Annotated in this window: 53 protein-coding genes, 4 tRNA genes, 2 pseudogenes and 1 riboswitch (2 of these 60 only partly in view); of the genes and pseudogenes, 18 read left to right on the top strand and 41 right to left on the bottom strand. The window is 60.8% G+C overall.

The genetic code is table 11. The annotated features are described in order from the left end of the window. Window positions 1-103 (bottom strand): annotated as a pseudogene (locus tag ASG55_RS26745) (hypothetical protein) (its annotated part extends 765 nt beyond the left edge of the window); the annotation flags it as partial. Window positions 104-197: 94 nt separating this feature from the next. Between ASG55_RS26745 and ASG55_RS27090 the strand changes: the two are divergent. Further along, window positions 198-308: pseudogene (locus ASG55_RS27090) on the top strand (hypothetical protein); the annotation flags it as partial. 1 nt (window position 309) lies between these two features. Here the strand turns inward: ASG55_RS27090 and ASG55_RS04620 are convergent. The 6 genes from ASG55_RS04620 to ASG55_RS04595 all read right to left on the bottom strand — a co-directional run. Next, window positions 310-2148: DUF6531 domain-containing protein (locus ASG55_RS04620; protein WP_236708152.1), on the bottom strand; the 1839-nt coding region annotated here is incomplete at its 3' end. Between the two features lie 239 nt (window positions 2149-2387). After that, complete coding sequence (locus ASG55_RS04615; RefSeq protein WP_056783981.1) at window positions 2388-2795, bottom strand: sel1 repeat family protein; 408 nt, start codon at window positions 2793-2795, stop codon at window positions 2388-2390. Further along, window positions 2796-3167 (bottom strand): hypothetical protein, encoded by a 372-nt coding sequence (locus ASG55_RS04610; RefSeq protein WP_003223109.1) that lies wholly within the window; start codon window positions 3165-3167, stop codon window positions 2796-2798. Beyond that, window positions 3164-3505 (bottom strand): helix-turn-helix domain-containing protein, encoded by a 342-nt coding sequence (locus ASG55_RS04605; protein WP_056783977.1) that lies wholly within the window; start codon window positions 3503-3505, stop codon window positions 3164-3166. Before ASG55_RS04605 ends, ASG55_RS04610 begins: the two co-directional genes overlap by 4 nt. A 112-nt stretch (window positions 3506-3617) precedes the next feature. Further along, on the bottom strand, window positions 3618-4073 hold the full coding sequence (locus ASG55_RS04600; RefSeq protein ID WP_016773733.1) for a YkvA family protein: 456 nt from the start codon (window positions 4071-4073) through the stop codon (window positions 3618-3620). Between the two features lie 292 nt (window positions 4074-4365). Further along, window positions 4366-5082 (bottom strand): FKBP-type peptidyl-prolyl cis-trans isomerase, encoded by a 717-nt coding sequence (locus ASG55_RS04595; RefSeq protein ID WP_016773732.1) that lies wholly within the window; start codon window positions 5080-5082, stop codon window positions 4366-4368. A gap of 269 nt (window positions 5083-5351) precedes the next feature. Here ASG55_RS04595 and ASG55_RS04590 point away from each other — a divergent pair, with 269 nt between their 5' ends. After that, the gene (locus ASG55_RS04590) at window positions 5352-7163 is read left to right on the top strand and encodes a di-heme-cytochrome C peroxidase (RefSeq protein ID WP_056783974.1); all 1812 of its coding nucleotides are present in this window, start codon (window positions 5352-5354) and stop codon (window positions 7161-7163) included. Then, window positions 7160-8329, top strand: a complete 1170-nt coding sequence (locus ASG55_RS04585) for a catalase family protein (RefSeq protein WP_056783972.1) — start codon at window positions 7160-7162, stop codon at window positions 8327-8329. Before ASG55_RS04590 ends, ASG55_RS04585 begins: the two co-directional genes overlap by 4 nt. 89 nt (window positions 8330-8418) lie before the next feature. On the opposite strand, the gene ASG55_RS04580 is transcribed toward ASG55_RS04585, so the two are convergent. From ASG55_RS04580 to ASG55_RS04565, 4 genes are all read right to left on the bottom strand, one after another. After that, a tRNA-Asp gene (locus tag ASG55_RS04580) sits at window positions 8419-8495 on the bottom strand. Between the two features lie 19 nt (window positions 8496-8514). Beyond that, a tRNA-Val gene (locus ASG55_RS04575) sits at window positions 8515-8590 on the bottom strand. A 189-nt stretch (window positions 8591-8779) separates the two neighbouring features. Then, a tRNA-Asp gene (locus ASG55_RS04570) sits at window positions 8780-8856 on the bottom strand. 19 nt (window positions 8857-8875) lie between these two features. After that, window positions 8876-8951, bottom strand: a tRNA-Val gene (locus tag ASG55_RS04565). A 159-nt stretch (window positions 8952-9110) separates the two neighbouring features. Here ASG55_RS04565 and rdgC point away from each other — a divergent pair. The 3 genes from rdgC to sugE all read left to right on the top strand — a co-directional run bounded on the left by rdgC (window position 9111) and on the right by sugE (window position 11575). Further along, window positions 9111-10031, top strand: coding sequence for a recombination-associated protein RdgC (rdgC, locus tag ASG55_RS04560; RefSeq protein WP_024012190.1), 921 nt, complete (start codon window positions 9111-9113; stop codon window positions 10029-10031). Window positions 10032-10174: 143 nt separating this feature from the next. Continuing rightward, window positions 10175-11140, top strand: a complete 966-nt coding sequence (locus ASG55_RS04555) for a bile acid:sodium symporter family protein (protein WP_041479525.1) — start codon at window positions 10175-10177, stop codon at window positions 11138-11140. Between the two features lie 120 nt (window positions 11141-11260). Further along, window positions 11261-11575 (top strand): quaternary ammonium compound efflux SMR transporter SugE, encoded by a 315-nt coding sequence (sugE, locus tag ASG55_RS04550; RefSeq protein WP_056783969.1) that lies wholly within the window; start codon window positions 11261-11263, stop codon window positions 11573-11575. A 114-nt stretch (window positions 11576-11689) separates the two neighbouring features. Here sugE and ASG55_RS04545 read toward each other — a convergent pair whose 3' ends face one another. The 3 genes from ASG55_RS04545 to ASG55_RS04535 all read right to left on the bottom strand — a co-directional run bounded on the left by ASG55_RS04545 (window position 11690) and on the right by ASG55_RS04535 (window position 16111). Then, window positions 11690-13561: an MFS transporter gene (locus ASG55_RS04545; RefSeq protein WP_056783966.1), complete on the bottom strand. Its 1872-nt coding sequence runs from the start codon at window positions 13559-13561 to the stop codon at window positions 11690-11692. A 96-nt stretch (window positions 13562-13657) separates the two neighbouring features. After that, the gene (locus tag ASG55_RS04540) at window positions 13658-14809 is read right to left on the bottom strand and encodes a TDT family transporter (protein WP_056783963.1); all 1152 of its coding nucleotides are present in this window, start codon (window positions 14807-14809) and stop codon (window positions 13658-13660) included. Between the two features lie 114 nt (window positions 14810-14923). Further along, entirely contained in the window at window positions 14924-16111 is a 1188-nt protein-coding gene (locus tag ASG55_RS04535; RefSeq protein WP_056786762.1) for an MFS transporter, read from the bottom strand. A gap of 103 nt (window positions 16112-16214) precedes the next feature. Between ASG55_RS04535 and ASG55_RS04530 the strand changes: the two genes are divergently transcribed. Next, window positions 16215-16757, top strand: a complete 543-nt coding sequence (locus ASG55_RS04530) for a TetR/AcrR family transcriptional regulator (protein WP_056783960.1) — start codon at window positions 16215-16217, stop codon at window positions 16755-16757. A 223-nt stretch (window positions 16758-16980) separates the two neighbouring features. Beyond that, on the top strand, window positions 16981-20451 hold the full coding sequence (locus ASG55_RS04525) for a hybrid sensor histidine kinase/response regulator (RefSeq protein WP_056783958.1): 3471 nt from the start codon (window positions 16981-16983) through the stop codon (window positions 20449-20451). Window positions 20452-21061: 610 nt separating this feature from the next. Here ASG55_RS04525 and rmuC read toward each other — a convergent pair. Next, on the bottom strand, window positions 21062-22426 hold the full coding sequence (rmuC, locus tag ASG55_RS04520) for a DNA recombination protein RmuC (protein WP_164488343.1): 1365 nt from the start codon (window positions 22424-22426) through the stop codon (window positions 21062-21064). Window positions 22427-22601: 175 nt separating this feature from the next. Then, the gene (locus tag ASG55_RS04515) at window positions 22602-22925 is read right to left on the bottom strand and encodes a hypothetical protein (RefSeq protein ID WP_024012181.1); all 324 of its coding nucleotides are present in this window, start codon (window positions 22923-22925) and stop codon (window positions 22602-22604) included. Between the two features lie 909 nt (window positions 22926-23834). Between ASG55_RS04515 and ASG55_RS04510 the strand changes: the two genes are divergently transcribed. The 3 genes from ASG55_RS04510 (at window position 23835) to ASG55_RS04500 (ending at window position 26230) form a co-directional block, all read left to right on the top strand. Further along, a complete protein-coding gene (locus ASG55_RS04510; RefSeq protein WP_016773719.1) occupies window positions 23835-24059 on the top strand; it encodes a hypothetical protein in 225 nt (74 codons plus the stop codon). A 271-nt stretch (window positions 24060-24330) separates the two neighbouring features. Beyond that, window positions 24331-24813, top strand: a complete 483-nt coding sequence (locus ASG55_RS04505) for a hypothetical protein (RefSeq protein WP_041479533.1) — start codon at window positions 24331-24333, stop codon at window positions 24811-24813. A gap of 145 nt (window positions 24814-24958) precedes the next feature. Then, the gene (locus tag ASG55_RS04500; RefSeq protein ID WP_056783953.1) at window positions 24959-26230 is read left to right on the top strand and encodes an OmpP1/FadL family transporter; all 1272 of its coding nucleotides are present in this window, start codon (window positions 24959-24961) and stop codon (window positions 26228-26230) included. A 204-nt stretch (window positions 26231-26434) separates the two neighbouring features. On the opposite strand, the gene ASG55_RS04495 is transcribed toward ASG55_RS04500, so the two are convergent. The 14 genes from ASG55_RS04495 to cobO form a co-directional block, all read right to left on the bottom strand. Beyond that, window positions 26435-26995 carry a glutathione peroxidase gene (locus ASG55_RS04495; protein ID WP_041479535.1) on the bottom strand — a complete coding sequence of 187 codons (561 nt, stop codon included), beginning with the start codon at window positions 26993-26995 and terminating at the stop codon, window positions 26435-26437. Between the two features lie 54 nt (window positions 26996-27049). Then, window positions 27050-27172 (bottom strand): hypothetical protein, encoded by a 123-nt coding sequence (locus ASG55_RS27410; protein ID WP_269084999.1) that lies wholly within the window; start codon window positions 27170-27172, stop codon window positions 27050-27052. Continuing rightward, window positions 27169-28377, bottom strand: a complete 1209-nt coding sequence (locus ASG55_RS04490) for an MFS transporter (RefSeq protein ID WP_056783951.1) — start codon at window positions 28375-28377, stop codon at window positions 27169-27171. The genes ASG55_RS27410 and ASG55_RS04490 overlap by 4 nt, the downstream gene beginning before the upstream one ends. Before the next feature lie 52 nt (window positions 28378-28429). After that, window positions 28430-28834 carry a MarR family winged helix-turn-helix transcriptional regulator gene (locus tag ASG55_RS04485; protein WP_016773714.1) on the bottom strand — a complete coding sequence of 135 codons (405 nt, stop codon included), beginning with the start codon at window positions 28832-28834 and terminating at the stop codon, window positions 28430-28432. 175 nt (window positions 28835-29009) lie between these two features. Further along, window positions 29010-29732: an adenosylcobinamide-GDP ribazoletransferase gene (locus ASG55_RS04480; RefSeq protein ID WP_056783949.1), complete on the bottom strand. Its 723-nt coding sequence runs from the start codon at window positions 29730-29732 to the stop codon at window positions 29010-29012. A 1-nt stretch (window position 29733) separates the two neighbouring features. Further along, window positions 29734-30309, bottom strand: coding sequence for an alpha-ribazole phosphatase family protein (gene cobC, locus ASG55_RS04475; RefSeq protein WP_056783946.1), 576 nt, complete (start codon window positions 30307-30309; stop codon window positions 29734-29736). After that, window positions 30306-31361, bottom strand: a complete 1056-nt coding sequence (cobT, locus tag ASG55_RS04470) for a nicotinate-nucleotide--dimethylbenzimidazole phosphoribosyltransferase (RefSeq protein ID WP_056783943.1) — start codon at window positions 31359-31361, stop codon at window positions 30306-30308. The genes cobC and cobT overlap by 4 nt, the downstream gene beginning before the upstream one ends. Then, window positions 31358-31879, bottom strand: coding sequence for a bifunctional adenosylcobinamide kinase/adenosylcobinamide-phosphate guanylyltransferase (gene cobU / locus ASG55_RS04465; RefSeq protein WP_056783941.1), 522 nt, complete (start codon window positions 31877-31879; stop codon window positions 31358-31360). Before cobU ends, cobT begins: the two co-directional genes overlap by 4 nt. Window positions 31880-31999: 120 nt before the next feature. Beyond that, a complete protein-coding gene (locus tag ASG55_RS04460; protein ID WP_056783939.1) occupies window positions 32000-33451 on the bottom strand; it encodes a cobyric acid synthase in 1452 nt (483 codons plus the stop codon). After that, entirely contained in the window at window positions 33448-34440 is a 993-nt protein-coding gene (gene cobD / locus ASG55_RS04455; RefSeq protein WP_056783936.1) for a threonine-phosphate decarboxylase CobD, read from the bottom strand. Before cobD ends, ASG55_RS04460 begins: the two co-directional genes overlap by 4 nt. Then, complete coding sequence (cbiB, locus tag ASG55_RS04450) at window positions 34433-35341, bottom strand: adenosylcobinamide-phosphate synthase CbiB (RefSeq protein ID WP_056783933.1); 909 nt, start codon at window positions 35339-35341, stop codon at window positions 34433-34435. The genes cobD and cbiB overlap by 8 nt, the downstream gene beginning before the upstream one ends. Beyond that, window positions 35338-35988 carry a 5,6-dimethylbenzimidazole synthase gene (gene bluB / locus ASG55_RS04445; protein ID WP_024012169.1) on the bottom strand — a complete coding sequence of 217 codons (651 nt, stop codon included), beginning with the start codon at window positions 35986-35988 and terminating at the stop codon, window positions 35338-35340. Before bluB ends, cbiB begins: the two co-directional genes overlap by 4 nt. Then, a complete protein-coding gene (locus ASG55_RS04440) occupies window positions 35985-37367 on the bottom strand; it encodes a cobyrinate a,c-diamide synthase (protein WP_056783931.1) in 1383 nt (460 codons plus the stop codon). Before ASG55_RS04440 ends, bluB begins: the two co-directional genes overlap by 4 nt. After that, a complete protein-coding gene (gene cobO / locus ASG55_RS04435; protein WP_016773703.1) occupies window positions 37364-37975 on the bottom strand; it encodes a cob(I)yrinic acid a,c-diamide adenosyltransferase in 612 nt (203 codons plus the stop codon). Before cobO ends, ASG55_RS04440 begins: the two co-directional genes overlap by 4 nt. An 82-nt stretch (window positions 37976-38057) precedes the next feature. Further along, a riboswitch (cobalamin riboswitch) is annotated at window positions 38058-38287 on the bottom strand. A gap of 162 nt (window positions 38288-38449) precedes the next feature. Here cobO and ASG55_RS04430 point away from each other — a divergent pair. Both ASG55_RS04430 and ASG55_RS04425 read left to right on the top strand, forming a co-directional pair. Further along, on the top strand, window positions 38450-39034 hold the full coding sequence (locus ASG55_RS04430) for a hypothetical protein (protein ID WP_056783928.1): 585 nt from the start codon (window positions 38450-38452) through the stop codon (window positions 39032-39034). A gap of 66 nt (window positions 39035-39100) precedes the next feature. Then, window positions 39101-40414 carry a PQQ-dependent sugar dehydrogenase gene (locus ASG55_RS04425; protein ID WP_056783926.1) on the top strand — a complete coding sequence of 438 codons (1314 nt, stop codon included), beginning with the start codon at window positions 39101-39103 and terminating at the stop codon, window positions 40412-40414. 127 nt (window positions 40415-40541) lie between these two features. On the opposite strand, the gene ASG55_RS04420 is transcribed toward ASG55_RS04425, so the two are convergent. The 5 genes from ASG55_RS04420 to ASG55_RS04400 form a co-directional block, all read right to left on the bottom strand. After that, complete coding sequence (locus ASG55_RS04420) at window positions 40542-41078, bottom strand: C40 family peptidase (RefSeq protein WP_056783923.1); 537 nt, start codon at window positions 41076-41078, stop codon at window positions 40542-40544. 215 nt (window positions 41079-41293) lie between these two features. Next, complete coding sequence (locus tag ASG55_RS04415; RefSeq protein ID WP_016773699.1) at window positions 41294-41911, bottom strand: C40 family peptidase; 618 nt, start codon at window positions 41909-41911, stop codon at window positions 41294-41296. Window positions 41912-42102: 191 nt separating this feature from the next. Then, the gene (gene hda / locus ASG55_RS04410; protein ID WP_007919828.1) at window positions 42103-42807 is read right to left on the bottom strand and encodes a DnaA regulatory inactivator Hda; all 705 of its coding nucleotides are present in this window, start codon (window positions 42805-42807) and stop codon (window positions 42103-42105) included. 206 nt (window positions 42808-43013) lie between these two features. After that, window positions 43014-44087, bottom strand: coding sequence for an AI-2E family transporter (locus tag ASG55_RS04405; protein ID WP_041479548.1), 1074 nt, complete (start codon window positions 44085-44087; stop codon window positions 43014-43016). Window positions 44088-44121: 34 nt separating this feature from the next. Further along, window positions 44122-45186, bottom strand: a complete 1065-nt coding sequence (locus ASG55_RS04400; RefSeq protein ID WP_056783921.1) for a DUF2066 domain-containing protein — start codon at window positions 45184-45186, stop codon at window positions 44122-44124. A 373-nt stretch (window positions 45187-45559) separates the two neighbouring features. Here ASG55_RS04400 and purM point away from each other — a divergent pair, with 373 nt between their 5' ends. From purM to ASG55_RS04385, 3 genes are read left to right on the top strand one after another with little or no spacing between them, the layout of a single operon-like run. After that, window positions 45560-46618, top strand: a complete 1059-nt coding sequence (purM, locus tag ASG55_RS04395) for a phosphoribosylformylglycinamidine cyclo-ligase (protein ID WP_016773695.1) — start codon at window positions 45560-45562, stop codon at window positions 46616-46618. Continuing rightward, complete coding sequence (gene purN, locus ASG55_RS04390; RefSeq protein WP_056783917.1) at window positions 46618-47268, top strand: phosphoribosylglycinamide formyltransferase; 651 nt, start codon at window positions 46618-46620, stop codon at window positions 47266-47268. The genes purM and purN overlap by 1 nt, the downstream gene beginning before the upstream one ends. An 8-nt stretch (window positions 47269-47276) precedes the next feature. Further along, window positions 47277-47990, top strand: a complete 714-nt coding sequence (locus ASG55_RS04385; protein ID WP_056783915.1) for a DUF3108 domain-containing protein — start codon at window positions 47277-47279, stop codon at window positions 47988-47990. A 240-nt stretch (window positions 47991-48230) separates the two neighbouring features. Here the strand turns inward: ASG55_RS04385 and ASG55_RS04380 are convergent, their stop codons facing one another. Continuing rightward, window positions 48231-49856: a methyl-accepting chemotaxis protein gene (locus tag ASG55_RS04380; protein WP_024012161.1), complete on the bottom strand. Its 1626-nt coding sequence runs from the start codon at window positions 49854-49856 to the stop codon at window positions 48231-48233. Between the two features lie 138 nt (window positions 49857-49994). Continuing rightward, on the bottom strand, window positions 49995-51041 hold the full coding sequence (locus ASG55_RS04375; protein ID WP_056783913.1) for an amidohydrolase family protein: 1047 nt from the start codon (window positions 51039-51041) through the stop codon (window positions 49995-49997). A gap of 129 nt (window positions 51042-51170) precedes the next feature. Between ASG55_RS04375 and ASG55_RS04370 the strand changes: the two genes are divergently transcribed. Further along, complete coding sequence (locus ASG55_RS04370) at window positions 51171-51587, top strand: OsmC family protein (RefSeq protein ID WP_056783910.1); 417 nt, start codon at window positions 51171-51173, stop codon at window positions 51585-51587. Between the two features lie 61 nt (window positions 51588-51648). Beyond that, window positions 51649-52515 (top strand): pirin family protein, encoded by an 867-nt coding sequence (locus ASG55_RS04365; RefSeq protein WP_056783908.1) that lies wholly within the window; start codon window positions 51649-51651, stop codon window positions 52513-52515. Window positions 52516-53144: 629 nt separating this feature from the next. Here ASG55_RS04365 and ASG55_RS04360 read toward each other — a convergent pair. From ASG55_RS04360 to ASG55_RS04345, 4 genes are all read right to left on the bottom strand, one after another. Next, complete coding sequence (locus ASG55_RS04360; RefSeq protein WP_056783904.1) at window positions 53145-53873, bottom strand: dienelactone hydrolase family protein; 729 nt, start codon at window positions 53871-53873, stop codon at window positions 53145-53147. Window positions 53874-53942: 69 nt separating this feature from the next. Further along, on the bottom strand, window positions 53943-55847 hold the full coding sequence (gene htpG, locus ASG55_RS04355) for a molecular chaperone HtpG (protein WP_056786759.1): 1905 nt from the start codon (window positions 55845-55847) through the stop codon (window positions 53943-53945). Between the two features lie 82 nt (window positions 55848-55929). Next, window positions 55930-56382, bottom strand: coding sequence for a PaaI family thioesterase (locus tag ASG55_RS04350; protein WP_041479556.1), 453 nt, complete (start codon window positions 56380-56382; stop codon window positions 55930-55932). Beyond that, window positions 56379-56438: the 3' portion of a PaaI family thioesterase gene (locus ASG55_RS04345; protein ID WP_056783901.1), read on the bottom strand. It continues 417 nt past the right edge of the window; the window shows 60 of its 477 coding nt (coding positions 418-477); the start codon falls outside the window, past its right edge; its stop codon occupies window positions 56379-56381. Before ASG55_RS04345 ends, ASG55_RS04350 begins: the two co-directional genes overlap by 4 nt.

The raw sequence follows: 56438 nt of genomic DNA, 5'->3' as shown, positions 1-56438 counted from the left end.
ACTCCCAGAAGAAGCTCGCGCCGCCGGTCAGCTGGCGCTGGAGGATGACGTGATGGTCGTCGTAGTCGTAGCGTTCGCTGTCGCCGACCGCGTTGGTCGCGGTCAGCAGGCGTTGCCGGGCATCGAAGCTGTAGGTGGCRAGGTTTTTGCTCGGTGGTCCACTCGCCCTGGACGAACACCTGATAATCGATCGCCACCAGCTGAGCCTGCCGGTGCACGCGTTGAATGAAGGCGAAGATTACCTGCTGGGCGTGTTCCTGGTCGGCGCCTATCAGGAAATCCTCGGCGACATGGGTGAACCCAAGACCNGAGGATGACGTGATGGTCGTCGTAGTCGTAGCGTTCGCTGTCGCCGACCGCGTTGGTCGCGGTCAGCAGGCGTTGCCGGGCATCGAAGCTGTAGGTGGCAAGGTTTTGCTCGGTGGTCCACTCGCCCTGGACGAACACCTGATAATCAATCGCCACCAGCTGCGCGCGGTCATAACGCAACAGCAATGAGCGGCCGGCGCCGTTGTCCAGACGCTGAATGCGGTCGGAGCGATCACGTTGCAGGGTCAGACGATTGCCGTAGACATCGCTGATTGCGGTCAGCCGGCCGGCGCGAAAGTGGTAGAAGCGCGCGTTTTCCCCGGCCAGGGCGAGGATCAGTTCTTCCGGTTCATCACCGAGAAAGATCGCCGCCCGCGACAGGCTGTTGTGAATCGCCGGACGCGCGACGTTGGGCAGGGGAAAACGAGTGCGGCGGTTTTCGTGGTCGATCCAGATCACGCCATCGCCGTCGAAGGACAGGCGATGGGCCAGCGTGTGGCTCCAGCCAAAACCCAGGCCGATGTCGATCTCGACCGCGCTGCTGCGGTACAAGCGGGTGAACTCGAAGGGCAGCACGCCATCGAGCACCGCGTCGGTCAGGGTCAGCAGTTCCTCGCCGGTGACCATCGACACCGGACAGCCGTTTTTGCAGGTATTGGGGACGCAATCGGCGGCGTCGCCGTTGGGGTTTTTTGCCTGGTCGGGGACGTCGTCGTGCTGTTCGTCTTTCTTCAACATGGCGTTGCGCTGGGCATCCCAGCGCAATTGCATCCGGCCCTTTTTCACCCCGGCGGCGATGCCGCGCGCGGCAACGGCTTTGTAGCGGTCGACGTATTCAATGAAGGCGCTGACGATGCTGAACAGCGCCTTGACCAGACGCTTGGCGACGTTGAACAGCTGCGTTGCACGGTCAGCCAGACGCAGCGTCAGATAAGCGATCCCCGCCCCCGCTCCGACAAACGTCAGCACCACGCTGATCAACACATCGATGATCAGTTGCACGATCATCATCGACGCCACTTCAGCAGATTTGCCGGCAATCTCGCTGGGCGGCAGCATGTCCAGCCACAGGCTTGCCGACCGCAGCAGCAAGCACATCGCCGCTTCGTCACTGACCAGCAACTGCAGCTTTTCCATGAGATTTGGCGCGGTCTGTGCCAGCTCGATCAGCTCAGCCGCGCCACTGCCCAAACGCTCGGCAAACTTGCCGGGGTCCTGGAGAATTTCCGAGAGCAGTCCGAGGCTGTCCCATACCCCCTCGATGGCCGCCCAACTGCCGGCGAGCATGCCGTTGCTGGCTGCGGTCGCCACCGACTGTGACCACTGCGGCTTGAAACCCTGCCACTCGCTACGCAGCCAGCGTTTCAGTTCGCCGGTCAAACCGTTGTAGGATTTGAACAGCTCGTCGACTTGACTGGAGGTGACAGCGCTGTGGACCAGAACGCGGTAGAACTTGCCCTCTTCGCCTCTGAATTCAGCCTTGCCCTGCTGATCAAGGGTGACCGGGCTGGTTTTGCCGCTATCCACGTCGACCACATCGACGGAAATGTTGCCCAGCGGGATGTCGTAGACCGATTCGAACTTGCTCTCGATCTGCATGAGCCCGCCCTGCGGGCACTGGACAACGCTGGAAGAAAACTCCTCGTCGCTGCTACTGACCGCCGTGCGGCTATCGCCGAAGCGGATGATCCGCTCCATGCCCACCAGCGATGGCAGGTCTGCTGCCTCGCTGATCTGGTCCACCCTGCGACTGAGCCAGTGATCAAGCTGTTTGCGGTAGAGGCTGAGCGTTTGCGGAAAGCTGTCGAGTTCCTGCTCGATGCGCGCGATGGCTTCCATCAACACACGCAGGCAGACAAGGTAGGCTGAAAAACGGGCTGAAGCATGAGCGGTCCCTCGCGCAAGAAATTAGTCGCGGGAACTGTGCGGGGGATCAGAAAGGAAAGAAGTCAGGCGAGTAGGCAAAGGATGTAGGACTAATCTGCAATCCAACATCCAGCGAAAAACGTGCAGGCAAAAACGTAAACGCGGCGTGAGTAACCTCTCACACCGCTTTTATTTAAAAGACATACATGGAATTACTGCGTTGAATCACCAGCCATCAGCTGTTGCAGCTTAAGCTCGGCCAACGGGTGGCCGGCTTTGGCAGCCATGCTCCACCAACGAGCGGCCTCAACGGGATCCGGCGCCTTGCTCGGCGTACCGGCGAGGCTGATCACACCGACTTGATAAGCGGCTTTACCGTCGCCGGCCAACGCCGCCAGACGCAGCAGACGCACGCCTTCTTCACGCGCGCCTAACCCGACGCCGCGAAAAGTCAGAATGTGCCCATAAAAGCTTTGCGCACCGACATCGCCGAGGTTGGCCATGCGTGCAAACTGGCCTTCGAGCCAGCGCCAACCACGCGGCTGGCGAACGAACCACGACCAATGAAACAACCTGCGGGCCAGCCAGTAACCGGCCCGCGCCTTGAGGCGCAGAAACACTCAGGCCTCCGCCGATTCCGGGTATTCGTATTCGAAGACGCGCACCACTTCCGACGCATGCCAGGACGCCGCCGCAACGCCATCTGACGGCCCGGAAAAGCGCCCCAGACGCTCGACACATTCAAAGAACCCGGTACGCGGCAAACGACTGGCGCCCTGACTGATGACCAGCGAACTGCGCAACGGTTGCTCGGCTTTGGCGTCCAGTGCGGCCAGATGCTCCAGCGCAGCCGTCAGTGTCTGCATCGCCGGCGTCGGCAGCTGCAAACGCTCAAGCAAGGCTCGATAAGTGAGAAGATGGCGCTGACGACGCGCCTGGTCCAGTTCCCCCAGCAATCCGTCCCAATGTTGACGGCTGATTCGTACGCTCACGATTCGTCCCTCCAACCCGGCACCGTCAGTTCCCAGGCCAGGCTGCGGCGAATCGCGGCGTCGGGCTGACGCTCACCACTTTCGATCATGGCCAGATAAGACGGGCTGATACCTACCGTGCGGGCCAGCGCCTCGATGGCGATGCCCTTCCCTTCGCGCAAACTGCGTAATTGATCCAGACCCGGAAGAATCGGCTCCGGCGAGGCGGCGAGCGGCGCTGCTGGCTGCTGCACCGGTGTTGCGTTGATCCCTGCTGCTTTCAGTAAAGCCTGATATTGAGCCCACGGCAGAACCGCGTATTCGGGTTCGCCATCGCGTGCAATTATCTGAATATCCATGACTACCCCGTAGGACAACACCACTTAGCGAGTCGGCACTTTTCCCTAGAAGTGTAATCCTAACAGCGGCCAAGGTCGCGAGTGGTATCTATCTGTAGGCAGTCTTCGTCAGTCAGGGCTTTTTCGGGCCTTGCAGCTGCAATTGTTCAGGGGTATCAGGAAGGCGCTCAACCACCGCCAGCTTCTCGGGTTGCTGGCGCTTGCGCCACAGGCGGAAGGCGTTGAGCTCGTCATCGAGGGTTTTCATCAGCCAGGCGAGGACAGCGATGTCATCGAGCATGCCGAACATGGGAATGAAATCCGGAATGGCATCGACCGGGCTGAGGAAATACATCAGGCCGGCCACCACCGAAATCAGCGACTTGGCACTGATCGCGCGATACTCGCCACGCCAGTAGGCCAGGCACAGCGACTGCAGCAAGCGCAGATCATCCTTGAGTTTGCCCAGGCGATTGCCTTGCGCGGCGCCTTTGCTGGCCACGGCAAACAACAGGGTCGGCAAGCGTCCACGGGCCAGCAGGCGACCGGCCAACGGCAGGAATCGAGCGAAATTCCACGGAGCTTTCATCTATTCTTCCCGTTGAAATGTTATCCACACAAATTGTGGATAACCTTGTGAACAGAGCTGCATTTCAGCGCTGAGAGCCCCGTTTCATAAGGGCTGCGCTCAGATCGGGCGTTTTTTACTCACATAAAAAAGCCCAATATTTCATTGACTTGGCAGCTCAGGGCGTCTAGCGCGGGCAGCCTCAAAGCTATGACTGTGCTGATCGCTGTCAGTTCGCTCTGTTTACCTTCCCTGACCTGCAGATGCAACAACGCCCCGCATGTGCGAGGCGTTGTTTTCGAGCCGTTGCGTGTTACTTGGCAGCGGCGTCTTCTTTGGCTGGATCCTTGATGGCCAGCAGTTCCAGGTCGAAAACCAGAACCGAGTTGGCCGGGATTGCCGGGCTTGGCGACTGAGCTCCGTAAGCCAGATCGCTAGGGATGTACAGTTTGTACTTCTCGCCAACGTGCATCAGTTGCAGACCTTCAACCCAACCCGGGATCACGCCACTGACTGGCAGATCGATCGGGCTGCCGCGCTCTACGGAGCTGTCGAACACGGTGCCGTTGGTCAGCTTGCCGGTGTAGTGAACAGTTACGACGTCGGTCGGCTTAGGCTGTGGGCCGTCGGCTTTCTTCACTACTTCGTACTGCAGGCCGGAAGCGGTGGTGGTCACACCGGCTTTCTTGCCGTTCTCTTCGAGGAATTTCTTGCCGGCGGCTGCCGACTCTTCACTCATCTTGGCCATACGCTCTTCAGCACGCTTTTGCAGCGAGGCGAAGGCTTCGACCAGTTCTTCATCTTTCAGCTTCTGTTCTTTCTTGCCAACGGCATCTTCGATGCCCTGGGCTACCGCTTTGGAGTCCAGATCATCCATGCCTTCCTGGGCAAGGCTTTTGCCCATGTTCAGGCCGATGCCGTAGGAAGCTTTTTGCGCCGGGGTTTTCAGCTCTACGCTGGTCTGCGAGTCACAACCCGCGAGTACCAGGCTAACCAGGGCTACCGCCGCCGCCAACCGATGCTGTTTCATGCTATTTCCTTGTTCATGCGCCGAATGGGCAATCGAGTAAAGCCGCGAGCTTATCAGGCCGCCACGACCAATGGCTACCGGCATGAGAGCAGGAATCTTCCGATAAGTTCAGGTATTAAAACGCATTTGGACAACGGCTGGATGAAGCTTCTGTCATCCACGGACGACAAGCGTCATCGGAGCTTGCCTCAGCGTCTGGCGTAATGGCCACTTGCCCAGCAGTCATGGCTCAGGCATAACAGCGCAACAATTCGACAAGGATGTTTAACTTGCGCCTTCTATTCCGCGTTCTCACTCTGGTGATCGTGCTGGCGATAATCGCCGTTGCGGTGATTGTCTATTACGTCGCCAACCCGAAATTGCCCTTCTACACCCCGCCGCAACAGGTACGTTACCTGGATCAATGGAGCGAAGAGCAACGGCAGACCTACTACTTCACGCCCCAAGGTACGCAAGTCAAAGGCCTGCGTTACGAGTGGTTCCAGGCATTGGAATTGCCCTTCTCCGAGCAGCGCTTCGCCTCCCCTGAATATCTCGCCCGTTTCGGCTTCCTGGTCGACCCGCAGCAGAAAGCGAGCGCGAACAACCCCGGCAACCTTCCCGTCGGTTTTGCCCGGCACCAGAATCCCGGCAACGCCTCCGAGCACTATCTGGACATCACCTGCGCCGCTTGCCACACCGGCGAGTTGCGCTTCAAAGACCAGGCCGTGCGTATCGATGGCGGCACCGCACAGCACGTGTTGCCTTCCAGCGTTCCTACGTTGCGCGGCGGCAGTTTCGGACAGGCCCTGGTCGCCAGTCTCGCCTCGACTTACTACAACCCGTGGAAGTTCGAGCGCTTCGCCCGTCAGGTGCTCGGGGATGATTACGATGCGCGCCGCGAACAATTGCGCAAGGAGTTCAAGACCTCGCTGAACACCTTCGTCAAAGTGGCGTGGAACGACACCCATCGCGGCCTGTACCCGACCGAGGAAGGCCCGGGGCGCACCGACGCGTTTGGACGAATTGCCAACGCGACGTTTGGCGATGCGATTTCCCCTGCCAACTACCGCGTAGCCGATGCCCCGGTGGATTATCCGCAGCTGTGGGACATGTGGACGTTCGATTGGGTGCAGTGGAATGGCTCGGCCCAGCAGCCGATGGCGCGCAATATCGGCGAAGCGCTCGGCGTCGGAGCCACATTGAATTTCTTCGACGGCAACGGCCAGCCGCTGCAAGGCGCTGAGCGCTATCCCTCCAGCGTGCGCGTGCGCGATCTGCACGCTATCGAAGAAACCTTGCAGCAGTTGAAGTCGCCGACCTGGCCGGAAGATCTGTTCGGTGCGATCGACAAGCCGCTGGCCGCCAAAGGCCGCGCGCTGTTCGCGGAAAACTGCGTCGGCTGCCATGTCCCGCGCCAATCGCAGGAAGGCGAACGCTGGGTGCAGCACTTGCACATGCTGCCCGTAGACGTGATCGGTACCGATCCCAATGCGGCCAACAACGTTGCCAGCCATCGTTTCGACCTGAGCGTGCTGCAATGGGATGTCAAAGAGTTGGAAAAAATGGACGTCAGACTGCACCCCGAACCTAAAGCGCCGCTTGATCTGAGCCAATTGTCGGTGGCCAAGGGCCTGGCTTACGTCACCGCGTTCGTGGAAAACCGTGCCTATCGCGACGCGCAGATCACGCCGGAAGAAAAACCGCGCATGGACGGTTTCGGCCTGCCGATCGGCGTGCGCGAGAAAGTCGCTTACAAGGCCCGGCCGCTGGCCGGCGTGTGGGCGACTGCGCCGTTTCTGCACAACGGCTCGGTGCCGAGCCTTTATCAGTTGCTGTCACCGCAGGATGAGCGCGCCACCACCTTCTATAAAGGCACGCTCGAATACGACCCGCGCCACCTCGGCTATCGCACCGAACCTTTCACCAACGGTTTTCTGTTCGACACGCGCATCAGCGGCAACCACAACAGCGGCCACGAATTCCGCGCCGGCGCTCGCGGCAACGGGGTGATCGGCCGCCTCCTGCAACCCGAGGAGCGCTGGGCGCTGCTCGAATATCTGAAAGTACTGGGCGGACCACTGGAGGCGCAGTTGCCATGATCATGCCGACATTCAAAAAAGAACTGCCGCCACTGGCTCGCTTCTGGCTCTGGTTGGGGCGTTTGCTTGGCAAGACGCTGCTGATCCTGCTGGTCATCGGCCTGCTCGGCTGGGCCATCGCCGCCGCGTGGTTCGCTTGGCAGCATCGTGGGCCGGTGTCGGCGCAGGAACAGATTCCAGCGGGCGAAGCGGCGATGACCCAGGACATCATTCAAACCGCAGTGCGCATCGTCGACCAGCACCGCGAACCCACGCGTTATCTGCGCGATGCCCACGCCAAAGCGCATGGCTGCGTGAAGGCGCAAGTGCAGGTGTTACCGGAACTGGCGCAATCGCTGCGACAGGGTGTGTTCAGCGAGCCGGGCAAGACCTGGCAGGCGCTGATCCGGTTGTCCAACGGCAATGCCTACCCGCAATTCGACAGCATTCGCGACGCGCGCGGAATGGCGATCAAGTTGCTTGAGGTTCCTGGCACGCAACTGCTAGGCAACCGCCAGGACCAGCATGAACAGGATTTCGTGATGTTCAGCCATCCGAATTTCTTTGTCAGCAATGTCGCCGAGTACCGTCAGAATGTGGCGGCGCAGGCTGACGGCAAGAAGGTCATGGCGTTTTTTCCGACGTGGGATCCGCGCACCTGGCAGGTCCGTCATCTATTCATCGCGTTGGCAACCCTGTCAGCGCCGCCGGACAGTCCGACCGAGACTACATATTTCTCTGTATCACCCTACAAGTTCGGTGAGGCCAATGCGAAATTCCGCGTCGTGCCGGATCCGGAGCGTTGCCCGGCGTATACCTTGCCCAAACAGAATCACGACTTGCCGAATTTTCTGCGCAGTGCACTGAATCAACAGTTATCCACGGATCGGGTGCCGGCGTGTTTTGCCCTGCAGATCCAGCGCCAGGACGCGAACAAGTACATGCCGATCGAAAACACCAGCATTGAGTGGCGTGAGCAGGATGCGCTTTTTGCAACGGTGGCGCGGATCACCCTGCCCGCGCAGGACTTCGATACGCCGGCGCTGAATCTGCAATGCGACAACCTGTCGTTCAACCCGTGGTTCGGCATCGAGGCGCATCGGCCGGTGGGCGGGATCAATCGCTTGCGCAAGGCAGTGTACGAGGCGGTGAGCGACTATCGGCATGCCCGCAATGCGGCGCAGTAGCGCGGCGATTTCATAAATCGCAGACAGCAAAAAGCCCGCACAAGGCGGGCTTTTTGTGGTGTCTGGCGTTCAGTTCCAGATACCGAATATGGCGCAGCGGACGGGACTCGAACCCGCGACCCCCGGCGTGACAGGCCGGTATTCTAACCGACTGAACTACCGCTGCGCGAAACGCTTGAAACGAATGGTGGGTGATGACGGGATCGAACCGCCGACATTCTGCTTGTAAGGCAGACGCTCTCCCAGCTGAGCTAATCACCCTTCGCTTCGTTACGGGGCGTATTATGCCACAGGTTTTCGTAAAGTGTTGATTTAATTGAATATTTTCAAAAAAATCTGAAAACCGGTGAAACGATACATCCCGCGGGTACAACCTTGAGACAGAAAAAAACCCGCCTCAGCGGGTTTTTCCGTGGTGACCTGGCGTTCAGTGGTCCAGGTTACCGAATATGGCGCAGCGGACGGGACTCGAACCCGCGACCCCCGGCGTGACAGGCCGGTATTCTAACCGACTGAACTACCGCTGCGCTAAACACTTGAAACGAATGGTGGGTGATGACGGGATCGAACCGCCGACATTCTGCTTGTAAGGCAGACGCTCTCCCAGCTGAGCTAATCACCCTTCGCTTCGGTGTGGCGCGCATTCTACGGAGCACCCCAACCTCTGGCAAGCACTTTTTTAAATAATTTTCCGAGGCCTTCCAAAGGCTTAGAGAAGGGTTGGCCTATGCCCCGGCGAAGACAATAATGCCCCCCTTTGTATAAAGGAGTGACTCGCCCCATGTGGTTCAAGAACCTGCTGATCTATCGCCTGACCCAAGACCTGCCTGTCGATGCCGAGGCGCTGGAAACTGCACTGGCGACCAAACTGGCGCGGCCGTGTGCAAGCCAGGAGCTGACCACTTACGGTTTCGTCGCACCATTCGGCAAGGGCGAAGATGCGCCGCTGGTGCATGTCAGCGGCGATTTCCTGCTGATCTCTGCGCGTAAAGAAGAACGTATTCTGCCGGGCAGCGTTGTGCGTGACGCGGTCAAGGAAAAGGTCGAAGAGATCGAAGCCGAGCAGATGCGCAAGGTCTATAAGAAGGAACGCGACCAGATCAAGGATGAAATTATCCAGGCGTTTCTGCCGCGCGCGTTCATCCGTCGTTCGTCGACCTTCGCCGCGATCGCGCCGAAACAGGGCCTGATCCTGGTCAACTCGGCCAGCCCGAAACGCGCCGAAGACCTGCTGTCGACGCTGCGCGAAGTGATCGGCACCCTGCCCGTGCGTCCGCTGACCGTGAAAATGGCACCGACTGCGGTGATGACCGAGTGGGTCACCACACAGAAAGCCGCCGACGATTTCTATGTACTGGACGAGTGCGAACTGCGCGACACCCACGAAGACGGCGGCATCGTCCGCTGCAAGCGCCAGGACCTGACCAGCGAGGAAATCCAGCTGCACCTGAGCACCGGCAAAGTCGTCACTCAGCTGTCGCTGGCCTGGCAGGACAAACTGTCGTTCATGCTCGACGACAAGATGACCGTCAAGCGCCTGAAATTCGAGGATCTGCTGCAGGATCAGGCGGAACAGGACGGTGGTGATGAAGCCCTGGGCCAACTGGATGCCAGCTTCACCCTGATGATGCTGACCTTCGGCGACTTCCTGCCGGCGCTGGTTGAAGCGTTGGGTGGGGAAGAGATGCCGCAGGGGATCTGACTCTGACGAGCATCTAACCTGTGGGAGCGAGCCTGCTCGCGAATGCGGTGCGCCAGCAACATTAATGTATCTGGCTCACCGCTTTCGCGAGCAGGCTCGCTCCCACAATGTTTTGTGGTGTAACCAATAATAAGGATCAAGCCATGCGCGCACTGGCTGCACTCAGCCGCTTTGTCGGCAATACCTTCGCTTACTGGGTTCTGATATTCGCCGTCGTGGCCTTCCTGCAACCGGCGTGGTTCATCGGCCTGAAAAGCGCGATCGTACCGCTGCTGGGTCTGGTGATGTTCGGCATGGGCCTGACCCTCAAGCTCGACGACTTCGCTGCCGTCGCTCGCCATCCGTGGCGGGTGGCGCTGGGCGTGGTTGCGCATTTCGTGATCATGCCCGGTGTGGCGTGGTTGCTCTGCCAGGTGTTTCACCTGCCGCCGGAAATCGCCGTCGGGGTGATTCTGGTCGGCTGCTGCCCGAGCGGCACCTCTTCGAACGTGATGACCTGGCTGGCACGTGGTGATCTGGCGCTTTCAGTGGCGATTGCCGCGGTCACTACCCTCCTCGCCCCACTGTTGACCCCGGCACTGATCTGGCTGCTGGCCTCGGCGTGGCTGCCGGTATCGTTCATGGAGCTGTTCTGGTCGATCCTGCAAGTGGTGCTGTTGCCGATCGTTCTCGGCGTGGTCGCGCAGCGGCTGCTCGGCGACAAGGTGCGGCATGCGGTGGATGTGTTGCCGCTGGTGTCGGTGGTCAGCATCGTGATTATCGTCACCGCCGTGGTCGCGGCGAGTCAGGCGAAAATCGCCGAGTCCGGCCTGTTGATCATGGCCGTGGTGATGCTGCACAACAGCTTCGGTTATCTGCTCGGCTACTTCACCGGACGCCTGTTCGGCTTGCCTCTGGCTCAGCGCAAGTCGCTGGCACTGGAGGTCGGCATGCAGAATTCGGGACTGGGCGCGGCATTGGCCAGTGCGCACTTTTCGCCACTGGCGGCGGTGCCGAGCGCGCTGTTCAGCGTTTGGCACAATATTTCCGGAGCACTGCTATCGACGTACTTCCGGCGCATGAGCGAAAAGGAAGACCGCGACAACCTCGCGCAACGGGCTGCCGATTGAGGCTGAAAACTTGATCCCCGGGTTAATGCTCGTCACTATATTGCGCAACGCGGGGACGACCCTGCGGCTCGATCGAGTCATTCATCTGGGGACGACCCCGTCAATCGATGGAGGTCCTGCATGTCCTGGATCATTCTGTTTTGCGCCGGCCTGTTCGAAGTCGGCTGGGCCGTTGGCCTGAAATACACCGACGGCTTCACCCGCCCGCTTCCCACCGCCCTCACCGTTGCCGCCATGGCCATCAGCCTTGGTTTGCTCGGTCTGGCGATGAAGGAATTGCCATTGGGTACGGCGTATGCGATCTGGACCGGCGTAGGTGCGGTGGGCACGGTGATCGCCGGGATCATTTTGTTCGACGAGTCGATGGCGTTGATTCGGCTGATCAGTGTGGCGTTGATCGTCACGGGTTTGATTGGCCTTAAAGTCAGCGCTTAAGCCGATACCGTCTTCGCGAGCAGGCTCGCTCCCACCTTCAACCGCGTTCCGTCATTGGAACAGGGTCAACTGTGGGAGCGAGCCTGCTCGCGAAGGGGCCTTTTGATACACCGACTATCTAACGGACCCGCGCAACTCCCCCACCAACACCTGCAACTTCGCTGGCTCAGTCCCTTCGGTAATCGCCGGCCCGGCCACCAGCGTCACCCGCGACCACAGGCGATGGAACAAGCCCTTGTTCGGATCGCGACTGAAGAAACTCCCCCACAATCCTTGCAGCGCCAGCGGAATCACCGGCACCGGCGTCTCCTCCAGAATGCGCGTCACGCCGCCACGAAACTCGTTGATCTCGCCATCGGCGGTCAATTTGCCTTCCGGGAAAATGCACACCAATTCGCCGTCCTTCAGATACTGAGCGATGCGGGTGAAGGCTTTTTCGTAGATCTGGATATCTTCCTGGCGTCCGGCAATCGGAATCGCGCCCGCCGTGCGAAAGATGAAGTTCAGCACCGGCAGGTTGTAGATCTTGTAGTACATGACAAAGCGAATCGGCCTACGCACCGCCCCGCCGATGAGCAAGGCGTCAACGAACGACACGTGGTTGCACACCAACAGCGCCGCGCCCTCGTCCGGGATCGCTTCAAGGTTGCGGTGCTCGACGCGGTACATGGAATGGCTGAGCAGCCAGATCATGAAGCGCATGCTGAATTCCGGAACGATCTTGAAGATGTAGGCGTTGACGCCGATGTTCAGCAGCGACACCACCAGGAACAGTTGCGGGATCGACAGCTTGGCGACGCTGAGCAAAACGATCGAAACAATCGCCGACACCACCATAAACAACGCGTTGAGAATGTTGTTGGCGGCAATCACCCGCGCCCGTTCGTTTTCAGCCGTACGCGACTGGATCAGCGCGTACAGCGGGACAATATAGAAGCCACCGAAAATGCCCAGGCCAAGGATGTCGATCAACACCGCCCAGGTGTGAACGAAGCCCAGCACGGCAATCCAGCTATGGCCGGTGACGCTGTCCGGGATTCCCCCGGAATGCCACCACAGCAACAGGCCGAACACGGTCAGGCCAAACGAGCCAAACGGCACCAGTCCGATCTCGACTTTGCGCCCTGAGAGTTTCTCGCAGTGCATCGAACCCAGCGCGATGCCCACCGAGAACACGGTCAGGATCAGCGTGACCACGGTTTCGTCACCGTGCATCCATTCCTTGGCGTAGGCCGGGATCTGCGTCAGATAGATTGCCCCGACGAACCAGAACCACGAGTTGCCGACAATCGAGCGCGACACCGCAGGCGTCTGGCCCAGACCGAGTTTCAACGTCGCCCAAGACTGACTGAAGATGTTCCAGTTCAGGCGCATTTCCGGCGACGAGGCCGCCGCGCGCGGAATACTGCGGCTGGCCAGATAACCCAGCACGGCAATGCCGACGATCGCGGCGGAGACTACTGGCGCGTAGTGCTCGGTCGACATCATGATCCCGGCGCCGATGGTGCCGGCGAGAATTGCCAGAAACGTGCCCATTTCCACCAGACCGTTGCCGCCGACCAGTTCATCGTCGCGCAAGGCCTGCGGCAGGATCGAATACTTCACCGGGCCGAACAGCGCCGAATGCGTGCCCATGGCGAACAACGCCACCAGCATCAACGACAGATGATCGAAGAGAAAGCCGATCGATCCTACGGCCATGATGGCGATTTCCGCGAGCTTGATCAGACGGATCAGCGCGTCCTTGGCGAATTTTTCCCCGAACTGCCCGGCCAGCGCCGAGAACAGGAAAAACGGCAGGATAAACAGCAGCGCACAGAGGTTGACCCAGATCGAGCGATCGCCCTCGATGGTCAGCCGATAGAGGATGGCGAGGATCAACGACTGCTTGAACACGTTGTCGTTAAACGCGCCGAGCGACTGGGTAATAAAGAAGGGCAAAAAGCGCCGGGTGCGCAACAGGTTGAACTGTGAGGGGTGACTCATCTTCCGTGTTTCCTGATGTTAGGTAGTGAGGCCTGGGTGCTTGTTATTGGAATCCCGCACCACGATCCAGGCCACACCTTACCTAAACTTTTCGGATTATTTCTTCAAACCTGCAATACACGGCGAGACAAACAGCTCGCCACGCCACGCGCCCTGCACGGTGCGCTTGCCGACGATCAGCCACATTGCCGCCAACAAAATCACCAGCGCCGTACCGAACACACTGAAAAATGTCAGGTTGAGGATACTTGCCAGTTTCAGCGTCGCCAGCGAATACACGCCCAATGGGAAGGTGAAGCCCCACCAGCCGAGGTTGAACGGAATGCCGTCACGCAGATAACGCACGGTGATCAGCAGCGCCATCAACATCCACCACAGACCAAACCCCCACAGCGTAATCCCCGCCACCAGGCCCAGGCCCGAAGCGATTTCACCGACGCCAGCCAGGCCATTGGCGGCAAAAATCGCTGGCGCCTCACCGCCCAACAGCAACATGCCCAGCGCACCGGTGCCGATCGGACCGAGGGCGAGCCAGCTCGACGCGGCCATGTTTTCGTGAGGTAGCTTGTGCAGAGCCATACGCAACAACAGGATGGTCAGAATGCTGAACGCCACCGGCAGGGAGAAAGCCCAGAGCACATAGCTGGTGGTCAGTACGACGAGTTGCCCATGGGCGTCGGTCAGATGCGGGGCGAGCAAACCGCCGCTGGCCGCTGCTACTTCCGCCGCCACCACCGGCAGCAACCAGACCGCAGTCATCTGATCGATGCTGTGTTCCTGACGGGTAAACATCATGTACGGAATCAACACACCGCAGGCCAGCGACATCGCTACATCGATCCACCACAACACTTCAACGAGCTGAATGACACCGTCGCCCCAGCGCGGCAGCCCGAACAACAGAAAGCCGTTGATGATCGTCGCCAGGCCCATGGGAATGGTGCCGAAGAACATCGACACAGTGGAATGACCGAAAATCCGCCGCGCCTCGTCAAAGAACAAAATCCAGCGCGCGGCGTAGGCAGCAGTAAACAAGCTGAACAACAGAATGTTGAACAGCCACAGCCCCTCGGCCACGACGCGTAATCCGGGAATGGCCAGCGGCAACTGGGCCAGCGCCAATGCCAGCACACCGGTGCCCATGGTCGCGGCGAACCAGTTCGGCGTGAACTGGCGGATCACTTCACGCGGATGCTGAAGCTGGCTGAAAGGTTTGTAGCCGGGGGTGACACTGTTGGGGCAAATCATCATGAACTCCTGTCCTCTGGTGAGGTGGAGTCCATGGTAGATCCGAATCGAATATCGATATAACGGGTAATATCTCTAACTGTTATCTGTTTCGCAGATAAGCGTCCACACGCGCTAAGGAGCGCTGCAAACTCTGCCCGTCTGCGGACGCAGACTGAGTACCAGCGCAGCAACGGCCAGCACGATCAACACAACGCCGTAACCGTCGGTGGTCGCCAGCAGTCCAAAGTTGCGCGCCAGATACCCGGCCAGCAACGCCGGCAAACAGAACGCCAGATAACTGAGCACGTAATACGCCGACATCAACCCGGCTCGCTCGTGTGGCGAGGCCAGCGACACCAGACTGCGCACCGCACCGAGGAAACCGGAACCGAAGCCGCAACCGGCGACCAGGGTGCCAAAGAAAAACAGCGACAGACTGGCGCCATGCACACCGAGCAGAATCAGCACTAGCCCGATCGGCAGCAAGCTCGCGCCCAGCCGCAACGCCTGAGCGGCCGGACGATTGCGCATCATGAAAATCATCAACGCTCCGGTCACGGTGAGCGCCGCGACCGTAGCGCCGCCGATCAGATTGGAGGTAGAGCCAGTGGCCGTGCGCACCAACGACGGTGCCAGCGAGGCATAAAAACCTCCGAGCGCCCAGGTTGCGGTGTTCAGCGGCAGCACTCGCCACAACGTTGAACGCGCTTGCACCGGCACGTGCAGGGTCGGCCGCAACGACGCCAGCGCCCCACCTTGCCGCGAGACACTTTCCGGCAGGCGCCAGACATAAACGCCCTGCAACACGAACAACGCCAACAGCAACCAATAGGTCAGCTGCAACGGCGCCGGTGCGAATTCTGCCAGTAAGCCACAGCCCAAACCGCCCAAAGCCATCCCGAGTAACGGCGCGACACTGTTGATCAGCGGCCCCTGCTGACGGTCGGTGTCGAGCAGCGTTGCACTCAATACGGCAGTGGCCATGCCGGTGGCGAAACCTTGCAGCACCCGTGCGCTGATCAACCACGACACGCTGTCGGCATGAATGAACAGCAGCATCGCCAGCGCATTGAGCAGCACGGCACTGAAGATCACCGGTTTGCGTCCGAGATGGTCGGAAAGCGAACCAACCGTCAGCAACGCCGCCAACAGACTGAAAGCGTAAACGGCGAAGATCAGCGTCAACATCGCTGCCGAGAAATGCAGCTGATCCTGATACAAGTGATACAACGGCGTCGGCGCGGTGGAAGCGGCGAGAAAACTGAGTAAGGTGATCGCCAGAAACCACAAGCTCGACTGGTGGGAAGCGACACTATTCAAGGGGCTGGTCATGGGCACACTCCGCAAAAGCTAATTTTTTGCTTTTGTGCAGTGTGCTACCGCCCCGCGCTTAAAGCAAATTCTTTGTGTTAAGGTCTGCCGCATGGCTATTAAAGAAGGTTTACGCCCCGGGGGCCGCAGTGCCCGGGTGCAAGAGTCGATTCATTCGGCTGTCAACGCGCTGCTGCAAGAGCAGGAACGTTCCACCGTGACCGTCCCGCAGATTGCCGCCCGCGCAGGGGTTACGCCGTCGACGATCTACCGCCGCTGGGGTGATCTGGCGGCATTACTCGCCGACGTCGCCCTCGCCCGCATGCGCCCGGACAGCGAACCGGCGAACACTGGCAGCCTGCGCGGCGATATCCGCGCCTGGGCCGAGCAATATCTCGACGAGATGAGCTCGGAGGTCGGGCGCAACATGATGCGCGACGTGCAGGCCAGCGCTACGCCGGGCTATTGCGTGGCGATCATTGGTGCGCAGTTGCAGACCATTGTCGATCGCTATCCGCATGAGAAGGCGCCGAGTGTCGATCGCTTGATCAATCTGGTGGTGGCGCCGGTGGTGTTCCGGATTCTGTTTTCGGCCACGGCGCTGGAGGTGGATGAGTTGCATCGGTTGATCGATATTGCATTGCGGCAGGACTGACGCCTTCGCGAGCAGGCTCGCTCCCACAAGGGAATGCATTCCAGAAAGTGGGAGCGAGCCTGCTCGCGAAGAGGCCCGCCCGGGCACCACAAAAACCACCCGGTACCCCGCCTGCGACACCCCGCCACGCCACGACCTTGGTCGACACTGACTAACCGCCGCGCGCGTGCGAGACTGTCCGCCCGGGCAGGAGTGCCGGGGAGTCTTTTGTCGGGAGTGCTGCATGTCGTTGTCCACCGGGCTGATCGCCGTCGTTGCCCTGGCCTATATGGCCATCATGTTCGCCATCGCCTTCTACGGCGACCGTCGCAGCACGCCGTTGCCGCCACGGGTGCGCGCTTGGGTGTACAGCCTGTCGCTGGCGGTTTACTGCACCAGTTGGACGTTCTTCGGCGCGGTCGGTCAGGCGGCGGAACAACTGTGGTCATTCCTGCCAATCTACCTCGGGCCGATCCTGCTGCTGGTCGGCGCGCCGTGGGTCCTGCAGAAAATGGTGATGATCAGCAAACAGGAGAACATCACCTCCATCGCCGACTTCATCGCCGCGCGCTACGGTAAGTCGCAATCGTTGGCGGTGGTGGTGGCGCTGATTTGTCTCGTCGGCGTCTTGCCCTACATCGCCCTGCAACTCAAAGGCATTGTCCTTGGCGTGAACCTGTTGATCGGCGCCGGCGCCGATGCCATGGGCACCCGCGCTCAGGACACGGCGCTGATCGTGTCGCTGGTGCTAGCCCTGTTCACCATCGTTTTCGGTACGCGCAACCTCGACGCCACCGAACATCACCGTGGCATGGTGCTGGCGATTGCCTTCGAATCGCTGGTCAAGCTGTTCGCCTTTCTCGCCGTCGGCGCCTTCGTCACGTACGGCCTGTATGACGGTTTCGACGACCTGTTCAATCAGGCGATGCTCGCCCCGCGCCTTGAGGCGTACTGGAAGGAAACCATCAACTGGCCATCGATGGTGGTGCAGACCGGCGTGGCGATGATGGCGATCATCTGCCTGCCCCGGCAATTTCACGTCACCGTGGTGGAGAACATCGACCCGCAGGATCTGCGACTGGCGAAATGGGTGTTCCCCGCCTATCTGGCTTTGGCCGCATTGTTTGTAGTACCGATCGCCCTTGCCGGTCAGATGATGCTGCCCAGCCACGTGCTGCCCGACTCGTTCGTGATCAGCCTGCCGCTGGCCCAGGCCCATCCGGCGCTGGCGATGCTGGCGTTTATCGGTGGTGCATCGGCAGCGACCGGCATGGTGATTGTCGCCAGCGTCGCACTGTCGACCATGGTCTCCAACGACATGCTGCTGCCGTGGCTGTTGCGCCGCAACAACGCCGAGCGCCCGTTCGAGGTGTTCCGCCAGTGGATGCTCTCGGTGCGCCGCGTGAGCATCGTGGTGATTCTGCTGCTGGCCTACGTCAGTTATCGCTTGCTCGGCTCGACCGCGAGCCTGGCGACCATCGGCCAGATCGCCTTCGCGGCGGTGACGCAACTGGCGCCGGCCATGCTTGGCGCGCTGTACTGGAAACAGGCCAACCGCCGTGGCGTGTTCGCCGGGCTCGCTACCGGGACGTTTCTGTGGTTTTACACGCTGGTGCTGCCGATTGCCGCGCACAGTCTCGGCTGGTCGCTGGCGAGTTTCCCCGGCTTGGCGTGGCTGCACAGCAATCCGCTGAACCTGCCGATTACGCCGCTGACTCAAGGCGTGGTGCTGTCGCTGGCGGGTAACTTCACCCTGTTCGCCTGGGTCTCGGTGCTGTCGCGCACGCGGGTTTCCGAGCACTGGCAGGCCGGGCGTTTCATCGGTCAGGAAATCAGCGCGCGGCCTAATGCTCGTTCAATGCTGGCGGTGCAGATCGACGATCTGCTGCAACTGGCGGCGCGTTTCGTCGGCGAAGAACGCGCGCGGCAGAGCTTCATTCGCTTCGCCTACCGTCAGGGCAAGGGTTTCAACCCCAACCAGAACGCCGACAGTGAATGGATCGCCCATACCGAACGCTTGCTCGCCGGTGTCCTTGGCGCCTCTTCGACGCGCGCCGTAGTAAAGGCCGCCATCGAAGGTCGGGAAATGCAGTTGGAGGACGTAGTCCGAATCGCTGACGAAGCCTCGGAAGTGCTGCAGTTCAACCGCGCCCTGCTGCAAGGCGCGATCGAGAACATCACCCAGGGCATCAGCGTGGTCGACCAGTCGCTGAAACTGGTGGCGTGGAACCGGCGTTATCTGGAGCTGTTTAACTACCCCGACGGCCTGATCAGCGTCGGCCGGCCGATTGCCGACATCATTCGCTACAACGCCGAACGCGGTTTGTGCGGCCCCGGCGAAGCGGAAGTGCACGTCGCGCGACGCTTGCACTGGATGCGTCAGGGCCGCGCGCACACTTCCGAACGGCTGTTCCCCAATGGCCGGGTGATCGAGCTGATCGGCAACCCGATGCCCGGCGGCGGATTTGTCATGAGCTTCACCGACATTACCGCGTTCCGCGAAGCCGAACAGGCGCTGACCGAGGCCAACGAAGGGCTGGAACAACGGGTCAGCGAGCGTACCCAAGAACTGTCGCAACTCAACGTCGCGCTCACCGAAGCCAAGGGCAATGCCGAGGCGGCCAACCAGTCGAAAACCCGCTTCCTCGCCGCCGTCAGCCACGACTTGATGCAACCGCTGAACGCCGCGCGACTGTTCTCCGCCGCCCTCTCCCACCAGAACGAAGGCTTGAGCGCAGAGGCGCAGCAGCTGGTGCAACACCTCGACAGCTCGCTGCGCTCGGCGGAAGACCTGATCAGCGATCTGCTGGACATCTCGCGCCTGGAAAACGGCAAGATCAACCCGGACCGCAAAGCGTTCGTCGTCAATGAATTGTTCGACACCCTCGGGGCGGAATTCAAGGCGCTGGCCCAAGAGCAAAAGCTCACGTTCCGGGTGCGCGGCAGTCAATTGCGCATCGACAGCGACATCAAACTGCTGCGGCGAATCCTGCAAAACTTCCTCACCAACGCTTTCCGCTACGCCAAAGGCCCGGTGCTGCTGGGCGTGCGTCGGCGCGGTGGCGAGTTATGTCTGGAAGTCTGGGATCGCGGCCCGGGGATTCCGGAAGACAAACAACAAGTGATTTTCGAAGAATTCAAACGCCTCGACAGCCACCAGACCCGCGCCGAAAAAGGTCTGGGCCTGGGTCTGGCGATCGCCGACGGCTTGTGCCGCGTGCTGGGGCATACCTTGCGCGTTCGCTCCTGGCCGGGGCGCGGCAGTGTGTTCAGCGTCACGGTACCGCTGGCGCGCACGCAAACGCCTGCGGCGAGCGCCTCGATCGAACCAAACAGCAAAATGCTCAGCGGCGCGCAGGTGCTGTGCATCGATAACGAAGACAGCATCCTGATCGGCATGAACAGCCTGCTGAGCCGCTGGGGCTGCCAGGTATGGACGGCGCGCAATCGCGAAGAATGCGCAGCGATATTGAATGAAGGTGTGCGGCCGCAACTGGCGCTGGTCGACTATCACCTCGACCACGGCGATACCGGCACAGAGCTGATGGCGTGGTTGCGCACGCGCCTGGGCGAGCCGGTACCCGGCGTGGTAATCAGCGCGGATGGACGCCCGGAGACCGTAGCGCAAGTGCATGCTGCGGGCCTGGATTACCTGGCCAAACCGGTGAAGCCGGCAGCGTTGCGGGCACTGTTGAGTCGGTATTTGCCGTTGTAGAAGGTGACCTTGCAGACGCCTTCGCGAGCAGGCTCGCTCTCACAGAACAGCAAGAGCAAGAGCAAAAGATCGCAGCCTTCGGCAGCTCCTACAGTTGGATCTGAGTGAAATGGTTGGTCGGCAGATTGCCTTCGCGAGCAGGCTCGCTCCCACAAAAGCAAAAGCAAGGCAGCGCAGCCGCCCCACTCAACAATGAGCGCAAGCTCGAGTGCTTTTGATCTTGATCCACCGGCGACGTCGGAAGGCTGAGTGGAGGGATTGATCCGGGGGTGGGAGCGCAGCGACCGTCTGGCGCAGCCAGACACAGCGGAAGGAGGTGCAGCGCGACGTCGGAAGGCTGAGTGGAGGGATTGATCCGGGGGTGGGAGCGCAGCGACCGTCTGGCGCAGCCAGACACAGCGGAAGGAGGTGCAGCGAAGCAAACCGTAGCCGCTGCGCCCGGATCGATCCCGGAGCGAAGGGACCCGAGCCTGCGAGGGCCGAACGTAGGAGCAAGCCTTTTGGGTTACCTTTTTGGCGTTTGAAAAAGGTGACTCGCCGTAAGGGCGAAACCGCCAGCCGCCACGCCCGCAGCAACGGATATGCCCCCAATCAGCCCAAAAAACGACGCCTACTCAGGCAACTCAACCAACCCATCAACATCCGTCATCGCCCGCTCCAGCAAATCCGCCGGCAAGCTCTTGCTCGCCCGCGCACCGAGCAACTTCAACTGCTCACTGCGGCTGACCAGATTACCGCGCCCCTCTGTCAGCTTGTTACGCGCTGAGCTGTAAGCCTTGTCCAGTTGCTGCAGACGATTGCCCACTTCGTCCAGATCCTGAATAAACAACACGAACTTGTCATACAGCCAACCCGCGCGCTCGGCGATTTCCCGGGCGTTCTGGCTCTGCCGCTCCTGCTTCCACAGACTGTCGATCACCCGCAACGTGGCCAGCAGCGTAGTCGGGCTGACGATCACGATATTGCGGTCGAAGGCGTCCTGAAACAGCGACGGCTCAGCCTGCAATGCCGCAGAAAATGCCGCTTCAATCGGTACGAACAGCAAAACGAAATCGAGGCTGTGCAAGCCTTCCAGACGCTTGTAATCCTTGCCGGCCAGACCTTTCACATGATTGCGCAGCGACAACACGTGCTGCTTGATCGCGATCTGCCCCAACGTGTCGTCATCTGCCGCAACATACTGTTGATACGCGGTGAGGCTGACTTTCGAGTCGACCACGACTTGCTTGTCGCCGGGCAGATAAATGATTACATCGGGCTGGAAACGCTCACCGTCCGGGCCTTTGAGATTGACCTGAGTCTGATACTCGCGGCCCTTCTCCAGACCCGCGTGCTCAAGAACGCGCTCGAGGATCAGTTCGCCCCAATTGCCCTGGGTTTTCTGGCCCTTGAGCGCGCGAGTCAGATTGGTCGCTTCGTCGCTCAGGCGCAGGTTCAATGCCTGCAAACGCTCCAGCTCCTTGGCCAGCGAGAAGCGCTCGCGGGCTTCGGCCTGATAGCTTTCTTCCACGCGTTTTTCAAAGGACTGGATGCGTTCTTTCAACGGATCGAGTAACTGCCCGAGCCGCTGCTGGCTGGTTTCGGCAAAGCGCTGCTCACGCTCATCGAAGATCTTGCCGGCCAGCTCGGCGAATTGCGCACGCAACTCATCGCGCGAGCCTTGCAGGTCGTTGAGACGTTGTTGATGGCTTTCCTGTTGCTCTCGCAGTTCGGCACTCAGCGAGGCCGCTTGGGCGTCGAGGCGGCGCAACTCAGCGTCCTTGTTGGCGCGTTCGAGGTTCCAGGCGTGGGAGGCATCGCGGGCGTCATCGCGCTCGATCTGCAGCAATTCAACTTCGCGGCGCAGGGCGGCGAGGTCTGCCTGTTTGGCGGCATTGGCCTGGCCGAGATCGGCGATCTCATCGCGGCTCGCTTCAAGCTGCGCGGTGAGGCCGTCCTGGGCCAGTTGCGCCATGGCCAGGCGCTCCTCGAGCAAGGCCAGATCGGCCTGGGCATTGCTGGCCCGGCGTTGCAGTTGCCAGGCCAGCGCCAGCAGCGGCACCCCTGCTGCCGCAAGACCAAGCAATATGCTGGTCAAGTCCATAGCCATAGCGACTCCTGCCAATCGGATAAAGCCTGAAGGTTAACCAAGGTGTCTGGGCTTGGACAGCTCAGTCTTCGATCAGACCGAGTTCCTGCTGTGCGCGACGGTCGCCGGCGCGGGCGGCCTGACGCAGCAGCTCCTGGCCGATACGCCGGTCACGGGCATTGCCGCACTCACGGCAGATCAATTGGCCGAGACGGCTTTGCGCAGCGACTACACCTTCACGGGCCGGTTGCTTGAGCAGGCGGCCCGCGAGGTGTTTGGCGCTGGGGCTGTCGCTCAGGCGCGGCGCATCGAGCAGCCACTCAGCCACACGTACGGAAAAACGCTTGGGAGCGGTAACAGAGGTCGGATTGGAGGTAACAGAGTCTGATACTGAGCGAAACTTCATAAAGCACTGCGGGACAGATCGGAAGGCGCGCCACTTTACTCTCTTTTTCTTACAGGTAAAGTCGAAAAAAACCCGGCACGCCCGTCCTAGAGCAAGCGCTAGGGACAATCCACAGAAGCTGTGGATAAGTCAGTGGACAACCGCTCTGTGATCCTCGCAAAGCCTTATGGAATGGGGCTCGCAGTCAAACTGACGATTTTTTCACCAACAAAAAAAGACGATATTTTTCATTGACTTAAACTTTTGATACAGGCAGCGACTGGAGTCAGGATCGATGTGACAGTTGCGTTACGCTCTGCGCAACTAATGTGCACAAGTACCTGTGCGCCGGTTATATGCGTGCGCTTTTTGGGGTCATTTTGCGCAGCTGCGAACGACCGAAAGGCTCTGCGAAAAGCATGCACGCCGACGGACGGTGTGACACGACCATTCCGTGCGAAGCTTTTTTCGTCATGGGGTTTGCTTCGCCCGAACGGATCCGTTACTATCCGCGGCGTTAGTACCAAGCTGAAAGTCAATTCCGGTCGAACATCTCCCACGGTCAACTTCCAACAGGAAGACACTGCCGAAAAAAGCGGGAACGACCCCTCGATGGTTTCCAGGTAACTCTTGCGACGACGCTGCCTTTGAACGAAAGCAAAGGGCGTTGCGAAGAACACTTACTCTGACCGAACCAACCTGCAAATTGATCAGGATCTTCACCCCGGGCCCAGAACCTTTGCCCTCGCTGTGATGCCTGTCCTCCTAAGTACCTACCTGCCAGCCCAAGCGCGCTCACTTATCAGCGCTTCAAACTGGCTGCTTTGTTCCAGTCGGGTTCTTCGTTCGATCAATGGTGATCAACGTTACTGGAACGTTTTAACGTTGCACGGTTCTTATCCGTGTCATTTGTAGGAACACCTAATAACTATGTCTACTCAAATCCAGACTCAGGATGCCATTCGCACCCTAACCAACGCTTTTGCTCCAATGAACTGCCTGATCATGGCCGCTCGCAAAGGCTGCTTCAGCTTCACCGTAGTCAATGAACACGGTATCGCTCGTCACAGCGAGCGTCTGTACCCCGATCAATACTCCAGCGCCGAACCGCTGCAGGCCGTGATCGAGCGTACCCGTCAGGCACTGGTTGCCTGAAAGCCGGACAGGCTGCAAAAGCAAAGCCCTGCTGAAAAGCGGGGCTTTTTATTGCCTGATATTTCACTTTTAGCGCAACGCTTCTAAGCATGTTCCGATCTAACGCCCGGTATGCGATGGCGGAAATATTTTAAAAACAGTCCTTTACACGCTGAATATGACACTACACTTCAACTCAAGCGGCTTGACCCGCTTGCGGCGAGCCTGATTCGATCCACTGCTGCCAAAGCCCCTTCAGGACTCGCCCTCAACAACAAGAACCGAGGGTGTTATGGGTATCGCTGCCAGCGAACTGTGCCGCTATGTGATCCGTCCCACATTGATCTATCTGGGACGCCACTGCGCAACCGCCGAATCCCTGCTGCTGGGTATCGCTGCCAGCCAATCCGCCCTCGGCTCTGCCCTGCACGACCGCCGCGGCCACGGCCTCTACCGGATTGCCGAGCATCGCCATCAGGCGCTCTGGGACGATTATCTGGCGCTCGACCCGGAGCGCGCCAGCCTGGTGCGCGGCCTCGCCAGTCAGCATGCATTCCTCAGCGGCCCGCATCTGGAACTGACCGTCAACCTGCGTTACGCCACGGCCATCGCCTGGCTGCTGGTGGAAGAACAGAACCCCACCCTCCCCGCTCCGACCGATCTGCTCGGCATGGCGCGTATCTGGCGCCAGACCTTTCAACCGCAAGGCCGTTTGCGCGACTTTACCTGCGCTTGGCAAACCTGTGTTTCACCGCTGAATCAGGTCGCTTGCTGACCGGGCGGTTTCACAAGTTCTCGCAACAAGTCGCCATTTTGGTCGGATTGTCCTACAAAACCGCTCTAACTCAAGGCTTACAGCTATAGCGCTGGGACGAAAATGTTGGTAATTTTCGCCCCGGTGATCACCAGGAGTTCTAATAATGAAAAAAGTCATGCTCAAAACCACCCTTAGCCTCGCCGTTACCCTTGCCTCCACACAAATCTTCGCGGCAGGTTTTGCCCTCAACGAACAAAGCATCAGTGGGATGGGGACTGGTTTTGCCGGGCGATCTTCTTCTGCCGACGACGCAAGCACTGTTTATGGCAACCCGGCCGGCATGGCGCGCATCAAGCGCGAACAAGTCACCGGCGGCGTCGCCCTGGTCGACGCGCATACCGATATCAGCGATACCAGCTCCAGCCCTAATGGCGGCAGCAACAAGGGCGACATGGTGCCCCTCACTGCCGTACCGATGGGCTTCTATGTAAAACCGATCGATGATCACTGGGCATTCGGCCTCGGTGTGTACGTACCGTTCGGTCTGATCACGGATTACGAAAACGGCTTCGCCGGTCGTTACTTCGGCAGCAAGTCCGAAGTGCAAGTCATCACTTTCCAGCCAACCGTCAGCTACGCCTTCAACGACAAGGTGTCGATCGGTTTCGGCCCGACCATCAACCGTATCGACGGCTCGCTGGAATCCAACCTGTCGATCACCCAGGCACTGCCGGACGGCAAGGTCAAGATCAAGGGTGACGACACCGCGCTGGGCTACAACGTCGGCTTGCTGGTCCAGGCCACCGACACCACCCGTGTCGGCCTGACCTATCACTCCAAGGTCGACTACAAGCTCGAAGGCGACACCAAGGTCAACTACAACGCTCTGGCGCTGGTGGGCGTTGGCGCCAACCAGAAGTACGACGCTTCGTTGAAGATCACCACGCCGGAATCCGTGGACCTGTCGGTCACCCAGGCGATCAACGATCGCTGGAACGTCTACGCCGGCACCACCTGGACCCGCTGGAGCCAACTGGACAAGATCACCGTGAAGAACTCCGGCGTGCAGCCTCTGCTGGCCGGTCAGTTCGGTTCGATCAACGAAGACCAGAACTGGCATGACTCCTGGGCCTATGCCGTGGGTACCTCGTACCAGTTGAACAAGGAATGGGTCCTGCGTACCGGTCTGACCTTCGACCAGTCGCCAACCAATAACGAAGACCGCTCGCCGCGTATCCCGACTGGCGACCGCACCATCTTCAGTATCGGTGCCGGCTGGAGCCCGACCGACGACCTGACCATCGACGTCGCGTACTCGTACCTGAAAGAAGAGTCGGTCAACATCCGCAACGAAAACGCGCGTGGCCAGACTTACGATGCCAAGTATGAAAACTCGGCAAACGGCTTCGGTGTCGGCGCGACATACCGCTTCTGATGCACCGTGGCGAGGCTAACCCCTCGCCCAAGAAAAAGCCCCGCTCTCTTTACAGAGGCGGGGCTTTTTCATGCCTGGGCATCGAACAAACCGGTAGGAGCTGACGAGTGCAACGAGGCTGCGATCTTTTGATCCTGGAGTTTCAAGAACAAAAGATCGCAGCCTCGTTGCACTCGTCAGCTCCTACAGGACCATCACAAGGCTTCAGGGCTTCAGCGGCTTGGAGGCAATGGCCTTTTCGATCGCGGCGATAAACTCGGGATCATCCGGTTTGGTCAAACTGGAAAAACTCGCCACGACCTTGCCCTGCCGGTCGACCACATACTTGTAGAAATTCCACTTCGGCGCATTGCTCTGCGCGGCCAGCACCTGAAACAGATGCGTGGCGTCATCGCCGCGGACCTTCTGCGGCTCGGTCATGTTGAAGGTCACGCCATAGTTGGCGTAGCAGACCTTGGCGGTTTCCGCGCTGTCCTTGGACTCCTGCTTGAAGTCATTCGACGGCACGCCAAGCATTTCCAGCCCCTGGTCCTTATAGCGCTTGTTCAGCGCCTCGAGGCCTTCGAACTGCGGGGCGAAACCGCAGAAGCTGGCGGTATTGACCACCACCAGCGGTTTGTCGGCGTACTGCTTGCACAGATCGATGGATTCCTTGGCGCGCAGCTTGGGCAGCGAGCCTTGCAGCAGCTCAGGACAATCGGCGGCCTGGGCCAGGCCAGTCAACGCCATCAGCAACGCGGGAACAGCACACCAGCGCATCAACATGTCGAACTTCCTTGGGCATTCATCAGGCTTCGACGTTACTCGCCACGCTGCGATCTAGCAAATGCTCATGCCCAACTGCATCAGCGCCAGACCGCCGCGTTGCCAGCCCCACCACACCAGCGCCAACAGCGCTGCAGCCAGTGCGGTCAGCGCGAATCGCGTGCAGATCCGGCTCATGCTGCGCTCGCCGCAGCTTGCAGGCGCGCCACCGGACGCTCGCGCACCGGCCAGTTCAACGCCGCCGCGAGCAGGCTCAAGAGAACCGCCACTTGCCAGATCAAGTCATAACTCCCGGTTCGGTCGTACACCACCCCGCCCAGCCAGCCACCAAGGAACGAACCGAGCTGATGGAACAGAAAGACGATGCCACCGAGCATGGACAAATTGCGCACGCCGAACAAGGTTGCCACCGTACCGTTGGTCAACGGCACCGTCGACAGCCACAGGAAGCCCATGGCCATGCCGAACAGATACGCTGTGGTGGTCGTCACCGGCAACCACAGGAACAGCACGATCACCACCGCGCGCAGTAGATACAACGCCGTCAGCAGACGCGGTTTGGACATGCGGCCACCGAGCCAACCAGCGGTGTAAGTGCCGAAGATATTGAACAGCCCGATCAATGCCAGCACCGTGGTGCCGACACTGGCGGGCAGATGCTGATCCACCAGATACGCTGGCAAGTGCACACCGATGAACACCACCTGAAAACCGCAGACAAAAAAGCCGAACGCCAGCAGCCAGAATCCGGAGTGCGAGCAGGCCTCACGCAGCGCTTCGGAAAGAGTCTGTTCATGGCCAAGCACCGGAAGCGGTTTGTCCTTGAGCATGCTCACCAGCGGCACAATCATCGCCACCAACAGGCCCAGCACCAACAGCGCGGCCGACCAGCCGAGCCAGCCGATCAACCCGAGCGTGCCCGGCAACATCGCGAACTGGCCGAACGAACCGGCAGCACTGGCGATACCCATGCCCATGCTGCGTTTCTCTGGCGGCACAGCGCGACCCACAACACCAAGAATGACCGAAAACGAAGTGCCCGAAAGACCGATACCGATCAGCAGACCGGCACTGAGTGACAGAGTCACTGCCGAATCAGACAGGCCCATGCACACCAGGCCCGCCGCGTAGAGGATCCCACCGACCAGCACCACTTTCGCCGCACCGAAGCGGTCGGCCAGCGCGCCGGTGAACGGCTGCGCCAGGCCCCAGATCAGGTTTTGCAGGGCGATGGCGAAGGCAAACACTTCGCGACCCCAGCCGAACTGCGCGCTCATTGGCGACAGGAACAAGCCGAACCCGTGACGCACGCCCAATGACAACGCCAGGATCAGCGCACTCCCCAGCAACACCCAACCGCACGTACGCCACATCGATGTCATTGTTATTCTCCAGTCGCGGGTATATACCCGCTTGAGCGCGAAGAAACCGGCGTCAGGCCAGTTCGTCGAGCAATTTGAGCAAGGTTTCGCGCTTCTCGGCACCGAGCCGGTCGATCAGCCGCTGTTGCGCCGCCTCCCACGCCGGCAATGCCGCTGCCAGCCGCTGCACGCCGGTTTCAGTGAGGCGCACGATGCGGTTGCGCATGTCCTCGCCTTCGGCCAGCGCCACCAGACCTTCGCCCTCCAGCACACGTAGATTGCGCCCGAGGGTGCTGCGATCCAGGCCCATGGCCTCAGCCAGTTCGGAAATGCTCGGTTGCTCCAGCCGCTGCAGATTGCACAGCAGAGAATACTGGGCAACGTTGATCCCGAAGCCGTCGAGAGCGCCGTCGTAATGCCTGCTGACGCCACGCGCGGCGCGACGCAGGTTGGTGCATAAACACTGAGAAGGAAGCATGATGCGTGTATATACCCGCGAGTGTGTTAAATCAAGTTACAGATCAGTTTACTCTGAACATCATTGTTGCCGGTGAGGCCGCCTTCGCGAGCAGGCTCGCTCCCACAGGGGATTGCATTTCGAAGGTGGGAGCGAGCCTGCTCGCGAAGGGGCCGGCATCATCTCCGCAAATCCTTCAGACCAAAGCGAGCCCCACCAACACCCCCATCTCCAGCAATTCCAGCAACGCCCCTGCCGTATCCCCGGTAGTCCCACCCAACCGCCGCATCATCAATCGCCGCAGCCAGACAAACCCAACCAGCGAAATCAGCACCGCGCCGATACCCGCGATCAACACGCAGCCCAGCGCACTCAACCCCAGCACCCACCACCCCGCTTTGCGCGGCAGATGATCGGCCAGCGCCTGACCCAAGCCACCCGCACGCACATACGGCGTAGTCAGAAACAACCCCAACAGCGCCGCCCGCCCGAGCACCGGGACGATGATCAGCGCCAGGGTATGCCCTTGCTCGATCAGCGCCAGCAGCGCGGCGAATTTCAGCAACAACACCAGCACCAGCGTGACCACCGCGATCGGCCCGCTGCGGGGATCTTTCATGATCGTCAGCGTACGTTCACGATCACCAAAACCCCCGAGCCAGGCATCGGCGCTGTCCGCCAAGCCATCGAGATGCAGCGCGCCGCTGAGCAATACCCACACGGTCAGCAACAGCGCCGTATGCAGCAACATCGGCGCGCTGGCCAACAACAGATTCAACGCATAGAGGATCAGCCCGAACAGCAATCCCACCAGCGGATAAAACAGCAGCGAACGGCCAAGCTGTTGCGGCTCAGGCATGCCCGGCAGGCGAATCGGCAGGCTGCTGAGAAACTGCAAGGCGATCCACAGCGGCAACATCTCAGTGACCTTCCTTGAGCGCGCCATCAGCCTCGACCGTCAGCGCAAACAGCGCGCCGTGGCCGACTTCGACATTGAGCAACTGTTCGCGCGGCAGACCACGTGCCTGCGCGAGCAACAAGCGCATCACGCCGCCGTGGCTGACCAGCAGAATCCGTTCGCCGGCGTAAGCCGCCTGCAACCGCGCGACCGCCGCCAACACCCGCGCGGAAAACGCGCTGACCGGCTCCCCCTGCGGTGGCGTGAAGCCATAGGGATCAGCCCAGAACAGCCCCAGCGCTTCGGCGTCCGTTTCCATCAACGCCGCCGCGCTCTGCCCTTCCCATGCGCCGAAATGCAGTTCCTGCAGATCCTTGTCCAGATGCACGGACAGGTTCAATTGCTCACCGAGTTCGGCGGCGAAGCGCGCGCAGCGCTGCAATGGCGAACTGACAATTCGATCCCACGGCCCGCCTTCGACCACCGCTGCACGCATCTGTGTCCAGCCGTTTGCGGTCAGCGCATCGTCGAGGCTGCCGCGCAAGCCGCCGCCGAGTTCCGTTTCGCCGTGGCGCAGCAGATCCAGACGCAGACTCATGCCGGGCGATCCGCGACAGCCGCTTCGGCGAACGTCGCCATTTGCCCGTGCAGGTCACAGGCCAGGCGCAACAACGGCACCGCCAACGCTGCGCCACTGCCCTCGCCCAAGCGCAGGTCGAGTTCCAGCAACGGTTCGGCGCTCAAGGTTTCCAGCACATGACGATGGCCCGGCTCGGCACCGCGATGGCCGAACAACAGCCACTCGCGACAGGCCGGATTCAAGCGCACCGCGACCAGCGCGGCGACCGTGCAGATAAAGCCGTCAACCAGCACCGCGATGCCTTCCTGCGCGCAGGCCAGATAGGCGCCGACCAACGCGGCAATCTCGAAACCGCCAAGATTGAACAACGTCTGCAAGGCATCGCCACGCTGTGCGGCATGCAGCGCCAGCGCGCGTTCGATGACTTGCGCCTTGTGGCTGACGCCAGCGGCATTCAGCCCGGTACCGGGGCCGGTCAGGTGCGCTACCGGGCAATCGAGCAAGGCACAGGCCAGCGCACTGGCCGCCGTGGTATTGCCGATGCCCATCTCGCCGCCGATGAACAACTGGGTGCCGGCGGCTTTCGCGCGCACGACACTGTCGCGACCGGCCTGCAAGGCCAATTCGCCCTGCGCCTGAGTCATCGCTGCGCTCTGAGCGAAGTTCGCCGTTCCCGCGCCAATGTTCAGATGGCGCACGCCGGGCAGATTCAGCGTCGGATTCACTGTGCCCAGATCGACCACTTCCAGTTGCGCGCCGAGCTGACGTGCCAGCACGCTGATCGCCGCGCCGCCGCTGACAAAGTTGAGCAGCATCTGCCCGGTGACTTCCTGCGGATAAGCCGATACACCTTCGGCTACCACGCCATGGTCGCCAGCGAAAATCGCGATCCAGACTTGATCGAGCGTTGGCTTGAGCTGACCTTGCAGACCGGCCAGTTGCACGGCCACCGATTCAAGGCGCCCCAACGAACCGGCCGGTTTGGTCAGTTGCTGCTGGCGCTCGGTCGCTTGCGCGATGATGTCCGAGTTCACGGTTTTGCACGGGTTCAGCCACCAGATCGGGCTCATAACGCAGGTCCTTTCAAAGTCAGGGGCAGGCCGGCGACGGTCAGGACAACTCGCTGACAACGCTCGGCCAGAGCTTGATGCAGCCAACCGGCTTCATCGACATAGCGGCGAGTCAATTCGCCCAGCGGCACGACACCCATTCCGGTCTCGTTGCTGACAAAAATGATTTCACCCGGCAACGACGCCAGGCAGTCGAGCAGCGCTTCACGCTCGGCGGCGAGACGTTTGGCGTCGTCGAGCATGAGCAGATTGGTCAGCCACAGGGTCAGGCAATCGACCAGCAGGCAGCGCTCGGCGCCAGCGGATTCGCGCAGCACGCGGGCCAGTTCCAGTGGCTCTTCGATCAACGCCCATTCGACCGGGCGGCGCGCGCGGTGATGGGCGACGCGCTGGTTCATTTCGCCGTCGAGCGGTTGGCTGGTGGCGATGTAGGTGACCGCCAGATGGCTGTCGCTGGCGAGTTTTTCCGCCAGACGACTCTTGCCGGAGCGGGCGCCGCCGAGGATCAGTTGGAGCATGGGTTCATCCAAAAATGTGTGGTGAGACAACCGGCCCCTTCGCGAGCAGGCTCGCTCCCACCGTTGATCGCGTCTCCCTGTGGGAGCGAGCCTGCTCGCGAAGAGGCCAGTCCAGACAACTCAAATCCCGCAGAGCTGCCGCAACAGCCCGGTATCCAGATGCTTCTCCACCAGATCCGCCAGCCGTTCGATATCGCGTTCGCGCAAGCCGTGGTAATCGACCTCTTGTACATCACTCAGCCCGGCCCAGCGCAGCAACGCCGCGCTCGCCTCGGGGGATTCGAACAAGCCATGCAGATAGGTGCCGAACACCTGACCATCGGCACTTTGCGCACCATCGCAACGACCGTCGTCCAAATGTACCGCCGGATTCTCCAGCGCCGGCCCGCTGGTTACGCCAGCATGTATTTCGTAACCGCTGACTGCGGCGCTTTCCAACGCCAGCCGCCCGCGCACGTTGCGCAATTGCTTCTCGGCTTCGAGTTGCGTTTCGAACGCCAGCAGCCCCAGACCGGCGCTGGAGCCGGCAGCGCCTTCCAGCCCAAGCGGATCGTGTACTTGCTCACCGAGCATCTGCAGACCGCCGCAAATCCCCAGCACCTTGCCGCCGTAGCGCAGATGCCGATTGATCGCAGCGTCCCAACCATTGGCGCGCAGATAAGCCAGATCACTGCGCACGCTCTTCGAGCCCGGCAGGATGATCAGATCGGCGGCGGGAATTGCCTGGCCCGGGCCGACAAATTGCAGATCCACCTGCGGATGCAGACGCAGCGGGTCGAAGTCGGTGTGATTGCTGATGCGCGGCAGCACCGGCACCACCACTTTCAATACCTGCTCGGCCTTGTCGGTCTGGCGTTGGTCGATGCCGTCCTCGGCCTCAAGGTGCAGGTCCATCACGTAGGGCAACACGCCGACCACCGGTTTGCCAGTGCGCTGCTCCAGCCAGTCGAGGCCCGGTTGCAACAAGGCGATATCGCCGCGAAAGCGGTTGATGATGAAGCCTTTGACCCGCGCCTGCTCGCTCGGTGAAAGCAATTCCAGCGTGCCGACCAAATGCGCAAACACGCCGCCGCGATTGATGTCGGCGATCAGCAAAACCGGGCAATCCACCGCCTCGGCAAAGCCCATGTTGGCAATGTCGCCGGCGCGCAGATTGATCTCCGCCGGCGAACCGGCGCCTTCGACCATCACCAACGGATACGCCGCGCTGAGCCGCGCATGGGAAGCGAGCACCGCTTGCATCGCGATGGCCTTGTAATCGTGATAGGCGACGGCGTTCATCGTCGTCACCGCGCGGCCATGAATGATCACTTGCGCGCCGGTGTCGCTGTTGGGCTTGAGCAGCACCGGGTTCATGTCTGTGTGCGGTTCGAGACCGGCCGCTTGCGCCTGCACTGCCTGCGCGCGGCCGATCTCGCCGCCGTCAGCGGTGACTGCGCTGTTGAGCGCCATGTTCTGCGGCTTGAACGGCACCACCGCCACGCCCTGGCGAGTGGCCCAGCGGCACAACGCGGTCACCAATGTGCTTTTGCCAGCATCGGACGTGGTGCCTTGCACCATCAGAGTGGTCATGGGTGGTCCTTGGCGAATGCTTGCAAAGCCTGTTCGAGACGCAGCTCTTGCGCGGCATCGGCTGGCAGGCCGAAACGCACGCTGCTGTTGTGGCTGAACAGGCGCAGGAGGATGCCGCGCCGGGCGAGGAATTCGTGCAGCGCTTCGGCGTGCTCGGTGATCAGCCACTGAAACAGCGCGCAGCCACCCTGCGGTGCAAAACCGCAACGGGTCAGCAGCGCCACCAGCCGTTCGCTCGCTTCATCGCTGCGAATCCGCTGACGGGTGTGACCCTCGGTGTCTTGCAGGCACGCCGTACCGAGTACCCGCGTCGGCCCGCTCACCGCCCACGGCCCGACCTGTTCGGCGAGCAGTTTGAGCAACTTGCGTTCGGCCAGAACGAAACCGAGGCGCACCCCGGCCAGGCCGAAAAACTTGCCGAACGAACGCAACACCACCAGCCCGACCTGATGCGCATAGGGCGCCAGGCTCAGTTGCGGTGTGTTGTCCATGAATGCTTCGTCGACCACCAGCCAGCCGCCGCGTTGCGCCAGCCGCGCATGCCAGTCGAGCAGGCGTGCCGGGGTCAGGCTGAGGCCGGTCGGATTGTTCGGATTGACCACCACCAATACATCGAGGCTGTCGAGAAAGAACTCGACTTCCTGCTCGAGCACTTCACGGACGATGTAACCGCTGCGCCGCCAGGCTTCGGCGTGCTCGGCATAGCACGGCGACAACACGCCGACCTTGCCGGCCCGGCGCAGACGCGGCAGCAACTGGATGGCCATTTGCGAGCCGGCCACCGGCAACACCTGCGCGGCGCCGTAGTAATCGCAGGCGGCCTGTTCCAGACCGTCGTCGGTTTCCGGCAAGCGCGCCCAGGCGCGCAGCGGGATCTCCGGGATCGGGAACGGCCACGGCGCGAGGCCGCTCGACAGGTCGAGCCAGTCGGCTTCGGCAATCCCGTAATCGAGTGCAGCCTTGCGCAACCGGCCACCGTGCTCAAGCATAAAATTCCGCCCCCAGGCAAAGCATCAGCAGCCATAACCATACGCCGCGCTGGACCAATTGCCAGCCACGGTCAATGGAATCGGCATCCGCCGGCGCACCTTCGCCCAGTTGTGGGCGCTCATGCAGTTCGCCGTGATAGATCGCCGGTCCACCCAACTCGACGCCGAGCGCACCGGCACCGGCCGCCATCACCGGGCCGGCGTTAGGGCTGTCCCACTGCGGCGCTTGGGTGCGCCAGCACTTCAGCGCGAGGCGGGTCTTGCCCAGTAGCGCGTAGGTCAACGCCACCAGACGCGCAGGAATGTAGTTCAACACGTCGTCGATTTTCGCCGCCGCCCAGCCGAAACGTTCAAAGCGTTCGTTGCGATAACCCCACATCGCATCAAGGGTATTGCTCAAGCGATACAGGACCACGCCCGGCGCGCCGGCGACGGCAAACCAGAACAGCGCAGCGAACACCGCATCGCTGCCGTTCTCCAGCACCGATTCAGTGGCGGCACGGGCCACGGCAGTGCTGTCGAGTTCATCGGTCTGGCGGCTGACCAGATAACCGACACGCTTGCGCGCCTCGTCCAGATCATCGGCGCGCAACGCAGCCGCGACCGGCGCGACATGTTCGCCGAGGCTGCGCATGCCGAGGGCGCAATACAGCGCGAGAATCTCGACAATCCAGCCCACATAGGGCGCCCAGGAAAATGCGGTGGCGAGCAGAGTCAGCGGCAGCACCGCGAGCACCCACGCGGTCACACCATGGCTGCGCCAGCCACGGCCGCCGGCGTTGAAGCGTTGCTCGATGCGCCCGGCAAAATTGCCGAACGCCACCAGCGGATGCCAGCGTTTCGGTTCACCAAGCAGCGCATCCAGCGCTACTGCGGCGACACTCAGCAACGCCACACTCATTGACTCACTCCCCAATAATTTTCGTACAGCAACTCGTTGAGCGGCCGCGCCTGCGCCCAGCCTTCAAGTACCAGCATCGGCGCCGGATAGAATTCCTTGACCGGGCCGAGACACAACACCGCCAGCGGCTTGGCACCGGCCGGCAACTTGAGCAAATCCGCCAGTGCCTGCGGTTCGAACAGCGAGACCCAGCCCATGCCCAGGCCCTCGGCACGGGAGGCCAGCCACAAATTCTGGATCGCGCAGGACAACGAGGCCATGTCCATTTCCGGCAACGTGCGCCGACCGAAAATGTGTTTTTCGCGATCGTCCATCAGCGCTGCGACCAGCACTTCGGCGCAATCGTTGATGCCTTCGACCTTGAGCTGCATGAACTCATCGCTGCGCTCGCCAAGGGCTTCGGCAGTGCGGATGCGCTCTTCTTCCACCAGATCGCGGATCTGCCCGCGCAGAGCACGATCGCTGATGCGGATGAAGCGCCAGGGCTGCATCAGACCGACGCTCGGCGCTTGATGAGCGGCTTCGAGCAGACGACGCAGCAGTTGCGGCTCGACGCTGCCGCCGGTGAAGTGGCGCATGTCGCGGCGCTCGGCGATGGCCTTGTAGACCGCCGCGCGTTCGGCTTCGGAGAAGGTGTTGTCGGTCATGGCCCTTTCGCGAGCAGGCTCGCTCCCACAGGGTTCAGGTCATCCATTGTGGGAGCGAGCCTGCTCGCGAAGGCGGCCTCACGATCTGGCGCAAACAATGCGGCAATCGCAGTCGGATTCGACGGGAAATAAAAATGCACATAAGAAGCCGTCATCCGCCCCTCGCGATAAACCGCCTCGGCCCCACGCCCGCCATTAGGACTCACCCCCCGGGCAATCGGCGTCAGCTCTGTGGTGGTCAGGGAATGATGATAGGTATGCCCACGCAAGGAACCTTCCGGCAGCTCAACCGCCTGCAACGCCAGCGCCGCCAGACGCTTCTGCATCACCGCCTCGCCCTTGAGCAAACCGACCAGCTCAGCACGGGTGCCTTCCACGTCGGTCAGCGAATCAAGCAGATAAAGCATGCCGCCACACTCGGCGAGCAACGGCTTGCCCGCCGCATGGTGCGCGCGGATCGCCGCCAGCATTGAGGCGTTTTGCGCCAGCGCGACGTGATGCAACTCTGGATAGCCGCCCGGCAGATACAGGCTGTCCGCCTCGGGCAATTGCGTGTCGCGGATCGGCGAGAAGAAGCGCAATTCGGCGCCCATCGCCCGCAGCAGATCGAGACTGGCGCCATAGGTGAAGGCAAAGGCTTCATCGCGGGCAACGGCGATGCGCACACCTTTTAATAGAGGCTCGGCGGCGATGACGTCAGGCGCGGCGAATTCAACGGCCGGTGGCAGCGCGACCTCGCAACTGCTGGCCAGCGCATCGGCGGCCGCGTCGAGGCGCAGATCCAGATCATTCAATTCGCTGGCCTGAACCAGGCCGAGGTGGCGGCTCGGCAATTCGATACCGGTTTCGCGGGACAGCGCACCGTACCAGCGCAGACCTTCGGTGAGGCTGCCTTCGAGTAATTGCGCATGGCGCAAGGTGCCGACGCGGTTGGCCAGCACGCCAGCGAACGGCAAGTCCGGCTGATACTTGGCCAGGCCCAGCGCCAAGGCGCCAAAGGTCTGCGCCATGGCGGTGCCGTCGATCACGCCGAGCACCGGCACACCGAAGTGGCGCGCCAGATCAGCGCTGGATGGCGTGCCGTCGAACAGGCCCATCACGCCCTCGATCAGAATCAGGTCAGCCTCGGCGGCGGCTTCCCACAACAGCCGGCGACTTTCTTGCTCGCCGACCATCCACATGTCCAGTTGATACACCGGCGCACCGCTGGCGCGCTCGAGGATCATCGGGTCGAGAAAGTCCGGGCCGCATTTGAACACGCGGACCTTGCGCCCTTGGTTGCGATGCAAACGGGCGAGTGCGGCGGTGACGGTGGTCTTGCCCTGACCGGAGGCCGGCGCGGCGATCAACACCGCCGGGCAGTGACGTGGTTGCTTCAAAGTTCGACGCCTTTCTGCGCTTTGATCCCGGCCTGGAAGGCGTGCTTGAGCATGCCCATTTCGGTGACCGTGTCGCCCATCTCGATCATTTCCGGCTTGGCGCCGCGACCGGTGACGACCACGTGCTGCATCGGCGGACGCGCCTGCAAATCGCTGAGCACCTGATCGAGATCGAGGTAGCCGTGCTTGAGGGCGATGTTCAATTCATCGAGCACCACCAGACCGATCGAAGGGTCGCGCAACAATTCACGCGAGACTTCCCAAGCGGCGGTCGCAGCGGCGATGTCGCGCTGACGATCCTGGGTTTCCCAGGTGAAGCCTTCGCCCATGACGTGGAAACGCACTTGCTCGGGGAAGCGGCGGAAAAACAATTCTTCGCCAGTGCTGTTGCGGCCCTTGATGAACTGCACAACGCCGCACTGCATGCCGTGGCCCATCGCGCGGGCGAGCATGCCGAACGCCGAGCTGCTCTTGCCTTTGCCGTTGCCGGTCAGCACCAGCACCAGGCCACATTCGTCGGGCGAGTTGGCAATGCGTTCGTCGATCACGGCCTTCTTGCGCTGCATGCGCGCCAGATGGCGTTCGTCACGCTCGGGGGAATCAGTCATGGGGGAGCTCTCCGTTGAGGCTGGATAACGGCGGGCAGGCAAAAGAATAGACGGCAAAAAGCCTGGCATCGCCCACCGTGATGCCGCTGAGATGGATCAGGCCGGTCTCCGGGCTCATGAGCGGCGTTTCGCCGGACTGCGCGCCTTCCCGCTTCTTTCGAGGCAGTGGCTCAAGGCGCAGTTTTCACTCATTTACCGTTGCGGGGGCAGCGCCGGGATCGTCGTGGCTTCGCTTGAAGACCACCCTCACCGGCTTCCCTGTTTCACTCTGTCGACGCGGGGCCACAGAGCACCTGAAACAAGCGGCGAAGGTTAGAGGGTTGGGGGTGGAGCGTCAATTGAAGAGGCGCTTTGCGCGCGAATAACTGCCGCTGATCCATTGTGCAGCGGCAATCTTGTGCCAGACTGCGACAAGTGATATCAAAGAGCCATGCTTTTCCCAAAAAGCCCACTACAACAATAAGGATGACGACGATGCAAGGCATGATCATCAGCAACCCGCGCCTGGAATTTCTGCGCCCGGTGCTGGAACGCTGGTTTGACTGTATCGATCGCTACAACACTGTACGCGGCGACAACGACACGCCGTACTGGCACGACGAGAAAGCCAATCTCGGCCTGCTCGCGGCAGCGGCGTGGATGGCTGAAATGGTCACGCTGAACGACACGGCCACGCGCAAACAGAACGAAGAAGGCGAACGCAATGCTCGCGCCGACCTGCTGATTGCCGGCGCCGAAGACCGCGCGTTCATTCAGGCCACGCAACGCTGGCCACGGGTCAACAACCTCAACCTGACCCAGGCACTGCTCGACGTCACCGCTGATGCCAAGCGCATCAGTTACGCCAGCGATCTCAAGCTCGGCTGCCTCTTTGTTGCTCCGCAAAAACCTCAGCACAGCGCCAGCCCCGAAGAATTGCAGGACATGGTCGACGACCTGCAAAAGGAACACACCTGCGCCGTGGCCTGGTATTTCCCCTACGCCTATCGCAAATTGCACAGCGACGCGGGCAACTATCATCCGGGCATCGCCATGCTGTTCAAGGAAGCCCGCGGTTGAGCAGTTGAACCATCGGGCCTGCGCCCTCCTCTATGTTTAGGAATGCATTCATAGGGAAGATCAGCAATGCGCAAGGCCCAACTCGCTCTTATCATCGCCGTCGCTGGCGGGCTCGCCGCCTGCGGTGAAACCTCCAGCCTGCAAGTCTCCGACGGCACCGGCCCGTCACCGAAACTGCCCGAACCGAACAAGACGCTGATCCCGACAGTCAACATCGCCCCGGCGGTGGGCTGGCCGGACGGCGCGAAACCGACCGCAGCGGCCGGCACCCAGGTCGCCGCGTTTGCCGAAGGCCTTGATCACCCGCGCTGGCTCTACGTGCTGCCCAACGGCGATGTGCTGGTGGCGGAGACCAATGCGCCGCCCAAGCCCGATGACAGCAAAGGCATTCGTGGCTGGGTGATGAAGAAAGTCATGGGCAAGGCCGGCGCCGGCGTGCCCAGCCCGAACCGCATCACCCTGCTGCGTGATGCCGACCACGACGGCGTCGCAGAAACCCGCACGGTGTTCCTGCAGAACCTCAATTCGCCGTTTGGCATGACGCTGGTCGGCAACGATTTGTACGTTGCCGACACCGACCGCCTGCTGCGCTTCAACTACGAGCCGGGCGCCACCGAGATCAAGACCCAACCGATCAAAGTCGTCGACTTGCCCGGCGGCACGCTGAATCACCACTGGACCAAAAACGTCATCGCCAGCAAGGACGGCAACAAGCTCTACGTCACCGTCGGCTCGAATAGTAACGTCGGCGAAAACGGCCTGGATCAGGAAGAAGGCCGCGCGGCGATCTGGGAAGTGGATCGTGCGACCGGCAATCACCGGATCTTCGCCTCGGGTATCCGCAACCCCAACGGCCTCGCCTGGGAACCTACCAGCGGCGCATTGTGGACAGCAGTCAACGAGCGTGACGAAATCGGCAGCGATCTGGTGCCGGACTACATCACCTCGGTCAAGGACGGCGGCTTCTATGGCTGGCCGTTCAGCTACTACGGCCAGCACGTCGATGTGCGGGTCAAACCGCAGAATCCTGATCTGGTGGCCAAGGCCATCGCTCCGGATTACGCGGTCGGTCCGCACACCGCTTCGCTGGGCCTGACCTTCGCCGAGGGCAACCGCTTGCCGGCGCAATTCAAGGAAGGCGCATTCATTGGCCAACACGGCTCGTGGAACCGCAAACCGCACAGTGGCTACAAGGTGATTTTCGTACCGTTCACTGGCGGCAAACCGACCGGGCAGCCGGTGGATGTGCTGACCGGTTTCCTCGACAAGGACGAGAATGCGCTGGGCCGCCCTGTGGGCGTGGTCATCGATCAGCAAGGTGGCTTGCTGGTGGCGGATGATGTCGGGAACAAAGTGTGGCGCGTGTCGGCAAGCAAATAAGCTAAGCGCAACGCAAAAAAAGTGGGAGCGAGCCTGCTCGCGAAAGCGGTTTATCAGTCAAATCATTGTCGACTGACACTCCGCCTTCGCGAGCAGGCTCGCTCCCACAATTAGTTATGCATACGCGCTAGGGGTTATGTGCCAGCTGCCCCGGCTGCAACACCCGCTTGGCGCTCAGATACGCCTTCTGCCAATAGGCCTTCGACAGGCTATCGAGCTTGACCGTGCCGCCAGTGGCCGGTGCATGCACGAAGCGCCCCTCGCCGACGTAAATCCCCGCGTGACTGACCTGCGAGCCGCCATTGGTGGCGAAGAAAATCAGGTCGCCGGTCTGCAAGCCTTCCTTGCCGACATTCGGCGCCTGCATGACGATCATTTCGCGGGTCGAGCGTGGCAGTGAAATTCCCGCCGCGTCGCGGTAGACAAACCCGATCAGACCACTGCAATCAAAGCCCGAATCTGGCGTGTTGCCGCCCCAGCGATACGGCGTACCGACCAGGCCGAGGGCACGGAACAGCACGTCTTCAGCAACGGGGGAAAAAGCCTGGGAGGTAGCGAACACGATCGGCGCGCGAACCACGAGGGCTGGCGGCGGTGTGCGGCTGGCGCAGGCGCTGAGCAGCGCGGCGCAAAGGATCAAGGTGAGGCGGGCCGACATCGTCATAAGCAGAACATCCTGATCTGGCTGCGGCTTTCTCTGCCGAATGGACAGAAACAAAACCGCCTGCGTCATCACGCAGGCGGTTTGCCATCAATATAGATTCAGGATTCTAGCGGCTACGCGGCAAACTTCAAGTAAGACTTTAACTTCACCTTGTAAAGTTTAGGTCTACTCCGTTGTCGTGCCGTTTTGTCGCCGCGAACGCAGCGACATGCAGGTTACTTGCGAGCGGTGACCACGGTCGGCGCCATGGCGAGTGCACGCTTGGCTTCGATGAAAGTCTTGCTCCAGTAGCTGTCACCCAGGCTGTCGATGCGAACACCGCCGCTGCGACGACTGCTGGAGTGAATGAACTGATTGTCACCCAGGTAGATCCCGGCGTGACTGACACGACCGCGACGACCATTGGTGGCGAAGAACAGCAGATCACCCGGCTCAAGGTTGCTGCGCGAAACCAGCGGCGCATCAACGTTGATCATTTCGCGAGTGGAGCGCGGCAGGTTCATGCCCGCCTCTTCGCGGAACAGGTACCCGATGAAACCGCTGCAATCGAAACCGGCTTCAGAAGTACCGCCGAAACGGTAACGGGTCCCAATCAGGGACATACCGCGTTCGAGGATGCTGTCAGCCAGTACAGGAAGCTGATAAGGCTTGCTGCCGTTGAACTGGTTGAGTTCTTTTTCGGTGTCCAGCTCTTCCTGATAAATAACGGAAGACTGGGCGGTAGCAGAATTCTTGACCTGTTGCGGCGGCTCTTGAACCGGAGAATGAGCAGCACAACCGAATAACAGGGTAACGAGTGCGAGAGGCACGAGGGGTGCGAAGCGCTTTAGCATGGGCACGACCGTGGCTGATAGTTGTAAAGAAGCCGAGACTATGCCCGCTATCGTCCTCATTTGCAAATTCAATCGAACTTTATGTGACTTCCCGGTTTCGCGTTTACATCTAAGCGCGTAACTCGTCTGGCCGGTGAATCGGCGCAGGGACGCGGGTTTTCTGGCGCCTGAAAGCTGGCAAAAGCCCACTACTACCAGCCAAGAGTTTCCTTGAGGAAGGGAATGGTCAGCTTGCGTTGCGCTTGCAGGGACGCCTGATCAAGCTGCTCGAGAAGATCGAACAGCGCGCTCATGCTGCGTGTGCCGCGAGTGAGAATGAAGTGCCCGACTTCATCGGTCAGGTGCAGACCGCGACGGGATGCGCGCAATTGCAGCGCACGCAATTTGTCTTCATCGGAGAGTGGGCGCATCTGGAAGATCAGCGCCAGGGTCAGGCGCGATTTCAGGTCGGCCAGCTTCACTGGCAATTCGCGCGGCGAAGTGGACGCGGCGATCAGCAGGCGCCGGCCGCTGTCACGCAGACGATTGAACAGATGAAACATCGCCTCTTCCCAGTCGGCCTTGCCGGCAATCACCTGCAAGTCATCCAGACAGACCAGTTCGTACTGCTCAAGGTTGTCGAGGATTTCCACGCCGCGGTCCATCAACTCGGCCAGCGGCAGATACACCGCCGGTTCGCCCATCTGCTCGAAGCGCAGGCACGCGGCCTGCAACAGATGCGTGCGCCCGACGCCGTGTTTGCCCCACAGGTAGATCAGGCTCTCCGTCCACCCGGCGTCGGCTTCGCAGAGACGCTCGACATAGCCGAGTGCAGCGGCATTGGCGCCTGGGTAGTAGTTGATGAAGGTGGCGTCGTCACGCAGACGCACACCTAGGGGCAGCTGAATCGGTTTCATGCTGACTGAACAGTTCTCAAAGGAACCGTTAGTGGCCTCTGTGTAAAGTTGGCGAAGTTTATACCCGTGAGGCTGAGCGCACAATGCGACAGACCCCAAGCAAAATCAAAGGTTTGCGTTGACGCAGCGGTTTGATGACAGATTCTCTGGCGCCCTCGCTCGAACGAAACGCGGCAGCCCGGCCAAGCGCCGGGCCGCCCGCGCCATCACAGCTCAGGTTCGTCAACGCCGCTGTAGATCCCGGAGTCCTTATACAAGTCGTGGACATGACGCACCAGCACCATGATCACCGCCGCCACTGGCAACGCCAGCAGCACGCCGGTAAAACCGAACAGCTCGCCACCCGCGAGGATCGCGAAGATCACCGCCACCGGGTGCAAGCCGATCCGATCCCCGACCAGCAGCGGCGTCAGCACCATGCCTTCCAGTGCCTGACCGACCATGAACACTGCGACGATCCCGACCATCGGGTACAGATCGCCACCGAACTGGAACAACCCGGCGATCAATGCCGCGCCGATGCCGATGACAAAACCCATGTACGGCACGATCGCCGCGAGCCCGGCAATCAGGCCGATCAACAGCCCCAGTTCCAGACCGACGATCATCAGGCCAGCCGCGTAGATTACGCCCAGCGCAACCATCACCAGCAACTGCCCGCGCACGAACGCGCCGAGCACTTCGTGGCACTCACCCGCCAGCGAAACCACGCGCTCTTCGCGATCACGGGGCAACAGGCTGCGGATCTTGCCCATCATCACGTCCCAGTCGCGCAACAGATAGAAGCTCACCACCGGGATCAGCACCAGATTCGCCAACCAGCCGATCAGCGCCAGGCTCGACGCCGTCGCCTGACTCAACACCACACCGACGATGTCGGTGGTCTGGCCCATGTGCTCGCTGATCGCGGCTTTGACTTTATCGAACTTCCAGAAGCCGTCCGACAGCCCCAGTTTCGCTTGCGCCCACGGCACAGCGGTGTGCTGCAACCAGTCGAGCATCTGCGGCGCCAGCTCGTACAGACGCAGCAACTGCTTGGCGAGCATTGGTACCAGCACCAGCATCAACGCCGTGACGATCAAGGTGAACAAGGCAAACACGGCAATCACGCCCCAAGTTCGCGACAGCCCGAGCCGCTCCAGACGATCCACCAGCGGATCGAACAGATAAGCCAGCAACAACGCGACCAGAAACGGCGTGAGGATCGGATGCAGCAACCATACAAACGCGCAAAGCAGGACTACCCCACCGAGCCAGAACCAACGCCGCGTATCGGCCATTTACCACTCCTGATGCTTCTATATAAGGAAAGACTTACCAGCGAAACCGCAACGACGGTGCCGCCGCTGCCGGGGCTGGCGCTGGCGCTGCAACCGCAGGCGTACCATCCGCCGCTGGCTGGGCAGGCGCCACCGGAACCGGCGCTTCGGCCGGCAGCTCCTGCAACTTCGCCAGCGACAATTGCGCGCGCAACTGATCGGCGCTGCCATTGACCCGATAGACGATCCGATCGCCCTGCACGCTTTGCAGACGCACGCCGAACGGTTCGAGTAACCGCAGCAGCGCCGCATAATGCTCCAGATTCATGCCCTGCACTTCCAGCGTCTGCTGACCCGATGCGCCGGGTTTGGCGACGAATCGCGGCGCCAGACGATCGGCCACCGCCAGCATCACCGCATCGGCGACAGCTGCCTGATCGGCGCCCTGCACGCTGCCGGCCTCTTTCTGATCACCGAGCCACAAGCGCCATTTTGCCTGCCACTGCCCGCCCTCTTCGCGCGCATGCACCGCCAGCAAGGCGTCGGCGTTGTAGCGCTCCGAAGCACTGCGCAAGGGCGCGGGGTCAGCGCTTTCCAGCGCGGGTGCGGTGGCAACCAATTGCTCGCTGAGATCAGCCAGCGGCAAGCGCAGTGGCAAACCGCGATGTTGTGCGGCCGTGCGCAATGCTGAGGCTGCGGTTTGACCGTCACCGACCAGGCTCGCACCTTCAGTTGAATCGTTCAGCCACCAGCCGAGGATCGACGGCCGACTGGTGCCCCACACCGGCAACCCGGCCCGGCGCAAGGCCTGCTCGGTGGTTGCCGGATCGAAATCGACTTTCAGCACTTCCGGTGGCCCGGCATCGAAACCGAACTGGCTGATGATCTGCTGCGGGTCCTTGCGGATCGACGCCAGCCCCGGGTTCTGCGCGGCTTTCGGGTCGCCGGTCAGGCGCAGCACCAGGGTATCGAGCGCTGCCTGCGTGGCGCGATCGCGCTCTTCCGGCGCCTGGCCGTTGACCGGCTGACGCACCTGATACAGACCTTTGAGGTTTTCGGCATGGCTCGCCAGGCTGACCAGCGTCAGGCAGCCTACAAATAACAATTTACAAAAACGCATGGAAAATTCCCGTCGACAGGAGCGGCTGGAACACGCCGCGTGAACCGGTTGAGCAAGGCTGTGACCCCCACCTCTTGCAAAACATTCACACGGTGGCGGTAAGTTTTTGCACAGTCCTAACGATAGACGGTTAATCGCCACACCTTATACAGGCAGTCATACCCTGCGATTGCAAAAAATTTCCGCCGATATGGCCCTGCCCGTCGGTGCGAGGATGGCCGCTGCCCCTCAAGCCTGATAAAATCGCGCGCCTTCGCAGACCGGCAACAGCCGGGCCCCTCGAAACTCGCGTGAGGCGATCGCCCATCGAGTTCGATGTTCCCGCTGAACTCGGTCGTTACCCCCTGAATCCCCTCCCCTAAAGGCCTGGATCATGAGCAAGCAACCCTCCCTGAGCTACAAGGACGCCGGTGTAGACATCGACGCCGGTGAAGCATTGGTCGAACGCATCAAGAGCGTCGCCAAGCGCACTGCGCGCCCGGAAGTCATGGGCGGCCTGGGCGGTTTCGGCGCCCTCTGCGAAATCCCGGCCGGCTACAAGCAGCCAGTGCTGGTCTCCGGCACCGACGGCGTCGGCACCAAGCTGCGTCTGGCGCTGAACCTGAACAAGCACGACAGCATCGGCATCGACCTGGTCGCCATGTGCGTCAACGATCTGGTGGTGTGCGGCGCCGAGCCGCTGTTCTTCCTCGACTACTACGCCACCGGCAAACTGAATGTCGACACCGCTGCCCAGGTTGTCACCGGCATCGGCGCTGGCTGCGAACTGTCGGGTTGCTCGCTGGTCGGCGGCGAAACCGCTGAAATGCCAGGCATGTACGAAGGCGAGGACTACGACCTGGCCGGCTTCTGCGTCGGCGTCGTGGAAAAAGCGGAAATCATCGACGGCTCGAAAGTCGCCACCGGTGACGCCCTGATCGCCCTGCCATCGTCCGGCCCGCACTCCAACGGCTACTCGCTGATCCGCAAGATCATCGAAGTCTCCGGCGCCGACATCGAAAACACCCAGCTCGACGGCAAACCGCTGACCGACCTGCTGATGGCCCCGACCCGCATCTACGTCAAGCCACTGCTCAAGCTGATCAAGGACACTGGCGCTGTGAAGGCCATGGCCCACATCACCGGTGGCGGCCTGCTCGACAACATTCCGCGCGTACTGCCAAAAGGCGCGCAAGCAGTGGTTGACGTGGCCAGCTGGACTCGCCCGGCCGTATTCGACTGGCTGCAGGAGAAAGGCAACGTTGATGAAACCGAGATGCACCGCGTGCTCAACTGCGGCGTCGGCATGGTCATCTGCGTGGCTCAGGAGCACGTCGAAGTGGCCCTGAACACCCTGCGTGACGCCGGCGAGCAGCCTTGGGTCATCGGTCAGATCGCCGTGGCCGCCGAAGGCGCTGCGCAGGTCGAACTGAAGAACCTCAAGGCTCACTGATGCCAAAGCCCTGTGATGTCGTGGTGCTGTTGTCCGGCACCGGCAGTAACTTGCAGGCTCTGATCGACAGCACGCGGACCGGCGACAGCCCGGCCCGCATCGCTGCGGTGATTTCCAACCGCGCCGACGCCTACGGCCTGCAACGCGCCCGCGACGCGGGTATCGCCACCCGCTCGCTGGATCACAAGGCATTCGAAGGCCGCGAGGCCTTCGATGCCGCGCTGATCGAACTGATCGACCAATTCAACCCCGAACTCGTGGTGCTGGCCGGCTTCATGCGCATTCTCAGCGCTGATTTCGTGCGTCATTACCAGGGTCGCCTGCTCAACATCCACCCGTCGCTGCTGCCCAAATACAAAGGGTTACACACTCATCAGCGCGCGCTGGAGGCCGGCGATACGGAACATGGCTGCTCCGTGCACTTCGTCACCGAGGAACTCGATGGCGGACCACTGGTCGTACAAGCAGTATTACCGGTAGAGTTGCACGACACGCCGCAAAGTCTGGCGCAACGAGTCCACGCCCAGGAACACCTGATCTATCCGATGGCAGTACGCTGGTTTGCCGAAGGCAGGCTGACACTCGGTGACCAGGGTGCTTTACTCGACGGTCAGCCACTCGCCGCCAGCGGCCACTTGATTCGACACTAGGAGATATTATGCGTCGCGCCCTGCTCTTCGCTTGCGCTCTGCTCGCCCTGCCCTTCGCGCAGGCAGCGGACCTTCAACCGTTCTCCGCCAGCTACACCGCCGACTGGAAGCAGCTGCCCATGAGCGGCACCGCCGAACGCAGCCTGACCAAGGAAGCCGACGGCGTGTGGAAACTCAGCTTCAAGGCCTCGATGATGATCGCCAGCCTGACTGAAGAAAGCACCCTGAAGCTGGACAAGGACACGCTGCTGCCGCAGTCCTACCACTTTGAACGTGGTGGTCTGGGCAAAGCGAAAAAAGCTGATCTGGACTTCGACTGGGCCAATAAACTGGTGACCGGCACCGACCGTGGCGACGCGGTGAAGATCCCGCTGAACCGCGGCATGGTCGACAAGTCGACCTATCAACTGGCGCTGCAGCACGACGTTGCCGCCGGCAAGAAAAGCATGAGCTATCAGGTGGTTGATGATGGCGAAGTCGATACCTACGACTTCCGCGTGCTGGGTTCGGAAAAGGTCGACACCAAGGCCGGCCAGATCGATGCGATCAAGGTCGAGCGCGTGCGCGATCCGACACAAAGCAAACGCATCACCGTGCTGTGGTTCGCCAAGGATTGGGATTACCTGCTGGTGCGCCTGCAACAGGTCGAGACTGACGGCAAGGAGTACAACATCATGCTCCAGGACGGTACGGTCAACGGTAAGACTGTCAAAGGCAGCTGATCCGTCGCAAGAACAGAGAGCCCCGCGAATGCGGGGCTTTTGTTTATCTGTTCGATGATACTGCGCGGCGGCCCTACCCCTCACCCCAGCCCTCTCCCGAGGGAGAGGGAGCCGACCGAGGTGTCTGCCGCTAACCATCGACCTGAGAAACCGAGTCGAATATGGATTCCAAAGCATCGCACGATTAGTCCCCTCTCCCTCCGGGAGAGGGTTAGGGTGAGGGGCTTTTGAAGGTCAAACTCACACCGAAAACCGCGCCACCATCCCGTTCAGATCCACCGCCAACTTCGACAACTCCTGACTCGCCGCACTGGTCTGATTGGCCCCAGCCGATGTCTGCATCGCCAGATCACGAATATTCATCAGGTTGCGATCCACCTCCCGCGCCACCGCTGCCTGCTCTTCCGAGGCGCTGGCGATGACCAGATTGCGCTCGTTGATCAAGGTAAACGCCGAGGCAATTTCCTCCAGGGCCGAGCCTGCGCTCTTCGCCAGCTCGAGGGTCGAGCGCGCCCTTGAGTTGCTTTGCTGCATCGAACTGACCGCTGAATCGGTGCCCTGCTGGATCCCGCCGATCATTTGCTCGATTTCCTGGGTCGACTGCTGGGTGCGATGCGCCAGCGCCCGCACTTCATCTGCCACTACTGCAAAGCCACGCCCGGCATCACCGGCGCGCGCGGCTTCGATCGCGGCGTTGAGGGCGAGCAGATTGGTTTGTTCAGCGATCGAGCGAATCACGTCCAGCACTTTGCTGATGCCATGAACCTTTTGCGCCAGCGCCTCGACCTGCGCGGCATTATTGGTGACATCGCCAGCGAGAAACTCGATCGACGTCACCGTCTGCTGCACTTGCTCGCGCCCTTGCCGGGCGATGCGGTCGGACTCGCGGGAGGCTTCGGACGTGGCCACGGCGTTGTTCGCCACCTCTTCCACCGCTGCTGTCATCTGGTTGACCGCAGTGGCGGCCTGTTCGATTTCCTGGCTCTGCTGATGCAGGCCGCGAGTGGCGTCTTCGGTGACACTGCTGAGTTCTTCGGCTGCCGAGGCCAACTGCGTTGACGACTCGGAGATGCGCCGGATCGTGTCGCGCAGATTGTGCTGCATGCTTTTCAACGCTTGCAGCAGACGCGCCGGCTCGTCTTTGCCAGTGATGTGAATGTCACCGGTCAAATCCCCACCGGCCACCACCTCGGCCACGCTGAGCGATTGCGACAATGGCACGACAATGCTGCGCGTCAGCAGCAACGCCAGGCCGACGGTAATCAGCGCAGCCATGGCGATCATTACTGCGACCCATAGCCGCGATTGCTTGAACACCAGCCGCGCGGCCTCAGTGGCCAGACCGGCATTCTGTTTATTCAACTCGACCAGCTCACGCAAAGTGGCGGCGATTTCATCGGCCAGCGGGCTCATCTGATCATTGAGAATCGTCGCAGCCTCAGCGACCCGATTCTGCGCCGACAGCTGTAGGACTTGTGCCTGAAGCTCAAGGTATTTGTGCTCGGTGCCCTTGAAGCGTTCGAACAATACGCGCTCTTCAGGCAGCACGATCAGACCGTCATAACGCTGCTGCGCTTCGCTCAAGCCACTGCGCAGCTCGTCGAGCTTGGCGACATTCTGCTCCAGTGCCTTGGGGTCACGGTTGAGCAACAGGCGCATGGTCAGCGCACGCAGGCGCAGCATGTCCTGACTCATTTCACCGACCGCCATCACGCTTGGCAGCCAGTTGTTATCGACTTCATCGGACTGCGCACGCATGTTCGACATTTGCAGCAAGGCGAACGCCCCGAGGGCAAACACCATCAGGGCCAGCAGGCCAAAACCGAGACCGGCGCGCGGGGCAATATTGAGACTACGGATATTCATCACTCTGGCTCCTTCCAAAAGCGCTGCATCAGCCTGCAGCGGGTTGCTTTAGAAGGTATCGGCATTGCCGTGAAATTGCGTAAGACGAAAAAGCGATAGGCAAACGAGCGGCTAGTCCGAACTCATGGCTTTGACGTTTCAGCGCGGACCGGCGGGTCTACCAGTGTTGCGCGGCAATATCGCCAGGAAGTTATCCCGCGCGACTTTGCGCGCTACCCCTTCCGGCAGCGCATCGAGAAACGGCTTGTAGCTGTGCATTTCCTGACCGAGCTTATTGAACCGTCCTACCACGTCAGAGCCGAGCATGAAGCGCTCGGGATACTTTTCCACCAGCGCCAGCCATTCGGCGCGCGGCTTGCCCTGCTCGTCCAGCAGATACGGCGTGAGCATGCTCCACGACAGGTCGATAAACAGATTCGGATAAGCCTCAAGCATGCGCGTCAGGGTTGGCAGGAGAAACGGCAACTGGGTCTGATGCCGATGGATCTCGGCGCTGGTGCCGGCATGCGCCCAGATGAATCGCGTGTGCGGATGATTGCGCAGCGGCTCTTCGACTTCCTTCAGGTACAGCGGATTTTTCTCACGCTTGGAGGTGATGTTGGAGTGCAGCATCACCGGCAGATCGTTTTCCGCAGCGAGGTGATAGATCTTGGTCATTGCCTCGTTGTTGGCTCGGGGCGTGTCGCCGGAGGTCAGCGCCGTCAGGTCATCGTGCCGGGTGAACACCTCGCCGATGCCCTGCCACAACCCCGGATACAGGTCGAGCATGCGCTGGATGTGCGCGGCGGAATTCTTGTCATTGGGATTGAAGCCGGACAGGAACGGATGAAAGTACTGGCGCTGCTCCGGCGCGAGCTTTTCCACCGCGTCGGCAACGATCACGTCAGTGGCGCTGTACCAATAGGCATCGGCGTCATCGCCGGCGTAGTAGCGCGGACGCTTGGGTTCGTCTTCGTGCCATTTCTTCGCCACGGGAATGCCGGAAATCATCACGTGCTCGATGGAATTGTCCTTCATGGCCGTGAGCAATTTCTGCATGCCGGCGCTTTCCTGGAAAAAATCCACGTAATGCAGGTGCGCATCGCTGTAGGTGTATTCGCGGGCACTGGCGCTGCCAGCGAACAGCAGCAGACAGGCAAGACTCAGACGAGACAAGGACACAAGTAATCTCCGGCAGATGGGCATAGCCTAGACCGCGCCCGAACGACAAGGGTTCATCCCTGCCGAAAAGCGGAACGCCCACTGCCGCGAATGCTCTATAACTGCAAGGTCTGTTTTGATCGAACGATTTTTCCTGCCGCCTGTGAGGTTTCCATGACTGTTACCGTCAATACCGTCTCTGCCGAAGGTTTTCGTCACACCGTCCAGATCGACGACCACGAATTGTTTGCCGATGTACCGAAAAACGCTGGGGGTGAAGGCACCGCGCCAGAGCCACACGACTACTTCGACGCAGCCCTTGGCGCCTGTAAAGCGCTGACCCTGAAGATGTACGCGAAGAAAAAAGACATCCCACTGACCGGCGTGGGAGTCGAAGTGAAGCGCGACAACAGCCAAGAGCAGAAAGGCAAATACGCCCTGCATGTCACCCTCACCCTCAAAGGTGTACTGACCGACGCTCAGCGCGAGGAACTGCTGCGTGTGGCCGATCGCTGCCCGATTCACAAATTGATGACCACCAGCGAAGTCAGTATCGAAACCCACGCACCACAAGGCTTCGACAGCCAATAATCCTCCCAATGCCAGCGGCGGGTTATGCTTCTGGCATCACCCGCTCAGCCTGGAATGCACCATGGACACGCCACTCCTGATCATCCGCCCGCGCGCCGAAGACGTCGAAGGCCAGCCGATTCTGCGCCCGCTGCCGTCAGCCAAATGCCGCAACGTCGGGCCTTTCGTGTTTTTCGACCACATGCTCGAGACGATTTATCCGACGGGTAAAGGCATGGATATCCGACAGCATCCGCACATTGGCCTGTCGACACTTACCTATCTGTTCGAAGGGCAATTGCAGCACAAAGACAGTCTGGGCTCCGATCAGGTGGTCGGCGCCGGCGATGTCAGCTGGATGACCGCTGGCAGCGCCATCGCCCACGTCGAGCGCACGCCTGCGCCACTGCTCGCCGAGACCTTCACTCTGCACGGCCTGCAAGTCTGGCTCGCCTCGCCCAAGGCACACGAAGAAGGCCCGGGGCATTACAGTCATCATCCGGCAGCGACGTTGCCGGTCAGCGATAACCTCGGCGTGCAGATTCGCATGATTGCCGGGTCAGGCTTTTGCCTGGAATCGCCGGTCCCGGTGCTTTCTCCTACGTTGTATGCGGAAGTGAAGATGCAGACCGCGACCACATTGCTGATTCCGGCCGAGCATGAAGAACGCGCGGTGTATGTGTTGAGCGGGGATGCGCAGTTGAATGGCGAGGCGATCGAGCCGCATGCGCTGGTGGTGTTGCCAGCCGGCGAAGAGATGAGCCTGTTTGCCGAAAGCGATGTGCACGCGGTGGTGTTCGGCGGCGCGGCACTGGACGGGCCGAGACGGATCAACTGGAATTTTGTTGCAAGCGATCCGGCGGCGATTGATGAGGCACGGCGCAAGTGGGCGGCCGGGGATTGGCCGACGGTGCCGGGGGAAGTCGAGCGGATCGAACTACCGCGCTAGGCCGCTTACCCTCACCCCAGCCCTCTCCCAGAGGGAGAGGGAGCCGACCGAGGCGTCTTGCGTTATACATCGACCTGAAAAGTCTCGGCGATTATGGATTCGCCTATTCACGTTCAGGTCGACGCCACTCCCGAGCAACCCCCTTGCGTTATACATCGACCTGAAAAGTCTCGGCGATTATGGATTCGCCTATTCACGTTCAGGTCGACGCCACTCCCGAGCAACCCCCAATCAGTCCCCTATCCCAGAGGGATAGGGAGCCGACCGAGGCGTCTTGCGTTATACATCGACCTGAAAAATCCCGGCGATTATGGATTCGCCTATTCAAGTTCAGGTCGACGTCACTCCCGAGCAACCCTCAATCAGTCGCCTATCCCAGAGGGAGAGGGAGCCGACCGAGGCGTCTTGCGTTATACATCGACCTGAAAAGTCTCGGCGATTATGGATTCGCCTATTCACGTTCAGGTCGACGCCACTCCCGAGCAACCCCCTTGCGTTATACATCGACCTGAAAAGTCTCGGCGATTATGGATTCGCCTATTCACGTTCAGGTCGACGCCACTCCCGAGCAACCCCCAATCAGTCCCCTCTCCCTCCGGGAGAGGGCTAGGGTGAGGGGCTTTTCGCTTTTAACCGTTGAACACTTCATCCAGCAAATCATGCATCGACTTGAACGCGCGCTTGGCGGTCTTTTCGTCGTACATCATCTTGCCCGGCACATTGGCGTGCGGATCGGTAAACGAGTGCACCGCGCCGCCGTAGCTGAGCAGTTGCCAGTCGACTTTCGCCGCGTTCATTTCATCTTCGAACGCTGGCAGTTGCTCTTTCGGCACCAATGGATCGGACGCGCCATGCAGCACCAGCACCGAGCCCTTGATGTTCTGCGCATCCGCCGGGTTCGGCGAATCCAGCGTGCCGTGGAACGACACCGCCGCTTTTACCGGCGCGCCGGTGCGGGCCAGATCCAGCGCACAGCAACCACCGAAGCAGAAACCGAACACCGCCAGTTTCGAGGTATCCACTGCCGCTTCGCCCTGGCTCTGCAATTGCTCAAATGCCACTTGCAGACGTTTGCGCAACAGCGCGCGGTCGTCCTTGAGCGGCATCATTGCTGCCAGCGCCTCATCAGCGTTCTGCGGACGTACGCTCTGGCCATAGACATCCGCAATCAACACCACGTAACCCTTGGCCGCCACGGCTTTGGCAATGTCTTCAGCACCGGCGCTGACGCCCATCCAGTTCGGCGCCATCAGCAAACCCGGGCGCGCGCCCTTGTGCTCGGCGTCGAACGCCAGGCGACCTTCATAGGCCTGGCCGTCAATCTGATAGACCACGGAACGTACAGTGACTTGGCTCATTTCTGACTCCTGATTGAGTAAACACCAGAACGAAAAAACCCGCCGAAGCGGGTTTTTCCTACAACGTGATCAAACCGACAGTTCAACCAGCAGCTTGTTCAGCCGGCGCACATAAGCGGCCGGATCCTTCAAGCTGTCGCCCGCCGCCAGGGCGGCCTGATCGAAGAGGATGTGCGACAGGTCGCCAAAACGCTCTTCGCTCTGCTCGCCATCAAGTTTCTCGATCAGCGGGTGGCTCGGGTTGAATTCGAAAATCGGCTTCGAATCCGGGACTTTCTGCCCGCTGGCCTCGAGAATCTGGCGCATTTGCAGACCCAGGTCCTGTTCGCCGATAGCCAGAATGGCCGGCGAGTCGGTCAGACGATGGGATACGCGAACTTCAGCCACGGAATCACCCAGCGCAGTTTTCAGGCGCTCGACCAGACCCTCTTTGGACTTGGCGACTTCTTCAGCGGCTTTCTTGTCCTCTTCCGAGTCCAGATTGCCCAGATCGAGGTCACCGCGCGCCACGTCGACAAAAGTCTTGCCGTCGAATTCGCTGAGGTAGCTCATCAGCCACTCGTCGATGCGATCGGTGAGCAGCAGCACTTCGATGCCTTTCTTGCGGAAGACTTCCAGGTGCGGGCTGTTCTTGACCTGCGCGTAGGTTTCGCCGGTGAGGTAGTAGATCTTGTCCTGACCTTCCTTGGCGCGGGCCAGGTAGTCAGCCAGACCGACAATCTGCTCGCCGTCGTCGCCCTGGGTCGATGCAAAACGCAGCAGACCGGCAATTTTCTCTTTGTTGGCGAAATCTTCTGCCGGGCCTTCTTTCATGACCTGACCGAAGTTTTTCCAGAAGCCCTTGTATTGCTCAGGCTCGTTCTTCGCCAGTTTTTCCAGCATGTCGAGCACACGCTTGGTCAGCGCGGTTTTCATCGAATCGATGATCGGGTCTTTCTGCAGGATCTCACGCGACACGTTCAGCGACAGGTCGTTGGAATCGACCACGCCTTTGATGAAGCGCAGGTACAGCGGCAGGAACGACTCGGCCTGATCCATTACAAACACACGCTGCACGTACAGCTTCAGGCCCTTCGGCGCTTCACGCTGGTACAGGTCGAACGGCGCGCGGGCCGGCACGTACAGCAGCGAGCTGTACTCAAGCTTGCCTTCAACCTTGTTGTGGCTCCACGACAACGGATTCTCAAAGTCGTGAGCGATGTGTTTGTAGAACTCCTGGTATTCCTCGTCTTTGACTTCAGTGCGCGGACGGGTCCACAGGGCGCTGGCACGGTTGACGGTTTCCCATTCAACGGCTGGAGCCTCTTCGCCTTCGGCCGGAGTGACTTCCTTCGGCAGTTCGATCGGCAAAGCGATGTGGTCGGAGTACTTCTTGATGATGTTGCGCAGACGCCAGCCATCCGCGAATTCGTCTTCACCGGATTTCAGGTGCAGGACGATGCGGGTACCGCGCTCTGGCTTGTCAATGGTGGCGACTTCGAACTCGCCCTCGCCTTTCGACGACCAGTGCACGCCTTCGCTGGCATCGGTGCCGGCGCGACGGCTGTATACATCAACCTTGTCGGCGACGATAAAGGCCGAATAGAAGCCGACACCGAACTGGCCGATCAGGTGCGAATCTTTCTTCTGATCGCCGGACAGGTTTTTCATGAAATCGGCGGTGCCGGATTTGGCGATGGTACCCAGGTGGGTGATCACATCGTCACGGTTCATGCCGATACCGTTGTCTTCGAGGGTGACGGTCTTGGCGTCCTTGTCGAAGCTCACACGGATTTTCAGGTCAGCGCCACCTTCGAGCAACTCAGGCTTGGCCAGGGCTTCGAAGCGCAGCTTGTCGACAGCGTCAGAGGCGTTCGAGATCAATTCGCGAAGGAAAATTTCCTTATTCGAATACAGCGAATGGATCATGAGGTGCAGCAGCTGCTTTACCTCGGTCTGGAAGCCCAGGGTTTCCTTTTGAGTTTCCACACTCATGGTCATCAAACTCCAATCAGATGGCAGTGGCCGCGACCCGAAATGGTCTGCGGCGGGTTGTCATCTGAGTTGGGGGCGCTGCTCAGGATTTCAAGGGCTCATCAATTTTGAAGTGCGCGCGGGCGGTGGCGATCGGTTCGCCCTCGGTACTCTGCCACGCCGTGACCGCAACGTTGGCCACGCGACGCCCCTGACGGCAGACCTGACACCTGGCCCACGTGTCGCGAAACTGCCCGGCGCGCAGGTAATCGAGGGAAAAATCGATGATCTTCGGCACGCCCGGCGTGCCGGTAAAAATCAGCAGATGCAGGGCCGCGGCCAGCTCCATGAAGCCGGCAATCACCCCGCCATGGATCGCCGGCAATAAAGGGTTACCAATGTTGTCCTTGTTCGCCGGCAGCTTGAACAGCAACTCATCGCCGACTCGCGAGCACTCGATACCGATCAGCCCGGCATAAGGAATCAACGCCAGCAGCGGCGTGTAATCGCCCTGCGCGTGGGCCTGTTGCAGCTGCTCCCTGAGATCGTTGCTCATTGGCTCGCTCCCTTGATCGCGCCCGCGAAACCCTTGCTGCCCTTCAGGCCGATGCC

The sequence above is a fragment of the Pseudomonas sp. Leaf434 genome (genome assembly GCF_001425545.1).
GTDB classification, from domain to species: domain Bacteria; phylum Pseudomonadota; class Gammaproteobacteria; order Pseudomonadales; family Pseudomonadaceae; genus Aquipseudomonas; species Aquipseudomonas siliginis.
The sequence above is the reverse complement of the archived record's forward strand: the minus strand, read 5'-3'. Positions and strand labels throughout refer to the sequence as shown.

Excerpts from the sequence above, each read along its gene's own strand:
- ASG55_RS04605 (WP_056783977.1), bottom strand. The coding sequence starts at position 3,505 with ATGGATATTCAGATAATTGCACGCGATGGCGAACCCGAATACGCGGTT.
- ASG55_RS04600 (WP_016773733.1), bottom strand. The coding sequence starts at position 4,073 with ATGAAAGCTCCGTGGAATTTCGCTCGATTCCTGCCGTTGGCCGGTCGC.
- ASG55_RS04595 (WP_016773732.1), bottom strand. The coding sequence starts at position 5,082 with ATGAAACAGCATCGGTTGGCGGCGGCGGTAGCCCTGGTTAGCCTGGTA.
- ASG55_RS04585 (WP_056783972.1), top strand. The coding sequence starts at position 7,160 with ATGATCATGCCGACATTCAAAAAAGAACTGCCGCCACTGGCTCGCTTC.
- rdgC (WP_024012190.1), top strand. The coding sequence starts at position 9,111 with ATGTGGTTCAAGAACCTGCTGATCTATCGCCTGACCCAAGACCTGCCT.
- ASG55_RS04555 (WP_041479525.1), top strand. The coding sequence starts at position 10,175 with ATGCGCGCACTGGCTGCACTCAGCCGCTTTGTCGGCAATACCTTCGCT.
- sugE (WP_056783969.1), top strand. The coding sequence starts at position 11,261 with ATGTCCTGGATCATTCTGTTTTGCGCCGGCCTGTTCGAAGTCGGCTGG.
- ASG55_RS04545 (WP_056783966.1), bottom strand. The coding sequence starts at position 13,561 with ATGAGTCACCCCTCACAGTTCAACCTGTTGCGCACCCGGCGCTTTTTG.
- ASG55_RS04540 (WP_056783963.1), bottom strand. The coding sequence starts at position 14,809 with ATGATTTGCCCCAACAGTGTCACCCCCGGCTACAAACCTTTCAGCCAG.
- ASG55_RS04530 (WP_056783960.1), top strand. The coding sequence starts at position 16,215 with ATGGCTATTAAAGAAGGTTTACGCCCCGGGGGCCGCAGTGCCCGGGTG.
- ASG55_RS04525 (WP_056783958.1), top strand. The coding sequence starts at position 16,981 with ATGTCGTTGTCCACCGGGCTGATCGCCGTCGTTGCCCTGGCCTATATG.
- ASG55_RS04515 (WP_024012181.1), bottom strand. The coding sequence starts at position 22,925 with ATGAAGTTTCGCTCAGTATCAGACTCTGTTACCTCCAATCCGACCTCT.
- ASG55_RS04510 (WP_016773719.1), top strand. The coding sequence starts at position 23,835 with ATGTCTACTCAAATCCAGACTCAGGATGCCATTCGCACCCTAACCAAC.
- ASG55_RS04505 (WP_041479533.1), top strand. The coding sequence starts at position 24,331 with ATGGGTATCGCTGCCAGCGAACTGTGCCGCTATGTGATCCGTCCCACA.
- ASG55_RS04500 (WP_056783953.1), top strand. The coding sequence starts at position 24,959 with ATGAAAAAAGTCATGCTCAAAACCACCCTTAGCCTCGCCGTTACCCTT.
- ASG55_RS04495 (WP_041479535.1), bottom strand. The coding sequence starts at position 26,995 with ATGTTGATGCGCTGGTGTGCTGTTCCCGCGTTGCTGATGGCGTTGACT.
- ASG55_RS27410 (WP_269084999.1), bottom strand. The coding sequence starts at position 27,172 with ATGAGCCGGATCTGCACGCGATTCGCGCTGACCGCACTGGCTGCAGCG.
- ASG55_RS04490 (WP_056783951.1), bottom strand. The coding sequence starts at position 28,377 with ATGACATCGATGTGGCGTACGTGCGGTTGGGTGTTGCTGGGGAGTGCG.
- ASG55_RS04485 (WP_016773714.1), bottom strand. The coding sequence starts at position 28,834 with ATGCTTCCTTCTCAGTGTTTATGCACCAACCTGCGTCGCGCCGCGCGT.
- ASG55_RS04480 (WP_056783949.1), bottom strand. The coding sequence starts at position 29,732 with ATGTTGCCGCTGTGGATCGCCTTGCAGTTTCTCAGCAGCCTGCCGATT.
- cobC (WP_056783946.1), bottom strand. The coding sequence starts at position 30,309 with ATGAGTCTGCGTCTGGATCTGCTGCGCCACGGCGAAACGGAACTCGGC.
- cobT (WP_056783943.1), bottom strand. The coding sequence starts at position 31,361 with ATGAGCCCGATCTGGTGGCTGAACCCGTGCAAAACCGTGAACTCGGAC.
- cobU (WP_056783941.1), bottom strand. The coding sequence starts at position 31,879 with ATGCTCCAACTGATCCTCGGCGGCGCCCGCTCCGGCAAGAGTCGTCTG.
- ASG55_RS04460 (WP_056783939.1), bottom strand. The coding sequence starts at position 33,451 with ATGACCACTCTGATGGTGCAAGGCACCACGTCCGATGCTGGCAAAAGC.
- cobD (WP_056783936.1), bottom strand. The coding sequence starts at position 34,440 with ATGCTTGAGCACGGTGGCCGGTTGCGCAAGGCTGCACTCGATTACGGG.
- cbiB (WP_056783933.1), bottom strand. The coding sequence starts at position 35,341 with ATGAGTGTGGCGTTGCTGAGTGTCGCCGCAGTAGCGCTGGATGCGCTG.
- bluB (WP_024012169.1), bottom strand. The coding sequence starts at position 35,988 with ATGACCGACAACACCTTCTCCGAAGCCGAACGCGCGGCGGTCTACAAG.
- cobO (WP_016773703.1), bottom strand. The coding sequence starts at position 37,975 with ATGACTGATTCCCCCGAGCGTGACGAACGCCATCTGGCGCGCATGCAG.
- ASG55_RS04430 (WP_056783928.1), top strand. The coding sequence starts at position 38,450 with ATGCAAGGCATGATCATCAGCAACCCGCGCCTGGAATTTCTGCGCCCG.
- ASG55_RS04425 (WP_056783926.1), top strand. The coding sequence starts at position 39,101 with ATGCGCAAGGCCCAACTCGCTCTTATCATCGCCGTCGCTGGCGGGCTC.
- ASG55_RS04420 (WP_056783923.1), bottom strand. The coding sequence starts at position 41,078 with ATGACGATGTCGGCCCGCCTCACCTTGATCCTTTGCGCCGCGCTGCTC.
- ASG55_RS04415 (WP_016773699.1), bottom strand. The coding sequence starts at position 41,911 with ATGCTAAAGCGCTTCGCACCCCTCGTGCCTCTCGCACTCGTTACCCTG.
- hda (WP_007919828.1), bottom strand. The coding sequence starts at position 42,807 with ATGAAACCGATTCAGCTGCCCCTAGGTGTGCGTCTGCGTGACGACGCC.
- ASG55_RS04405 (WP_041479548.1), bottom strand. The coding sequence starts at position 44,087 with ATGGCCGATACGCGGCGTTGGTTCTGGCTCGGTGGGGTAGTCCTGCTT.
- ASG55_RS04400 (WP_056783921.1), bottom strand. The coding sequence starts at position 45,186 with ATGCGTTTTTGTAAATTGTTATTTGTAGGCTGCCTGACGCTGGTCAGC.
- purM (WP_016773695.1), top strand. The coding sequence starts at position 45,560 with ATGAGCAAGCAACCCTCCCTGAGCTACAAGGACGCCGGTGTAGACATC.
- purN (WP_056783917.1), top strand. The coding sequence starts at position 46,618 with ATGCCAAAGCCCTGTGATGTCGTGGTGCTGTTGTCCGGCACCGGCAGT.
- ASG55_RS04385 (WP_056783915.1), top strand. The coding sequence starts at position 47,277 with ATGCGTCGCGCCCTGCTCTTCGCTTGCGCTCTGCTCGCCCTGCCCTTC.
- ASG55_RS04380 (WP_024012161.1), bottom strand. The coding sequence starts at position 49,856 with ATGAATATCCGTAGTCTCAATATTGCCCCGCGCGCCGGTCTCGGTTTT.
- ASG55_RS04375 (WP_056783913.1), bottom strand. The coding sequence starts at position 51,041 with ATGCCCATCTGCCGGAGATTACTTGTGTCCTTGTCTCGTCTGAGTCTT.
- ASG55_RS04370 (WP_056783910.1), top strand. The coding sequence starts at position 51,171 with ATGACTGTTACCGTCAATACCGTCTCTGCCGAAGGTTTTCGTCACACC.
- ASG55_RS04365 (WP_056783908.1), top strand. The coding sequence starts at position 51,649 with ATGGACACGCCACTCCTGATCATCCGCCCGCGCGCCGAAGACGTCGAA.
- ASG55_RS04360 (WP_056783904.1), bottom strand. The coding sequence starts at position 53,873 with ATGAGCCAAGTCACTGTACGTTCCGTGGTCTATCAGATTGACGGCCAG.
- htpG (WP_056786759.1), bottom strand. The coding sequence starts at position 55,847 with ATGAGTGTGGAAACTCAAAAGGAAACCCTGGGCTTCCAGACCGAGGTA.
- ASG55_RS04350 (WP_041479556.1), bottom strand. The coding sequence starts at position 56,382 with ATGAGCAACGATCTCAGGGAGCAGCTGCAACAGGCCCACGCGCAGGGC.